This window comes from Neisseria sp. P0019.S002 (assembly GCF_051957155.1).
Taxonomy (GTDB): domain Bacteria; phylum Pseudomonadota; class Gammaproteobacteria; order Burkholderiales; family Neisseriaceae; genus Neisseria; species Neisseria perflava.
Genome location: NZ_JBQCWS010000004.1, coordinates 227,550 through 283,489 on the forward strand (window position 1 = coordinate 227,550; position 55,940 = coordinate 283,489).

Sequence of the window (55,940 nt, forward strand, 5' to 3'; positions counted from 1 at the left end):
GCCCCAAATAATCATGCGCACCTTGTGCAATCGCGCCGTTCAATACTGAGCCGGAAATCACGCGGTTGTCTGCGTCAACCAATTCGCCTGCAGTAATTTGCGATACTTTCGCACCTAAAACAGTACGCAAGAGGCGCGGTTTGTTGACTTGAGAGCCACCCAAGGCAATCACGCGCTCGGTGTTCAGACGGCCTGTTGCAAACAAACGGCCAATGGCAATCACATCTTGATAATTGATGGTCCAAACGGTTTTGTTCGCACCGACTGGCTCGATGAAATGAATGTGCGTGCCACTCAAACCGGCAGGGTGCGGACCGCCGAATTCATGTGTTTCGATGTTGGCAGCATTTTCAGACGGCACGTCTGCACCGGCCGCTTTACACACATGGATTTTACGTTCGGTCAGGCGGCTCAATACCAACAGGCCGCGTTTGAAGTCTTCGGCGGCTTCTTTGATGATGACCGTAGGATTGGCAGCCAGCGGGTTAGTGTCCATCGCATTGACGAAGATGGCGAACGGCTCGGCATCGACGGCAGGGATTTTGCTGAACGGACGGGTACGCAGCGCAGTCCACAAACCGGATTGGATCAGGTTGCGGCGCACTTCTTCGCTGCTCAATTTTGCCAGCGCTTCAGGTGCGTAGCGTTCGAACTCGATTTCGTCTTTGCCTTCAACGGCAATCACGACTGACTGAAGTACGCGCTTTTCGCCACGGTGAATCGCGGCGATTTTGCCTGAAGCCGGAGCAGTAAATACTACGCCCGGATTCTTTTTGTCTTCAAACAGCACTTGGCCTTTTTTGACGGCTTCGCCTTCCTTGATTTTCATCGAGGGGCGCATGCCGACATATTCTTCGCCAAGCAACGCGACTTCGGTAATGGCCGGGCCGTCATAAATGACTTGCTCCGGTCTGCCTGCGATAGGCAGGTCTAAGCCTTTTTTTATCTTAATCATAAGGATGCGTTACTTTTTGGTGGGTTGAGATTCGGATGTCGGATTGTTTTTTCAGACGGCATGTAATGCTTTGAAACAAAGGATGGGCCGTCTGAAAAAAGCAGAGGTTTGCTATAAAAACAACGAATAAACGCAAACAACAAAGCTTTAGATTTTATCAGGTATAGGCTGTTTTATGTCAGTTTTACGCTTATTTTTACGGGAAAAGTGGGAAAAAAGTAGGAATGTGTAATCGAGTGTTAAGGGAAATAATTTTTAACTGATTGATATTTAAACGCTATATTTGATGATATAGCTGAAAATAAAAGGCCGTCTGAATTTCAGACGGCCTCTAAGTTTAAAAGAGCTGCCAAACGAAGAAAATCATCGTATGAAGGGCAAACAGCGGTACCAATACAATTACCGACCATGCCATATAGCCGAAGAAGGAAGGCATCGGCACGCCGCGTTGTTCGGCAATGGCTTTTACCATGAAGTTCGGCGCATTACCGATATAAGTGAGCGCGCCCATAAATACGGAACCCATGGATACTGCCAGCAATGAATGGAACAGGTGGCCTGTCATCAAGGCTTGGGCATCGCCACCGGCCATATTGAAGAACACCAAATAAGTCGGCGCGTTATCCAAGAATGCCGACAAAATGCCGCTCATCCAGAAATACATCACATTAATCGGATTGCCTGCTGCGTCGTGAACCAGAGAAACAACGGAAGCCAATGCACCTGATTCGCCGGCTTTCAAAATCGCCAAGACGGGGGAAATGGTAATGAAAATACCCAAAAACAGTTTGCCCACTTCGGCAATCGGCTCGAAGTTGAACTCATTGCCTGCGCGTACCTGTTTGGGCGTAATAATCCAAGATACGGCGGTCAAAGCCAGCAAAATGCCATCGCGCATCAGGTTTTGCAAGGCATAATGGCTGCCCAAGATTTCAAGGCCCGGATGATTTGGTTTCCACAAACCGGACAGCAAAACCGCACCGACTACACCGGCCAGTAACAGAAAATTCCATTTGCCGTAGATTTTGACTTTTTCTTCTTTATCGGAAGGAGCGGGAGCAAGGTGTTCGCTTTGTTCACGGTTGAAGTGTCGGCTGTCGATGATGTAGAAAACGGCCAGCAAAATCACAGAACTGATCAATACAGGCATCAGCATGTGTTTGACCGTCCACATGAAATCTACGCCTTTCAGGAATCCTAAGAACAGAGGAGGATCGCCTAAAGGAGTCAGACCGCCACCGATATTCGCTACCAAGAAAATGAAGAAAATCACGATGTGAACGCGGTAGTGGCGTTTATGGTTGGCTTTCAAAAGCGGACGAATCATCAACATCGCCGCGCCTGTTGTCCCCATGATGGAAGACAAAGCCGTACCGACTGCCAACAGGGTTGTGTTCAATTTAGGCGAGCCGTGCAAATCGCCGCTGACAAAAATACCGCCTGAAATGGTATAAAGCGCCAAAAGCAGCAGGATAAAGGGGATATATTCTTCAACCAATGCATGGGCAACGGTATGCACGCCGGCTCCGAAACCAAAGGTTATGATGAATGGCGTTAAAAACAGCAGTGTCCAAAATGCTGTAATTTTGCCGAAGTGGTGGTGCCAAATACGGGAGAAAAACAGAGGTCCGAGTGCAATGGATAAGAGAATCAGTGCAAACGGCAGACCCCAAAGCAGGCTTGCGGATGAGCCGTCAAAATCGGATGCCGCAGCAGGAAAGGCGGCAAGAAGTAGTAAAAATGAGAGAGAGCGCATAGTATTTCCTTTTTATTCTGTTGCGCCGTGAGGAACTTCATTGAGAAAACACGGCGGTGAAATATTCAGGCCGTCTGAAAATATCCAGACGAACTGCGCGGTTGTGTCAGGGGAAAGTATAACGCAAAGCAAGTGTTAAGGGACGGTTTAGGGTGTTGGAATCAAAAGAAATGTTGATACAAATAAAGGAATCAAAATGAGTAGAATAGTTGGAGGTAGTAAAAAAATGGTTTTGAAACAGGAGTTTGAAATATCGGAAATAATGCTATCGAAAAAATACTTTGAATTAATTTTAGCTAAAATTTACATTTAATTGAATAAATGGAGGCCGTCTGAAAAATGAGGGTCGAATAGGGTATTTTGGTTCTTGCTGATTGTTTTGATGGATAAATTGGGTATGAAAACAAAAAAACAGGTAAGCAAAAATGCCTACCTGTTTTATTTTATGCCTCCGGCCGTAACCACATCCACACTGCCACGCAGCTACAGAAGACTGATGATACGGCACCAATCCACCAGCGTTCCGGAAATTGCCAAAACATAAACAGGCAAGAAAGGGCCATCATGCCGATAGCGAAGAATTTTGCCTTACGCGGCACTGCGCCGTTGTTTTCCCAGTTTTGTATGATGGGGCCGAAATAGCGGTGATGATACAGCCAATTGTGAAAGCGCGGCGAAGCTTTTGCCCAGCAGGCGGCGGTCAATAAAATGAAAGGCGTAGTCGGCAGTAATGGCAGGAAAATGCCGATAATGCCCAAGACGAGCGACAATGCGCCGCAAAAAATCAATAAATAGCGAACCATCTTCCCATCACCAATTATTTGTTTTCAGACGGCTTGTGATGTGGAAATGGACAACGCGGAATGTCTAATTTATCCCAGCCCTCATGCCCCATTCTTTCCAGCAGCGCGATATTGCGGTCAAAAATTGCCGAGGCATCGGGAAACGCTTCAGCCGCTTTGGCAATACTGTCTTCACGAATCAGATGCAAGGTCGGATAGGGCGAGCGGTTGGTGTAGTTGCTGATGTCGTCGGCTTCTGTGCCTTCAAATTGAAAATCGGGATGGAACGGCGCAATTTGGACAATGCCTTCCAATTCGTTTTCAACAACGGCATCGTCGGCAATTTCCAGCATTTGGTTGAAGGTTTCAAAATCAGGGAACAGCGTCGGATGAACCAGTAAAGTGGTTTCCAATTCCGAAGCAGGCGTATTGCCTAGAAGCTGCAATTCACGATCCAAGTCTTCAAGGAAACCGTCTAAATGACGGGCTTCGCTGACAACGATGCGAACCAGGTTTTTAACGTGCGGCGCTTTGGCAAACGGGCAGAGATTCAGCCCGATAACGGCTTTTTCCAACCATTGTTTGGTATGTTCTGAAACAGTATTGGTATCGAGATGGGCGGTGTCAGTCATGGTAAAAGCTTATGTGAATTATTCTTAAAAAGTATACAAGTGTATGGTCTTTAAGGCAAACCATAGAAATTTAAAAGGCCGTCTGAACAACAGACGGCCTTCATCAGTTTCAAATCATTAATCCTGAACCAAATGAACCAAAGGCAGAGCGGTCGTGTTTTTAATTTCTTTCAACACGAAACTCGATTGCGCATCTTGCACGCCGTGGTGCGAAAGCAGCGTGTCCAAAACAAAATGGGAAAACGCGTTCATATCGGTAAAAAAGGCATGGAGCAGATAGTCGGTTTCACCCGTTAACGCAAAGCAGCTCAATACTTCCGGCCAAGCGCGGACAGATTCGGAAAAATCCTCGCGCGCATCTTTTGCCTTGCTAATCGATACACGGATAAAAGCCTGCAAACCCAAGCCCAAAGAAACAGGGGAAAGCTGGGCAGCGTATTTTTGAATAATGCCTGCATCTTCAAGCTGTTTGAGACGGCGCAGACAGGGAGAAGGGGAGAGCGCCACCTTTTCAGAAAGCTCAACATTGCTCAACCGCCCATTTTCCTGCAAAACCTGCAGAATCTTTAAATCCGTTTTATCCAAGTTCAGATGAGGCATGATGGTTCTCCCAATGTAGACAATGTATGTTTTGAAAATGAAAAATGCTTAAAAATAAAGACTTGTATGGTTAAATTATATATTGAGTTCAGATGTGCGACAAATTGTCTTATAAGGAGTGTTGCGAATTTGTTTTATGTAGTGGTGAAAAGATGAAGACCATCTGAAACTAATCAAGATTAAAGTTTTATGTCATATTAGGATTGGATATAAAGAGGCCGTCTGAAAATGAATTTCAGACGGCATTTATTTTCGTAATGTGATGATTCAGGCTCTTAATGACCTTGTTTTGGAGAGTTTTGTTCTTTTGCTTTGATTCGTTTTCCGCGTTTGTATTTGGCTTTGTTTGGGGTGTTTTCTTCGCAATGTATTTTTGTGTTTTTCTTAAGGTATATGCTTGGTCGTTATCTGTTTGAGTTGTCTCGGCACATGGCGGGAACCATCATCGGATCCAGTGTTCCGCCGCATTGCCAGTTAAGCAACCAAGTCGAGTCATTGTTAATTCGATAAGGGGTCAGGGTCAGGACTTTGCCTTTGTTTTGGCCTTTATCGAAAGGAATACTGATTTTGCCTGTATCTGCTTCTACAGTTACGCCACCGTTTTGGATGTATGTACCGCCGATACGTTGGGCAGTAACGCCGATTGCGCCTTGTTTGCTGACATCCTCTGCATTGGGCAGGCGGTTATTTACCGCTGAAGCAATGCTGATTTCGGTTTTCAGGTCGTCGGCAAGGTATAGTGCTTCGGAGGCTTGCGCCCTGCCGATATAGTTTTGGTAGGTAGGCACGGCGATAACAACCAGAATACCGAGGATGGCGATCACTATCATCAGCTCAATCAGGGTAAAACCTTTTTGGGCTTGAAATGGGGTATTCATTTGAGCGTATCGTTTTTAAGTTTTTTTATTTTTATAAAGCAAATCCCATAACCGCGTTATGGGATTTGCTTTTATTTAGACTGCAATACCAATATTAGCGGCAGTTAGCAGGAACATGTTTAGGTTCGCCACCAGAAAATTTACATGTCCAAGTAATTGGAGACTCTGGGTCTTTTTGAGCGGGAGTTAATGTAAACTTAGGATCTTTTTCTGCGTTTGCTTTTACACCAGTATTTCTCGTTTCTACTGTAATTATGCCGCCATTCGCGATCGTAATAGTTTTTACATAGTCACTGCCGTTTTCAGGGAATGAGTAACCTGTATTACCTTTGTCAGTGCCATTGATACCTTTAACTGAGTCCAAACCATTTAATGCAGTAGCAGTTTCTGCTACAGCCAATTTTGCAGGTTCTGCCAAGCTCAAGCCTTCAGATACTTTAGCGCGGATAGTGTAGTCTTGGTATGCAGGCAGAGCGATTACGGCCAAGATGCCCAAGATGGCGATGACGATCATCAATTCGATCAGGGTGAAACCTTTTTGGATTGCTTTCATTGTTTAAAACTCCAGTTTGAAAGTGTGAATAATTGTGTTTAAGTAAAAAGTCCGTAATGTGCTTCGCACTATGTATTATGAGTAAACCATAAGTAAGAAGGAATATACAGCTTCCGTCGGGCTTGCTGCTTTGAGGCTTGGGCCTTGTCGGACGTGTTGTTTCAAGCAGTCGGTGTGCCAAGTGTGCAAAACTGATTAAAAAATTTATTTTTTATTTTTTGTTTGTTGTTTTTATTGGGATTATTTTTTAATTTTTAAATTTTGTGAGGTTTTGTTTGAAAGTTTCAGGATTTTAGGGAAATTAGGGGTTGACGTTTTTTGTCAGTTTTGTGTTTTTTGTGACAGGGAGTGTGGGCAAGTTTGGTTATGTGACGTTTTTCGTCAGAAATTAAGCTTAGTTCAATAATATGTTAATTGATTTAGATGGGCGGTATTTTTATGGGTTAATCGGTGAGTTTAATATTTTGTGATTTTATTTTTTTGTTTTTTATGGGTTTTATTTTTTATGCGTATTTTGTTTGAATATGGATGTGGAAAAGATTTGGAAGGAAGGATTTTTGAAGAGGGTTTGGCGTAATAGGTGAATGAAATTTTGTATTTGGAATTATATTTATTTGGGTTATGATTTTGTAATGTAGTTTTATATCAGGGAGCAGTCTGGTTTTGATTTTTAAGGTGTTGGATTTCTTGAGTGTTTTAGAAGGGTATATTCAGGATGTTTATATATTGAATGCGATTAGGGTGAGCAAAAAATGCTCACCCTATGTTTTTAAGATGTTCAGACGGCCTTTATGGGGTCAGGACTTCGATTAATGCTTGTTTTAGGGTGTTTTGGGTTTGCGGATCTTGGAGGGATGGGCTGTAGGTGATGAAACTGTCCTCAATGCGCTGATCCAAGGTGGTGATTTTGGCGTAGCGCAGGCTGATGTTGTGTGCGAAGAAGGTCTCGGCGATGTCGGCGAGGAGGTGGGGGCGGTTGACGGCTGTGATGTCTATGGTGTGCCAGCCGGGGTAATCTTCTTCGGGGGTGATGATTACGGTAGGCGGAATGGGGATGTGGCGGATGCGGCGGCTGATGTGCGGGCGGCCGCTTTGTTTTTGGACGGTGGTATTGCCGTGGATGAAGCTGTTGAGTTCGGCTTCGAGTGCGCTTTGGCGGTCGGGATATTCTTCGGGCGGGAGATTGTCGGGAAGTTGGAGGATAAAGGTGTCGAGGATGTAGTCGTGCTCGGTGATGAAGGCGCGGGCGGCTTGGATGTCGAAGCGGTGGCTGCTGAAAATGCGGCAGAGGCGTGCGAAGAGGCGGTCGCCGTTGGGCATGAAGACCATGACTTGAAGGCTGTTGCTTTGGGGGAGGATGCGGCTGCGGACGGCCGGACTTTGGGTGTCGTAGGCGAGGTTTGCGGTGTGCCAGAGGATTTCCCGCGTTTGATGGCGGACGTAGTATGCGCTGCCGAGTATGCGGCGGAGTTTTTGTTGGTTTTTGAGGGGAACGGCCGCGCGTGTGAGCTGATCGGTCGAGGCTTGTTCGCGTCGGTTGGGGAGGCGTTCGGGATCGTGGTGTTTGCTGTTTAAAACGGCGGCGGTGCTGTGATAGAGGGTTTGGAGCAGACTGGCGCGCCATGTGTTCCAAAGTTTGGGGTTGGTGCCGCGGATGTCGGCAATGGTAAGCAGGTAGAGTGCGTCGAGGTATTCGCGTGTGGGAATACGGCGGCAGAAGGCTTGGAGGACATGGGGATCTTGGATGTCTTCTTTTTGGGCAACAGTAGACATGAGCAGGTGGTTTTCAACCAGCCATGCGAGGAGGTGTCTTTCTTCTTCGGTGTAGTAGTGGTTGGCGGCGAATTGTTGTGCGTCTTTGATGCCTTCTTTGGCGTGATCGCCGCCACGGCCTTTGGCGATGTCGTGCAGCAGGGCAGCGGTGTAAAGGACATGCGGTCGTGGGTAGGCCTGCATGATGGCGCTGGCCTCGGGCATTTCGTGGCTGTGGGTTTCGATGGCGAGACGGCGCATATTTCGGACGACGGTCAGGATGTGGTCGTCTACGGGGTAAATATGGAAGAGGTCGTGTTGGAGCAGGCCGGTGATTTTTTCCCATGCGGAAAGATAGCGGCCAAGTACGCCGTAGAGGTTGAGAAAACGGAGGGTTTGGGTAAGGCCGGTGCCGTGTTTGAAGAATTGGATGAAGCGGCGGCGGTTTTCTGGATTTTGGGTAAAACGGGTGTTGATTTTTCGTGTGGCCGCCCACCATGCACGCAGGGTTTGCGGCTCGATGGTGGTGATGTTTTGCTCCTGCATGGTTTGAATAATGGTGAAGATGTGTTCGGGATTTTGTTCGAACAGGGCAAGGTCGTTGGCGGCGATTTGGTGGCCGATGCGTTTGTAGTGGCTGTCAATGGGGTGGATATGTTGGGGACGGCTGGAGGTTTGATGGTTTTTGAGAATCGGAATGAGGATGCCGTTGAGTTGTTTGATGGCTTTGGTAGCGCGGTAGAAGGTGTGCATCAGGGCTTCGCTTCTGCCGCGGATGTCGGGTTGGGTATAGCCTAAGCTTTCGGCGACTTGGGACTGGTAGTCGAAAAGCAGCCTGTCTTCAGGGCGGTCGGCGGTAAGGTGGAGGTGGATGCGGATATTGGCGAGGCGACGGTAGCCGTGGGCCAGCATGCCGGCTTCGGTGCGTGTGAGGACACCGGCGGTAACGAGGGCGGTGGGGTTGCTGTCTATGCCTTGTGCTTTGGCTGTCCAAATCAGGGTGTGGATGTCGCGCAGGCCGCCGGGGCAGGTTTTGATGTTGGGTTCGAGTTGTGTGCCTGTGCCTTGGGATTTGGTGTGGCGTTGCTCCATTTCGAGGAGTTTGGCTTCGATGAAGGCAGCTGTGTCGCGGCGTGTGTTGAGTTTGTTTAGAAGTTGGGCGGTAAGGTTGGCATTGCCTTGGAGATGGCGTGCTTCAAGAAAGGCGGTTTCGCCGGTAATGTCGTTTTGTGTGCTTTGGAGGATTTCTTCTATGCTGCCGCTTTTGATGGCGGGATTGAGGCGTGCGTCCCAAAGGGTTTGGATAAATTGGGCGGTTTGCTGTTGCAGGCCGTCTGAAAATGGGGCCGAGGAAATAATCGCTAAGTCCCAGTCAGAATGGGGGTAGAGTTCGCAACGCCCGAAGCCACCGATGGCAATGAGACTGATGTCGTTGCTGTCGGGAAAATGGATTTGCCAGAGGGTTTGCAGCAGGGTTTCGGCTGCGGCGATATGGTCGCGGAAGTAAGCGGTAGGGCGGTTGTTTTTGCGGTAGGCAGTTTCTGCTGCGGCTTTTTGCTGCCGGTAGGTTTGGATGGCTTGTTGGGCGGCGGTCATGATGGTATCTGGCTGTGAATTAGGCTTGGGTATCGGCAGGCTCGGTCATTTGGCGGAGCATTTCTTGCGGCGGAAGGAGGAGTTTATAAGGGGCGATTTTAAGCGCGGATGCGATTTTTTCGATGTTGGAAAGGGCGATGTTCCAGCGTTTGCGCTCGACGGCGGAGACGTAGGTACGGTCAAGTCCGCATTGGCGTGCGAGTTCTTCTTGCGACCAGCCGTGGTTAACGCGATAGAGGCGCATGTTGTAGGCGATAACGGCGCGGAGGTCTTGCGGATCGGGCAGGCTGGGAGGGGGAGTGAGTTTGTTGACCATGGTGTTTGGGGTTTGTGGTTTGAACGATAAGGGGATTTTATACTATTTTTGCTAGGGGAAAGAAAAGGCCGTCTGAAAGTTTCAGACGGCCTTCAAGAGGGTAGGTATAAAAAAAGGGGGTGGCACTCAGCCACACCCAAACACACACACATCAAGAGGAAAGAAAAATCATTTAATAAGAGAGCTGGCTCTTATCGAGGAAACTGGAAGATTCGGGCATGGCCCTGAATCATTGGAAGGCATTATAAATGAAAATAGGATTGGGGTATTGATACAGGTCAATTCTGTTTTAATTTAGAAAATATATCTCCAAGATAGTGGAAATAAATTAAAAATAAGCTAAGGCCATCAGGCCGTCTGAATAATCGGTTTCAGACGGCCTGATGGTTTTAAGGGCTATTATATAAATTAGGTATTAAGCCAAACCTTTATCTTTGGCTTCTTGCAGGCGGGCTTCAAAGTTGCTGAGGTTAACGCCTGCCTGTTCGGCTGCGGCAACCACTTCGGCTACGGATGCGCCGTGCTGCACTTGATGATAACCCCAAAGCAGGGAACAGCGAGTGCCGGTGCGGCAGAAGGCAAGAATAGGAGCCGGAGATTGTTGCAATAGATTTTGGAAGGCTGCAACATCGGTTGCGTTGATTTGAGGCGCAACAACGGGCTGGTGTGAGAATTGGTTGATGCCGGCCTCTTTAAACCAGTTTTGCACTTCTGCAAAAGCCGGTTGGTTTTCTTCTTCGCCGTCTGGGCGGTTGCAGATGACGGTTTGGATACCGAGGCGTACGGCTTCTTGGACATCGGCTTCGGTCAATTGTGGGGCAATATAGAGAGAGTCGGTCAGTTGACGGATGGGCATCGTTTTTCCTTTCTTTATATTAAATGGATATGTTGATTTCAGACGGCCTAGGAAGTGGCAGGCCGTTTGAAGTTTTATTTAATGATTGTACAACCAGTTTTCGAGTTTTTGGCGATCGGTAATGTGCAGCAGGGCGGTATTGGCTTCTGCTGCTTGGACGGTGATGCTGGTCTCGCGCAGCAGGCCTTGGCGGAAGAAATGGATGGTGGTGCGTGTGCCGATAGGCAGTTTGCTCCACTGTGCTGCAAGGTCGTTGCAGGCGTAGCCGCCTAAGGCGATGATTTTGTCTTGCGGGCAGAGTCCGGCATTTTCTGCGCTGCCGCCATTGAATACATGAGTCAGGACGGCATGGTCGCTGTTTTGTTTAAAACGTGCACCTAAATCGTTGGCTGGAGCAACCGATTGGGGTTCGCTTGCAAATGCTCCTCCGTGTTGGCGGGGTAGGGGGATAAAGTCAAGTTTGATACCTACGCTTTGCAGACATTCTGCGAGTGAAAGGTCTTCGGTGCTGTATAAGGCTGTCTGAAAGAAGGTTTCTAAATCTAAACCGGTTATTTCTTGGCAACGGGTTTGCCAGTGTTTTTCGGGTATGCCTTGATGGGTGTTGCACCAGTCGCGATAGTGTTGCTGCATCACGCTATCGAGGGTGTATTTACCCTGGCTTTTTTCACGGATGATGAGATCGAGGCAAAGTGCGGCCAGTGCGCCTTTTTGATAGTAGCTGACGATGGCGTTGGGGCTGTTTTCGTCTTGTTTGTAGAACTTGTCCCATGCGCTGAAACTGGATTTGGCAAGTGTTTGTTTCAGACGGCCTTGTGTCTGCTGGACGCGTGTGATGCTTTGTGCAAGTAGGGTAAGGTAGGCTTCGGGACTGATGGTTCGGCTTCTGGCAAGAAAGAGGTCGTCGTAGTAGGAGGTAATGCCTTCAAATGCCCAAAGTTGCTCGGTATAGTTTTCTTGGTCGAGATTGTAAGGTACGAAGACGGCAGGTTTGATGGATTTGACGTTCCATGCGTGGAAGTATTCATGGGAGAAGAGGCCGAGTAATTCGGTATAGGCTTTGTCGGCTTCGCCCATATCGTAAGATGGCAGACTGTGGCGGTCGGCGAGTAGGGCGGTGCTGCTGATGTGTTCCAGCCCACCGTAGAGGTTGTCGCCCAGATGTAGTAAGAAAAGGTATTCGGTAAACGGGGCAGGGGATGGGAACATCGCTAACTCGGTTTCGCAGATTTTTTGAATATCGGCGAGGAAGCGGGCTCGGTCAAAATCGGGGTAGATGCCGCTTAATGCAATACGGTGGGGGATGCCTTTTGCTTCAAATTCGAGAAATTCGATGATGCCTGTTTCAACGGGGTGATCAATAAGTTCGGCATATGAGGCCGTCTGAAAAGTGGTCGCCGAAATTTGTGGCAGGGTTGTGGCTATCTGCCATGTGTGCGGCAGGGTAGGAAATTCGACTTGGTGTGGTTGTTGTTCTTGTCCGTGTACTTTTAAGAAGAGGCATGCGCCGTCGAAAAAGCCGCGCTCGGTACTGAGGAATGATCCGCGAACTGATAAGTCGAATGCGTAAACAGTGTAGTAAATTTCCCACGCTCCACTGAGGGCCGGGGTTTGCCAATGGTTTTTGCTGGTTTGTGTCAGCGGCTGAGCTTTGCCGTTGCAGCGCGCGCTGATATGTGTGATGTGGCGGGCAAAGTCACGGATGAGATAGCTGCCGGGAACCCAATTGGGTAAGCTGATTTCTGTTTCTGAATCATTGGTTTGAGTGAATGATAAGGTGATGTGCCATTCATGAGACAGGAAATTGGGGGTGATTTTGTAATTAATCATAACTATTGGTTAATTTGCTAAAGTTTATTAAGAATAAGGGGGTTTAAGGGGTGGGCTTAATCTATATCAATAAAACTGTATGAAAAAGGGGGCTTGAAAAAATACCATGTCCGATTTAATGCGTATGTTTTAATAATTTATTGATTATAAAAGAAATGAATTTATGTCTCACTAAAAGTTTTATGCAATATGGAATGTAATTTTGCTTGGCATGTTGTGGTGTCTATGTTAAATTTAGAAAAATTTGAGCCTTAGCCGTATTGCGCTTTTCATAAACGTAAGGGTTGAGGTGAGATAAAAATTTTTTATACCCATAATTTATGGAGACTTCCATGGACACACAAACTTATAACTACAAAGTGGTGCGCCAGTTCGCCATCATGACTGTAGTTTGGGGTATTGTGGGCATGTTGGTCGGCGTTATCGTCGCTGCCCAGCTTTTTGCTCCGGCCCTCGATTTATCCAATATCGGACCTTGGTTCCACTTCGGCCGCCTGCGTCCTCTGCACACCAATGCGGTTATTTTTGCATTCGGCGGTTGCGGTTTGATCGGTACATCATACTACGTTGTTCAACGTACATGTAATACCCGTCTGTTTGGCGGTTGGTTGCCTGCATTTACCTTCTGGGGTTGGCAGGCTGTCATTGTGGCTGCGGTTATCAGCTTGCCTATGGGTTACACCCAAGGTAAAGAATACGCCGAGTTGGAATGGCCTATCGACATTTTGCTTACGCTGGTGTGGGTTGCCTACGCTATCGTATTCTTCGGTACGATTGCCAAACGTAAAATCAAACATATTTACGTTGCCAACTGGTTCTACGGCGGCTTTATCTTGGCCGTTGCGCTGTTGCACATCGTCAATAATATCAGCATCCCTGCCGGTTTGATGAAATCTTACCCGGTTTACGCAGGTGCGATTGATGCGATGGTTCAATGGTGGTACGGCCACAATGCGGTGGGCTTTTTCCTGACAGCCGGCTTCTTGGGCATGATGTACTATTTCGTACCTAAACAAGCAGGCCGTCCGATTTACTCTTACCGCTTGTCCGTCGTCCACTTCTGGGCTTTGATTTTCACTTATATGTGGGCTGGTTCACACCACTTGCACTACACCGCATTGCCTGACTGGACTCAATCTTTGGGTATGGTATTGTCTTTGATCCTGTTTGCGCCTTCTTGGGGCGGTATGATCAACGGTATCATGACTCTGTCCGGCGCATGGGACAAACTGCGTACCGACCCGATTTTGAAATTCTTGATCGTTTCTCTGTCTTTCTACGGTATGTCTACCTTCGAAGGTCCGATGATGTCTATCAAAACCGTTAACGCTCTGAGCCACTACACCGACTGGACTGTTGCACACGTTCACGCCGGCGCATTGGGCTGGGTGGGCTTTGTAACCATCGGTTCCGTTTACTATATGATTCCCCGCTTGTTCGGCAAAAATGAAATGTACAGCACCAAATTGGTTGAGGCGCATTTCTGGATCGCGACTATCGGCGTGGTTCTGTATATCGCTGCAATGTGGATTGCCGGCGTAATGCAAGGTCTGATGTGGGGTTCTTTGAATGACGACGGCACGCTGACTTATTCCTTCGTTGAATCCGTAAAACGTACCATGCCTTACTACATGATTCGTTTCACCGGCGGTCTTCTGTACCTGAGCGGTATGTGCATCATGGCATATAACGTTTACCGTACTGCTATCAGTGGTAAAGCAGTTGATGCTGAGATTCCTGCGGTTTCTCAAACTCAACACCACTAATGACAAGAAAGATAGGCTACCAAAATGAAATTACAACAATTAGCTGAAGAAAAAGTCGGTGTACTGATTGTATTTACCCTGCTTGTAGTCAGCGTCGGCCTTCTGATTGAGGCTGTTCCGCTGTTCTTCACCAAGGCAGTTACCGAACCTGCACCTGGCGTGAAACCATATAACGCCCTGCAAGTAGCCGGTCGCGATATTTATGTGCGCGAAGGCTGCTACAACTGCCACTCTCAAATGATTCGTCCATTCCGTGCAGAAACTGAACGTTACGGTCATTACTCTGTTGCCGGTGAGTCTGTTTATGACCATCCGTTCCAATGGGGTTCTAAACGTACCGGTCCGGATTTGGCTCGTGTCGGCGGCCGTTATTCCGATGAATGGCACCGCATCCACCTGCTGAACCCGCGCGACGTTGTGCCGGAGTCCAATATGCCTGCATTCCCATGGCTCGCACGCAATAAAGTCGATGCCGAGGCAACTGTGGCGCATATGAAAGCCCTGCGTAAAGTGGGTACACCTTACAGCGATGAAGAAATTGCCAAAGCACCTGAAATGCTGGCTAACAAATCAGAGCTGGACGCTGTTATCGCCTATCTGCAAGGCTTGGGCTTGGCATTGAAAAACGTAAGGTAACATCATGGACGCTAACTGGGCTCGCTCGCTCTTTACTGTTTGGGTATTTATCAGCTTTATTTTAGTTCTCTATATTGTGTTCAATAGACGCAATAAGAAAAACTATGACGATGCTGCCAGCAGTATTTTCGATAATGACGAACAAAGACCGTCTGAAAAGGACGATCAAGCTCAGTCAGTCCGTGATCACGGAGCAAAATAATGAACACAACATCCCAATTTACCAGTAGTTTCTGGAGTATATATATTGCCGTTATCGTCGTGCTCAGCTTCATCGGCCTGGCTTGGCTTCTGCTTTCGCAAAACGTTGTGAAACGCCCTAAAAAAGGCGAAGAAGTAAAAACCACAGGTCATGAGTGGGACGGCATTTCGGAGTACAACAACCCTCTGCCACGTTGGTGGTTTTGGCTTTATGTCTGCACATGGCTGTTTGGCGTCGGCTACCTGATTATGTATCCAGGTATCGGCGATTACAAAGGCCTGTGGGGCTGGAGCAGCCATGGTCAATATGAAGAAGAAGTTGCCAAAGCCAATCAGCAATACGGTAAAGTGTATGCTAAATTTTCCAATATGCCGATTGAGAAAGTGGCTAAAGACCCTGAAGCCCGTGCTATTGCACAAAACCTTTTCAATACCTACTGTATCCAATGTCACGGCTCAGATGCCAAAGGCTCCAAAGGCTTCCCGAATTTGACCGACGACGATTGGTTGTGGGGTGGCGAACCTGAAAAAATTCAGGAAACCATTGAAAAAGGCCGTACTGCCTCTATGCCGGCATGGGGTCCTGCTTTGGGTGAAGAAGGCGTGAAAAACGTAACACAGTATGTTATGTCTCTTTCTAAACCTAAAGGTCAATACGACGAAGAACGTGCAGAACGCGGTAAAGCCCTGTTTAGCGGCCCACCTGCCAACTGTTTCACTTGTCACGGCGACAAAGGTCAAGGTATCCAAGGCCTCGGCCCGAATCTGACCGACGATGTATGGTTGTGGGGCGGTACTCAAAAAGCGATTACCGAAACCATTACCAACGGCCGCAGCAGCCAAATGCCTGCTTGGGGTCACTTCCTTGACAAAGACAAGCTGCACATCATGACCGCTTATGTTTGGGGTTTGTCCAACAAAGACGGTAAAAAAGCTCCTGCTAAAAAAGCCGAGCCTGCTCCGGTAGCTCAACCTGCCGATGCTTCTGCTCCGGCGGCTGCTTCTGCTCCTGCTGCCGATAAAGCTGCTTCAGATGCTAAAGCTGCTCCGGCTGCTGAAGCCAAACCTGCTGAAAAAGCAGAAGCAGCTCCGGTTAAGGTAGATGGCAAAGCTGTTTTTGAAGCCAACTGTAAAACATGTCATGGCGGTATGATTCCGGGCGCACCTGTTGTCGGTAAAAAAGACGACTGGGCTCCTCGAATTAAGCAAGGTAAAGATACTTTGCACAAACACGCGCTTGAAGGTTTTAATTCAATGCCTGCCAAAGGCGGCAACAGCAGCTTGAGTGACGATGAGGTTAAAGCGGCTGTAGACTTTATGGCAAATGAGTCCGGTGCAAAATTCTAATTTTGAGTCGGATTGAAAAAAGCGTACCTAACAAGGTACGCTTTTTTATATTTGATAAAACCAATAAGAGAAGACATATCAAAGAGGTGAAATATATAAGGCCGTCTGAAACATTCAGACGGCCTTTGTTCTTGGTTCAACCAAAATTAATCAATCCAAAGTGGACGTACTGCGTTTCAGGAACCATTCGCTGAAAGGCCACTCGACGCTGTCGAGTAAGTTTTTGGTAATTAGCCCCAGTTCCGTATCGCCTTCGATTTGCAATTTACGGTTGAAAAATAAGGTATCGGGATCTTCCTCGCGCATTATCATGCGCATGAAGTCTATACCGTTGGCGGCCAGCCTCAGATCGGGGGTGCCGCTGAAGTTGTCGTCCAGGAATTTTTCCGTATCGGCACTAAACCGCACTTTGATACCGGCATCCAAAACTTCGATTTCGAATTTTCTTCCGGCAAAAAGTTCCATATCGGCAGGCAGTAAACCTTTTTTCAGCATGGTATTCAATACGGAGACCAAAACAAAGCGTGGAGGTTTGCCGGGAAGTTTGGTACCGATTTTTGCCATCCATTTGGGTAATATGATTTCAGGCAGCGCCATAATATGCCTCCTTCACGGTTTCAATACCGGGCTGACCGCGCCAATAGCCGTCAACCAGTGTTCCGGTAGTCAGTCGTTCCAACTCGGGGCAGACATCTTCCCATGTGGCTTTTCCGTCCAATACATCGCGGTGAATTTGGATAATTTCAGCCATGCTGTGCATTTGTGGCGACAGTCTGAGCATATTCACGCCGATTTTATTCAAGTCTTCATGGTGGGGCAGTAGGTTTTGGCAGCCGTAAGACATGGTTTGGATGCCGTTGATGGTGAGAAACGGCTGGCCTTCTCGCGTATTCATGGCCATACCGTGCTCATGATCGAGGCAGCGGAACTCGCAACTGTCTTTATTCAGATTGTAATGGCGGGCGGTAAAGCAACGTGATGAATAGGCAAGCGGCATTTTACCCCAAGCGAAGAGTTCAGTTTCAATGCCGTCTGAAGCCTTGATGATTTCGGCAACCTTATCGCGGCTTAGCTCGGACGGTGCAATCCAGCGGAATGCCCCTAATTTTCGGAATACGTCCAAAGTAGTTTCGTTGTAGATATTCAGGCTTGCACCGGCAACAAAAGGAATGCCGTGTTCGCGTGCCAATTTGACCGCCCCCATGTCGTTGGCTTCAACTTTAAACTTTCCCTGCTCCGTGATTTTGCGCAAGCGTTTCAGATCGGATTCGCTTTCGAGCAGGACTTGTGAAGAAAGAATAATCTCCTTACCGCTTTCCGCCAAGTCTTCAGCCAGTCCGAACCAGTCGGCAAAGCGCATTTTCTGACGGCGTGAGCAGACTACCTCACCCAAATAGACCGTATCCAACGGCGTATCCAGCATGGAAACGTAAAATTCCAGCAGGGCTTCTTTTTGCCAGAAAAATAAAATAGGGCCCAGCGACAATTTCAATGAATTCATTTTCTTCCCCTTATTTCCATGGGCGGTTGTATGCGCCCAAAGTTGTCTGATGACCTTCCGAAACTTTGCTCAAGGCATTGTTCCAGGACGGATTGACTTTGAAATGCGATGGGTCGGCTGCAGCTGCATCCAGTGCTTGGCGCAGGGATTTGGTTACTTGCGCCGTATACATCGGACTGCGTTGGCGTCCCTCGATTTTGATGGCGGACACACCGATTTTGATGAGTTCGGGCAACATTTCCAAAACATTCAGGCTGGTCGGTTCTTCCAAAGCATAGTAAGTTTCATCATTGACTTCAAAGCGGCCTTTGCACAAGGTTGGATAACCTGCCGGTTCATTGGGTTTGTATTGGTCTATCAATACCTGGTTTAGACGTACGTTCATGCGGTCGGGCAGTTGTTCCCAGCGGACGGATTTTGCCGGAGAGCAGACACCTTGCATATTGGGCGATTCGCCTGTTGCATAGCTCGACAAGATGCAACGGCCTTCCACCATCACACACAAACTGCCGAAGCCAAAGACTTCAATTTCCACATCAGTATTGTCAATTACATGTTTGACCTGATCGATGGTCAGTACGCGCGGCAAAACGGCACGACGGATGCCGAACAGCTCTTTCATCATATTGATGGCTTCGTAATTGGTGGCCGAACCTTGTACTGACATATGCAGGCGTAAATTCGGATGTTTGTCTGCCGCATACGCCATGATGGCGGGGTCGGCAACAATAATCGCATCGGCACCCAAATCCGCCGCCGTATCCACAGCGGCGTGCCAACGCTCCACTTGGCCGGCTTGTGCGAATGTATTGATGGCCATCAGTACATTGCGCCCGCGCGCATGGGCGTAAGCTACGCCTTCCCGCGCCGATTTCATATCGAAATTCAGTCCCGGAAAGTTTCGTGCATTGGTCGCATCTTTCAAACCCATGTAAACCGTGTCCGCACCGTTGTCCACAGCGGTTTTCAGTGCAGGCAGGTTGCCGGCGGGGCAGACCAATTCTGGAATTTTCTGCATTTTGTGTTCCTCGTTTTAATGATAACCTCTATCGGGTTAATCAATATTTTGTAGAATTCCGGATATTTTATGGATTAATGACACAAGATATGCTGATTTAAATCAAATTGAAAAATTCAGGTTGACGTAGGCATATTGTTTACAAAATCTTAACAGACGTTGTTTTTTATATATTTCATGTGCTTAAAAATTTTGATGACGGATTTTGTTTCAAAATCGACTTATGTTTTTAACTATCGCATTTATTAATTTTTACAATAATGGCGATGAAAAAATGAAAAAAGGCCGTCTGAAAATCTGGTTTCAGACGGCCTTTTGCTTTAAAGGGATGTATTTAAGAGAAACCCAAACGTTTATCGGGTCGGGCAAACACAAAAATAAACAGCGAGGTTAACGCGCCCAAAGTATCGGCAAGCATGTCTTTTTGCGCGTCCCAAATATCGCCTTGAGAACCCAAGAACTCCAGTCCGGCCTCTCCGCCGTCGATAACGGCATATTGCCATTCGATGATTTCATAGGCGGCAGCCACGCTCATGATAAAGAACAGGGAGAAAAACAAGGCCAGCGGCAGATTACATAGCTTGCGGCGCAGCAGCCATTCGGCCATCGGGTAGGCATAAAAGCCGATGATATAGTGGGCAATGCGGTCGTAATGATTGCGGTTTTCGCCCAAAATCGGCTCGACAAAGCGGTTGATGGATTCAAACGGTACATCGGCAAAAGTATAGTATGCACCGATGGAGTGCATGATCAGCCAGAAGCTCATGAATAAGTAGGCCAAGTTGCTGAAGCGGAAAATGCGGTAAGTGGCAACCAGAAGGAAGAATACGGATGCTACGGGGATGATTTCGGCGTACCAGACCGCGCGGTCATGGGGATTGATACCTGACCAAACAATGAGAGCGAAGATAATCGTAGCAAGAAAAATGGGAAAAATTGGAGAGGGTCTATTCATATTGTGTGTATGTAATAACAAGAGTTGCGTATTGTATAACGAATCGGCGGATTGGCGGTTTCGGATATTAAAGGCCGTCTGAAAAATAGTTTTCAGACGGCCTGAAGTTTAGCCGTTCCAGAAATAACGGGTGATGTGGAAAAACACGGGCGCGGCAAAACAAATCGAATCCACACGGTCAAGCATACCGCCATGTCCGCGTATCATATTGCCCCAGTCTTTGACACCGTAATCACGTTTGATGGCAGACATAACCAGGCCGCCAAAGAAGCCCATCAGGCAGACGATGAAGCCGATAACGGCCGCTTGGCCGTGGGAGAAAGGCGTAATCGGCGCCATCAACGCGGCAATGGCTGTGGCCGACAAAATACCGCCGACTGTGCCGGAAATGGTTTTGGATGGGGAAAGCGAGGGCATGATTTTTGCACCGCCGATCAGTTTGCCCCAAACGTATTGCAACACATCCGATACTTGCACCACGCCAATCAGAAAAATCAGCAACAGGATATTGTTGCCGTTGTCAAAGCCGTCCAAGTCGAGAAACATCAGCGCCGGAACATGAGACAGGCAGAAGATGCAAATCATCGCCATCCATTGTGTTTTGGCGGCGCGTTCCAAAAAGTGCGCGGTTTGGCCGCTGAGGCTGGCAATAATCGGCAGTATCAAAAAGCCGTAAACCGGAATAAAAATGCTGAACATGCCGTACCAGCCGTCATAGACGAAATAGTATTGCACCGGCAGCAGCAGGTAAAAGCAGACCACCATGCTGTAATAGTCGCTGCGGCGGCGATAGACGAGGGTCATGAATTCGCGCAGTGCGGCAAATGAAATCAGGAAAAACAGTACAACCGTTCCGATTTTGCCGAACCAAAACGCACACAGCAACACCAGTGTCATCAGCCACCATGCGTAAATGCGGGCGTTGAGGTTGGCGATGGTGGCATTATCGGCGCCGTTTTTGCGCTTGAGCCATTGTCCGATGATGCTGGCAAAACACAATACGGCAAACACGCCGACAAAAATATAGCCGGCTTGCGGAGTCAGATGAGCGGCGGCTTGTTCGACAATGATTTGTTGGGAAGTCGTAGAAAGGCTCATGCTTGTCCTCCTTTGTTTTGCTGAACTTCAGATTCATTTTGGCGAAGCTCGCTGCGGTCGTTTTCAGACGGCCTGAGTGCCAGCAGCGCTTCACGGCTGCGTGTCAAAAAGCTGTCTTTGTCTTCGTTTTCCTGCAAGGTAAGCGGTTGTCCAATATGGACTTCACACAAAAGCGGGATAGGCAGGATTTTACCTTTGGGCAGTACGCGGCTGATGTTGTCAATCCAAATTGGTACAAATTCGGTATTGGGTTTGCTTTTCGCCAGATGATAAATGCCGGATTTGAACGGCAGCAGGATGGTGTTGTCGTCAGTATTACGCGTGCCTTCAGGGAAAATAATCAAAGAGTCGCCTGCGTTCAGCGCGTCTTTCATCTGTTCGGTAATCGCTTGCGGATTATCGCTATGGCGCGGAATCAGCAAGGCATTGAAAACGTTTTGAATGATGAAGCGTTTGAGTTTGCTCGTCAGCCAGTAATCCGAACCGGCGACAGGGCGCGTGGACAAGCGCCAGCGACGTGGCAGGGAAATCCACACCAGCACAAAATCGCCATGGCTGCCGTGATTGGCGTAATAGACTTTTTGGTGCTGATTGAATGTCAGCTCGCGCGGGCTTTTAGGGCGTACGCCCGTAAGGAAAGAGACCGACAGACATAAGGCTTGGTCGGTCAGCCAGGCAAGTTGTTTTTTGAGGAAGTTTTTCATTGTTTCTGCCTTTTGAAGTGAGATACCGCTAAGGATTCGATTTTGGTAAATCAGCCAAAATAATCAAATGCTTTGGATAAGCAAAATTAAAAATTGTGCAGCGGTCAGGTATAAGCTTTTGCGCCATAGGGAAAGTGCGCCGGTTATCCGTTGGGTCAAAGTACGGCTGCCTGAAATTTGACGCAAACCGTTTTGCTGTAAGGCGTGGTCGAAGTCTTCAGGAGAGTAGCAGTTGTCGGCAAAGTCTTGGAACACGCGGCGATCGAAGTGAACGCGAATATGGCAGTACAACAAAACCGCTGCCAAGACAAGTTGTACCGCAAACCATGCACCGCCATATTTTGCCGACAAGGCGAGCAGCAAGGCGTTGCAGGCGGCAACATAATGTGAGGTAGATAGCAGGTGGGCAGTAATACGGCTATCGGTTGCGTTGTCCATCATTATCCTTGTTTTAAACGGTTGGCCGCAGCTTCGACTGCTTGGGCAGTGGCCGGCGATAATACCATTTGCGGTCGAGCCTGTTTGAGTTCAGCCTTCGCTTGCGCCAAGTCTTTGCAGCCACCATAGGCTAGCAGCCACGTCAGCACCACTGCGGCACTTCTTCCATAACCCAAAGCGCAACATACCAGCACTTTGCCGTGGTTTTGGCGCAAGGTTTCCAATATCAAGGCCGTCTGAACCAAATCGTTTTCAGACGGCGTTACCATATCCAGTAAAGGCAGAGCGCGATATTCTCCCTGATAGCTACAGCAGGGATATTCGGCGCATACATCCAATACGGTAGGCAGATGGTTTGAAATCCCTAAAACGCTGCCAATCCATACATCATTGCGGACTGGTGCCGTTTTCGCTTTACCGCGTAACCAATACGCCATGTTTAGCCGTACGCCCACCAGATAAGGCAACAGCAAAACCGTCGCTGCCGCCGATAATTTACCGTTAGCCTGTTTTTGGAATACGTTTGCATTTCCAGTCAAATAGGCAAAAGCCACCATCAGCAAAGACACGCTCATCCATATCAACCACAGCCACGCGCCACCCAGCAGCGCAGGTAACGCCGTCAAACACGCACCAAGCAAATATAACAACGCAATCTTTCTTGAGCGTACATCACTCAAGCCCAGTTTTAACGGCGAAGTTATCTGATGCGGGAAAGCCCACAACACCAGCCAGCCGAGCAATGCTCCGGTTGGCACGTCAATAAAATGATGTTGATAAGTCGTCAGTACCGACAAGGCAATCAGGCTTTGCCATAAGAAAAGCGGCAGGCGGATTTTTGGAAAGCGCGTCCAATAAAATGCGCCTACGATAATTGCCAGCGCGATATGCAAAGATGGCGCTTGGTTGTATGGCAAATCAAATGCAGCCAATGAATCAAACAGCCAGCCTGACAGCCCATCAGCGGGCGGTTTGGGCCATCCGAAACTCAGCGGAAACAGCACAAAGCAAACAGTCGCAATCAGTTGGGCGGCTACAAGGTGCGCTACATATCGGTTTTGTTCATGTGTATCACGGCAAAGAAAAAATGCCGCGGCATACATCAGGTTCAGCGACCAATAAGGTACAATCGTCCATGCCCAAAACGGAATATTGCTCTCCCATGCAAAAGCGATTTCAGGCACATAGTCCAGCGATGCCGCATAATGGTTGGAGAAGCCGTAGCTAGTGTAAAACAGGATACCGACTGAAATCAGCTTGAGCAGGGAGGTTTTGAGGGAGGGTTTCATGGATAGGTACATGGTTTAAATAAGGCCGTCTGAAAGTTAAAAAAATGTTCAGACGGCCTGTATTTTATTATTTCTTCACAGCTAGACTCACGGTGAAAATACCGTCTTCGTCTATCCATTGATGGATTTTTTCAAAACCGGCTTTTTCAACCAACTGATCCATTTCCTGCTGACTGCGGCGGCGCATTACCCAGTTTGGGCTGCCTGCTTTGTGGCTGGTCAGGGCGCGGGCAATCATTTCCAGTTGCGGATGCCACGGCTGGCCGGTGTAAATCAGGTAGCCGCCAGTTTCAATGGCTTCGCCGAAGCCGTAGAGTGAGTTCAAAATCAAATCGTTGTCGGCAAACAATTCGTGCAGGCCGGAGACGATGCCCAACGTTGGACGCGGCTGCAAATCGTGATAATTGGCGCAGTCGTAAGCATTGACTTCATTGAAGGTTACCGTGTTTTGCAAGCCGCGCTCGGCAATCAGCTTGCGACCGGCTTCGACATTAATCGGGCTGTAATCGCGCAAGCGCACGGAATCAGGCAATGTGTCGGCAGTCAGGGCATCCAATACATAGCGGCCATGACCGGATGCAATATCCAAAACGTGTACAGGTTTCCCTGCTTCACGCAGTTTGGCTGAGGCCGTCTGAATGGCTTTGCCGATATTGACTTTGCGTTGGCGGATGCCGCGCCAGCCGATGGCATTGAGATAGTATTTGTCCACCCATACACCGAAAGCGTTACTGCCTTGCGGTTGATTGCGGTAGACGTAATCCAGCGTGCTGCCTGAATCAAAACCTGTTTTTTGACCGATTCTCAAGCCTTCACTCCAGCGCGCACCCAGTTTGAGCGAGGCACGATATATTGCCCAAAATGCGCTGCGAGGCGTACAAACAGGCAAAGGCGTAGCCAGTTCGTCAGCTTCACGACGGCTGTCTCCAAATAAGTGCGCTTGAGTCAGATCGACTTGTTGTAAAGGCTGATTGAAACGCTCGCGGATAAAACGGCGCATTTCTACAAACGCGATTTCACGGTCTTGCTCGCCTAAAGTATCGTGGTAGAAACCTGGCAGGATATGGCGCTCTTTAATATGGCTGCCCAAACGATTGTAGAAATCGTGTTGCGGTTTGTGATGAACGACCCAATCGCTGCCTGAAATCAACAGTTGTACAGGCGTAGTAATCGCTTGTGCATCGGCGACTACACGTTCGGCCGCCTCATATAAACCCAGCAGAATGCGCACAGAAATGGCGCGGGCAATAAGCGGGTCATTGTCGTAGCTTTTTTGACGTTCGACATTGTGGGTCAGATAGTGGGCTTTGACGTAGCTGTTGACAAAGAAATTGCCGCGCCATTTTTGCATGAGTTTCAAACCGGTACGGGCAAACGGAACATAGAGTTTGACTTTGAACGCAGGCGAAGCCAATACAGCGCAACGGATTTTCGGTGCGTAATCGTGCAACCAAGTAGAAACCAATACCGCGCCGACACTTTGCGCAATCACGCAAATGTTTTCAGGTTTGATGCCGTATTCGCTTTGGATGTGTCGGATAAAATCATCTACGTCTGAAACCGAAGTGCCAATACTCGGACTATCGCCGCGTTCACCGGGGCTGTAACCATGACCACGCGCGTCCCAAGCGAAATAGGAAAAATCATCAAAACCCAGCTCATCCGCCACAAACATCATCCGGCCGGAGTGCTCATGTCCGCGATGGAACAGTACAATGGCTTTGTCGGAAGAACCATTGGCAGCAGGGCGATAGCGGTAGAAAAGCGAAGTACCGTCTTGGGTAGAAAAGTATTTTTGCTGTTCGGACATGAGAAACTCCTAATAGTCATATTTTTTGAACAGTATCATGACATATCGAATAAATGCAATGATTATCCGATAGACGGACGAATGCAATGATGGGGAGATATGTTAAGTGCCGATTATGGTCGATACGATGAGTCAGTCAGTGGTTCATTTAAGATTTTTAGCATTTTTTTCTCATGATCTTTTATCTCGCTTTCTGTCCAGTTTTCGTAACTCATCATAATAGCTTGTTTTAAGCTATCATAAGTATCCTTTTCTTTGTAATACTGCCGTTTCCAATCTGGAAGTTTATTACTGAAACTGGAATTTTTACTTTGAGATAACAAATATAGATTGCCAAAATTATCTAAGACATTTGTATCTAATTTATCTAGGCCAAAATCTTGAGAGGGATTTTGTGGGTAATGGTGCTCAACCGAGCTTCTAAAACTAAATCTAAAATTTTTCCAGATAGATTGTTTAGATTGGTCAATAGCTGAAAAGACCTCTACCTTGTCTTGATATTTCCATAATTGATAATCCAAGCGATTAAATACAAAATTTGGGACGTTTACTCCATCATTCCAAGACTTATGTACTGAAGAGATGGTGTAATTATCATTTAAGATAATTTTCATAAAATCCCTGTTTCCATTGCAGTTGTTTTCAAAATAAAATTTATCACAAAGATTTTCAAGAAACTGAATATATGTCTCTTGAGTAATACTTTTCTTATTCTCGAATAACCAACGCAATGTAGCATATAGCCAGTTTTTATAGATTCGGGATGGATTAGAAACATGAAACATAGAAAGCAACATTATTGCATTCTTGGTTTTATCATTGGTTTCTTGAGTATCAATGGAATCGCCATTGTCGATACCAAAAACATTTTTATAGTAATAATTCTTTGATTCTTCTTTTTTGATTTCCCATAAAGACCAATGCTCATTTTCTGAACGTAGTGAATTTGACTTAATAATATATTTATCAAATAAATATCGACAAGATAGCAATGTATCTATGAAATTTACAATCTTTTCTTTGTTCCAGTCTTCATTGTGAAAAGTATGCAAAAGTTCTTTTTCATCCAGAGGAATCTTTTTAAAGGTAGTTTTGTTAATGCCCGTAGGAAATTTTTCTAGATAAATTTTCAAGATATGCATCAAAAAGTTAGGAAAATCAATAACGGAATTAAAACGCCCATCTGTAAGCCCGTTTGGTTTTTCTTGGGAGGAGTGGATATCCCCATTATCGGCGGTTATCAATTGAAGAATTGATTGTTCTTCATTTGCGGAGCCGTTATCTGAATGTCGAGTTTTTTCTGTATCAGCAATATTCTCAATAATTTCATTAAATTTTTTTGGAATAGTATTTTCCCAATTCTTGCCAAAAATATTTTCTCTAAGTGACTGGTTGATTCCCATTACAACATATCGGCTCATGTCAGAACACGCATCCCAAATTTTGGCGAAAATAGAGCGTTCACTATCTGTGTCTAAAACCTCCATTAAAGCAGCCTTGATAATCTCATGTTTTTCTAATTGCTCTCCCCGCGTATTCATAATTTCAAAGTAATGATTGAGGTCGGTGTCTTCGGGTACTTCGGTTCTAATAATTTTAACGTTTTCTTGTAAGAACTCTGCCAAACTCATTCTCTCTTCTTTTGTCCTATCTGTTTCCCAATATTTTTTTATTGATTTTAAAGCATTTTTAAAAACATCAGGTATAGAGTCGGAGTCAAGATCTCCCAAGGCATCGTTGGAGTCATTTCTATGCTCAAAGGATACATTTCTAACAAAGGTATCTGATTTTAAGTAGTGCATGATTTTTAAGTAGTGCATGATTAAAGTCAGTGTGGTCAATCGTTGTTGTCCGTCTATGACTTCTAAACCTCCATTTCCTCTTTTATAAATGACTAAGCTGCCAATATAATAATTATTCTTATTTTTTGCATTCCATAGGTCTTGAATAAGAAGGCTGATTTCATCATCTCCCCATGCGTAATTACGTTGATAAATAGGAATAATATATCTGTCTTTATTATTCAATAATTCATTTATGGTTAATGTTTTTACGTAATCATTATTTGTTTTCATCTTTAATTTCCAAAATCTCTTTTATTTTAGGGTCTACATGTTTTGAAAAATTGACTTTTCCGGTTTGTTGAATAAAACGCATGACTTGTTCGGGTGTGATGGATCTTTCAATATAAGAAATTAATCCAGCTTTATCATGAACTTTATCATGAACTTTATCATGAACTTTATCATGAACTTTATCATGAGCTTTATCATGAGCTTTATCATGAACTTTATCATGAACTTTATTTTCAATGGTCTTAAAGGTAATGCGCTGAGATTCTACCCGAGTACGATAAGCCCATAGAAAAGCTTTTGTTATAAATTCTTCAAAATGGCTTTCTCCAAATTTATCAAAGTAGAACAATACGGTACATTCAAATAAATTTCTAATGTATTTATCACCAGTTCGATAGCTGTATTTATGATTGTTTAAAAAAGCCATTACTCCTTTTTCTAAATCAATTCCATTAATAGAATGAATTTTATCTAACAATCCATCCTTTTCTTTGAATAGTTTTTCATAGATGGCTGTATAATGTTCAATGTAATCAAAGAAATATTTTCCATTGATTAACACTTGTGCGGCCTGAAATGCTGATATTGATCCATATAAAAATGGATTTTCATGTAATAATTTTTGTATGGTATGAGTAGCTAATATTCCGTGTAAGTAAGGATAATCAACTTTTTCATGAACGCCTTTAAATGTATCTAATTCATCTGATGTAAATATTTCTGCATTCTCTTTGTAATGCCAGCGGCGAAGTCTAAATAAGATATAATTGATAATTTTATCTAAATTATTTATATCATTAGACATTGCAGATTTCTCCCAGCGTTCGACACATTGGTGAATAATCCGCTCGTCTTTATCTCTCATGTCTCTTAAATGATAGGCTTTTAAGAGGTCATAAGATTCTAAAGGTTTGCCTCTGGCATTTTGTGAATCAAAAAATTGAAAAGCCTCATCTAAGTCATTTAATTCAATACAAACCATTTCACACGTGCTAAGGAGGTAATCCTTAAATTCATTTGTGAAATTATAGTTTTTAAGAAAATTATAGTTCGTTGTAATATTATTTTTGCTGATGCTATGATTCGGTTTTTCCTTTAAAAGAGACACATCCTTCCCCAGTTTATGAAGCAATAACGAGAGTGTAATAAGCCGCTGTTGGCCATCTACTATTTCAGAACAGTCTTTATCTTTATTTTTATTTAAAACAATTGTTCCGATGCGGTATATTTTTTTCCCCTCCCTAAAATTTTGGAGCAGGTCATCGATTAATTGTTGTATATTTTTGATTGTCCATTTGTATGGTCTTTGATAATTAGGGATACTCAAATTTAATTTAAATATGTCATCAATCTTGAGTATTTCTGCTTTTTCTATGCTCATATAGATACCCCTTAGTATGAAAAATAGGTAAACATTATAGACTACAATCGGCAAACTACTACCGACATATCATCATAAACTCTTTGTTTCGCAATTAATTTACGAAATACAGTCAGACGGGACTTATCGTTATCATATTGTTGCCAAATTTTTTCTCTTATTTCTTCTGAAAGAGCGTCGCTTAGGCCGTCTGAACAAAGCAGCAGGCTTTCTCCTGCTTTAAGCGTAAGTTCGATATGACACATTTTGTCTTGGAATTCGGAATAATCTGCTGCTAGATAAGAAGAAACGCCGCCATATATGGTGGCGAACTCTTCTTCTTTTTTATCCAACAAACCATCCAGCAATTCGGAGAGTATCGAGTGATCTTGGGTCAGTTGCTTCCATTTTCCTTGTGTATCAATCAAATAGGCGCGACTGTCGCCTACGCTGATGATTTTGGTTTTGCCGGTGGTTTGGTCGATTTCGGCGGCAACAAAAGTGGTTGAGGAACCAAAATAATCTTCCGCCAACTCTTTAGATAAAGCGGCTTGTATATGATTGATGGTTTGACGGCTGAGTTTGGCTGTACGGCTTAATAGGTGCATGGCGGATTTGCTGGATTTTTCGGGATGGTTGCTATTGGAAATGCCGTCGGCTATCCCGATGATAAAGCGTGGACGGGTTTCAAGACGTGTTTCAGCGGTCTTGAGTTTATATTGAAACACTTGTTCGCCGTTAAAAAGGGCATCTTGGTTGTGTTGTTTGTTGCTGCCAATTTGTTGACAAAAGGTGATTTCGCAAAATTTGTTCATGATTTGTCTGTTTGTTGGGTGAATATTCATTGCAGGCTTTTCATTTTTTCTAACCATCCGGATTTACACTTGGGTAATACGTTTGAAATTTGATGATTAAGATTAAAGCACGTCTGAACAGTTTTCAGACGGCCTTTACTGCGTTTAACCAAGCACTAATTAACTGCTAATTTTGTCATGTTTTAATACATCCATCGAAACCCGAATACACATTTAAAAAGGAAATCAAACATGAAAAAATTTTTATTGACCGCCATCGTTGCTTTGTCTGCCGCTACTGCCGGTGCCAGCGATTATATCGAACACAAAATCTACGGCGACAAAAACTTCGAGCAAAATCGTGCTAAAGCCGTAAAAATGTTGGAACAACGCGGCTATCAAGTTCACGATGTTGAAGCCGATAGCCGTCGGGGCCAGCCTGTGTTGGATATCGAGGCTTTTAAAGATGGTCGTGAGTACGACATTGTTTTGTCTTACCCTGATTTGAAAATTATTAAAGAACGCATCGATTATTAATATTTCGATATAAAGTGGATTGTCGCAGGGCTTTTGGTCCTGCGACAGTTTGCTATTTAGGCATTTAAAGAATGTAAACAGCATGTAAATTACCTGAAATAAATGAACTAAATATGCTTTTTATTTTCCATTTAATTCAAAGTGTTTGATGTTGGGAGTCATGATATGAGTTTGAATGATTGGAAGGAAAATGGTCAGCTGAAGCAGGTGGGCGACCAAGAAAAACCTTTAAACAACGGCGCAGCTGCCGAATCCCAACAGGACGTTGATTTTTGGGATCACAAGCAAAACGGTGTTGTTGAAAACGAAGTTGAGGTTGTGGCTGAAGCGGTAGAAATTCAGGAAGCAGTAGAAGGTCAGGATGTAGTTGAACATCCTGAGATGCCGTCTGAAAAAAACGAGAAGAAAGCTAAACGTAAAAAAGACAAGGCGAAGAAGAAAAAAAATAAAGCCGAGGATTTGAATGCGTCTGATCTGTTGGGTACGAATAAGGGCGTGGAAACCATGTTCCGCAACGCCGTACGCTCGGAGATGGAATTGTTGGCGCTGGCGGCAACCAAAGCGAACATTATGATTTCGCTGAATGGTTTTATTGTTTCTGCACTGATGATTTCGGGTGCGTTTATTTTTTCATCGTCGCCCGAGTTTTTGATTCCGGCGAGTACCTTTATGATTACTGCCGCCGCGTCTATCGTGTTTGCATTGCTTTCTGCTTCGCCGGAACGTATCGGTAAAATGCAGGCGGCGCGTACATGGTTGAAGGATTTTGTCCACGGCCGTTCGAAACTGCGGGATTTGAAAACCCGCCTCAGCAGCACCGAAACGCGCTTTTTTGGCGGCAGCCAGCCCAATATTTTGATTTATGAAGACCGTGTGAAGCTGCAAAAAGATCAATATTGGGAAATGATGCAGGAGATTATGGGTGACCGTAAACAAATCTATGAAAAGATGAGCGACCATCTTTACTGGCTTGGTTTGTTGGCGGATAAACAGTTCAAATACATTAACTTATCTTACGCGGTATTCCGCTGGGGCTTGCTGGCTTCACTGGTGGCGTTTATCGGCGTGAAAACATTGCCGTCATTACTGACGCCTCCGGCCAACAACGCGGCAGAGTTGCGTTCGCTGGGTATCAATATGTTTAACGGCGTATTTGAGCCTTCTGCCGTACAACAGCTTCCGGACGGCAAGTTGCTGATTGCGGAAGACGAACCTAACCATGCGTTCAGTATCATCAGCATTGATAAAACCGGCAGGTTTGTGGAAGACGAGGCATTGGATACGCGCGTGATTACCGGTTTCAAACGCCGTCTCAGCGACTTGGAGGCTTTGGCTCGCGACGATGAAGGTTTTATCTACGCGATGACTTCACACTCGCGCACCCGTAAAGGCAACCGCTCGCCTGACCGCGAACACCTGATGCGCTTTAAAATCCAAGACGGCAATGTGTTGGGGCTGACCAGCTACGACAATCTGACGCAAGTTTTGGAAACCGATCACAAGCTGCATGATTTGATTCGCGAGCGAACCAAGGCAGAAGTTTCTTTTGAAGAAATCAATATTGAGGGCATGGCGTTTGATCCGGTGAAAAAACGTCTCGTTTTGGGCTTCCGTGATCCTGAGTTCAACAACATGGCTTTGGTCGCGTTTATCAGCAATCCGAAAGATGTATTTGAGCGCAATGCCAAGCCTGAGTTTGATGAAGTGGCGGTGATTGATATTGATGGCGGCGGTATCCGTTCCCTCAACTATGATCCTGTGTTGAAAACCTACGTGATCGCCAATGAAGTGAAGGACGAGAATGGACAGAAATTCTCACAACTGTGGACTTGGAGCGGTAATCCGACAGATGAACCGCAAAAAATCTCTCTGCCTAATCTGCAACACATCACCAACGTTGAAGCTGTTGATTCGATTACCGTTAACGGCAAGCCGCAAATGATTCTGATGGGCGATGAAGGTAATGCTTCGCAGAAAATTACTGCCAAGTATATGTTGGTAGATTACAGTCAACTGGGTAAACAGTAAGTTATCTTGGCTGATGGATAAAAGGCCGTCTGAAACCGATAGTTTATGGTTTCAGACGGCCTTTTTTGTTTTCAGTAAAACGGAGTGATGGGTTTGAATATTCTAATCAACGATGATTAACCCAAGAACGTGGACAAGTTTCAGACGGCCTTCAAGCCATTGATGACACGTTTGTAGCAGGTATAAACCAATGCTGCGCAGGCCAGCCACATAAGGATATAGAAAAGCGAATGGAAGCTGCCGGCAATTGCATACCATACTGCCAATGCGCCGATAAAGAATGCGCGATCGCTTTTGCCGAATGGCCCGTCATAACGACGGCCGTTGCCGTGGACTTGTCCCAAAACGCCACAAAATTCAGTCATTGCCGCCAGCCAAATAAACAGGGCAATTTGCACGCCGCCGAAGGGTGCGATAAAGGCAAAAGGCAGATACAAAGCAGCATCGGCGGCAATATCGGTGATTTCATTCAAATAACCGCCTAATGCCGATTGCTGGCCGAACTCCCGTGCCAACATACCGTCCATCGCATTCAGTGCCATACGGACAAACAACCAGATCGGTAAAAGCCAGAATAATGTGGATACACCTGCAAACAATGCTAAAAGCAAACCGATCAAAATGGAAACGGCGCAGGCAAACAGGGTAACCTGATTGGCAGTAATACCTTTTTGATACAGTCGCTTAACAATGGGGCGCAACAGGTTTTGAAATTTTGGTTTTAGGGCGTAGATGCTCATAATTATGCTATATAAAAGAAAATGAAGTGCCGTGATTATAGACGAAATCCGTTATAATCCGTCAATCTTCAAATCACGCGGTTCGCAAACCTCCCGCGTTAACAAAACTAGGAATTTACAATGGAAAAACAGCAATCCCTCGTTATTTTTTCGGGCGGGCAAGATTCAACAACCTGCCTGATTCAGGCAATTCAAACATATGGCCGTGAAAATGTGCAGGCCATCACTTTTCAATATGGGCAACGCCACGCCATCGAATTGGAGCGAGCGCGTTGGATTGCCCAAGATTTGGGCGTAAAGCAGACGGTACTCGATTTGAGCCTGATGCAACAGATTACACACAATGCCTTGATGGATGATACGGCGTCCATTGAAATAGCTTCAGACGGCCTGCCCAATACATTTGTAGATGGACGCAATGCTTTATTTTTGCTTTATGCCGCTATTTACGCCAAAGGACAGGGGATACGCCATATCATTGCCGGCGTGTGCGAAACCGATTTTTCCGGTTATCCCGACTGCCGCGATGTGTTCGTCAAGTCGATGAATGTCACGCTGAATCTGGCCATGGATTACGCTTTTCAAATCCACACGCCCTTGATGTATTTAACCAAAGCGCAAACTTGGGCATTGGCGGATGAAATGGGTGTGTTGGATTATATTCGCGAGCAGACGCATACCTGTTATCACGGAGTGGTCGGTGGTTGTCATGAATGTCCGAGCTGTATTTTGCGCGAGCGCGGTTTGTCAGAATATTTAGAAAGTAAAAAGGCCATCTGAATTAAGAGGGGCATATATTTCCAATATCCAGTTGTACGAAAAGGCCGTCTGAAAAATTCATTTCAGACGGCCTTTGGCTATGTATTTTGTTCTGCTTAGAACAGCAAATCTGCCGGTTCGCTGCTTGCCGGAGCATCTTTCACAGGAGCAGAGGCAGGGGCAGTAGCCGGTTCGGAAGCGGCTTTAGGTGCAGAAGCAGGAGCATCGGTCGGAGTGGTTGCCGGTTTGGCAGCAGGTTTTGCCGGTTTCACCGGAGTCGGACGAACGCTTTGTTTCGGTTCGGATGCTGCCTTGTTTGTATCGTCGGTAGCATCGACTTCGATTTCAGTGCCTTGAGGCAATACCACATCTTTAGCAGGAGCCGGTTTCGGCATGACTTTAGGTTTGCTGTAAGCATCCGTGCCACTGGTCCATGCCAAAGACTTCAAAGGAGATTTGAGTTTTACACCTTTGGCGCAAGTCAGGCAGTTTGCTGCGCCGGTGCGTCCTTTCAGGATTGCATCCACACGCGCGGCAGGAATGGTTTTACCGTGCGCTTTTGCCCAAGCGGCAATGCTTTTTTTCAGGGCAGCCGTATCAAGGTTTTTCTTGTCGTATGGGTCACGATAGGCAGCCAGCCACAAGTTTTGGTTGGCATCTTCGTTCAGGCTTGCCATTTGGTAGATAACGGAGGCAGGAGAACCTGTTGCGATGGTTTTGGCGAACTCCAATGCGTCAGGCGATTTCATGCGCACGCAACCATGGCTGCGGACGCCGGGTACGCTGGCAGGGGCATTGGTGCCGTGGATACCAAGGCTTAATTTAGGGTCGCCAAGACGGACAAATACCGGGCCCAGCGGGTTATTTGGGCCAGCCGGTACGCTTTTTACGCCGTCATTGCGTTCTTTTTGAATGGATTTAGGGATATGCCAAACCGGGTTGTAGGCTTTTGCGCCGATTTTATGTTCGCCCAGATTGGTTTGGGTCATGGCTTTGCCGACGGCAACAGGATAAATTTTGCTCAGTTTGCCGTTGTCGTAGAGGAACAAACGCTGTTGCGTAATATTGATAACGACGTGTTGTCCGGAAGAGGCGGGGGAGACGTCTGGAATAAGTGTGTTTGCAGCAGCGGCTGAAGTTAAAAGGGCGGCTGTCAGGCCGAACAGTATTTTTTTCATGTCGTCTTTTTTGTAGGGTTTGAAATGAAAGTTTTTGGCGCATGATACCTGAAACTCTGTGTTTTTGTGAGAAAATATGCGCTTTCGGTATTAGAAGACAGTCAAACGGTCGGGCAACGGCTGAGTGACGGAAACGGTATGGGTGTGAAAGAACAGTATCAAGAGGCGGAAGTTTTTTCTTTGGATTATGAGGGCAGGGGTGTTGCCAGAGTCGATGGGAAGACTGTATTTATCGGTGGTGCGCTGCCTGGAGAGCGTGTAACGTTTGTCATACATAAAGAGAAAAAGCAGTTTGCCGAGGCTCAAGTTGAAAAGGTTTTGAAGGCTTCTTCCGAACGTGTTGAGCCGGCATGTTGCTATTTTGATACATGTGGCGGCTGTTCGCTTCAACATGTTTCTTTCGGAGCACAAGTTGCGTTAAAGCAACGGATTTTGGAAGAGCAGTTGGAACGGATAGGTAAGGTCAAGCCTGAGATAATTTTGCCCCCTTTATATGGTTACTCCTGGTATTATCGCGATAGGGCGCGTTTAAGTGTTTCGATGGATAAGCAAGGCCGTCTGAAACTCGGTTTTCAGGCCAAAAAAAGCCATGATGTCGTCAATATCCGCCATTGCCATATTTTGCCTAAACATGTGTCCGATAGATTGCCGGATGTCCGTAATTTGTTGCAAAAGCTGCATGATGATGGTGTAAAAGTGAAATTTGTTGAGTTTTATTGCGGAAAAAATGTGACCGTATTCAACATTCGTTTCGTAAATCAACCGTTTGGACAAATATTAAGCGAATTGCGTAATTGGTTTGATAAGATATTGTCGGGTGCTGAAAAGGCATGGCAAATATGGCTGCAGGATCATGCCGAGTCCTTGCCGTTTTACCCTGAGAACGTGCCTGCCCTGAACTATACTTTTGCTCAATTCGATGTGGAAATGCCTTACAAACCCGGTGATTTTACGCAGATTAATGCGCAGCTGAACGAAGTGATGGTGGCAAGGGCTGTCAGGCTTTTAAATCCTCAAAAAGGGGAGCGGATTGCCGATCTGTTTTGCGGTTTGGGCAATTTCAGTTTGCCGTTGGCAAAAAGTGGCGCATCGGTTGTCGGTATTGAAGGCGCTGATTATTTGGTCGATAGGGCAAGGGAAAATGCCCGCCTGAATCGTTGTGCCGAGAATATGACGTTTTCTGTTGCCGACTTGTTCGATACCGATGAAAAAACTGTTGAGTCATGGGGAAAATTTGACAAGATGCTGCTGGATCCGCCGAGAAGCGGGGCTTATGCTGTTGTCAAATCGCTACATAAGCTGTTTTTACCCCAAAAGATAGTATATGTTTCATGCAATCCATCAACATTTGCACGGGATGCCGGTGTCTTGGTGGATAAGGGCTATAAGTTTAAGGCGGCGGGAATCATGAATATGTTTGCACAAACCTCGCATGTTGAATCTATTGGTGTGTTTGAGTTGTAAATTGGTATCAAGTCCTTTATGTGAGTAGGGTTTTTAATGTAAAAATGAGTGCATTCATGTTATCATCATTCGTTTGGGGAATGAATAACGTTGAAGTTGCGTGTAAAGCAACAGATGTTAATAAATGCAGTTTGCAGCACAAGACCGGGAGGTGTTCTTGAACTATCAACTTTTAACTATTTTTTTGCTGGTGCTTTTTTTGCTGGTGTTGTTTTTTGTTCGTCATAAACAAAGTAACAATTCAGACAAACAAAGCGCACATGCATCAAAAAGCGGCCGTACATCTGCTGCTCATACAGCCTCCTCTGAGGATGGAAACGACTGGATTGAGAAGGTCAACCAGACAGTTTCCAATGCGGATAATCAAGACTGGGAATGGGGAGGAAGCGGCTCAAACGATGCAACAGCTTCTGTTTCTGCACAAGAAGTCGATCCGTTGACTGAATATCAGGTTTATAAACAGTTCGGCTATGAGAGTAAGGCTGCAGAGTCTTTAGCCGGTTATCTCAATACTTTGGAAGACGGCGCTCCGGAAAAACTGGTTCATGAATTAATTGGTTTGAATCTGCGAGTCGGCAATATCGACATGCTGGCGGATACGCTTGAGCGTCATAGTGCATCCCTTTCTGAAGACGGCGTAGCAGAATACCTGAAAGCCGGTTTGGCTTTAGATTCAACTAACCTGCGCTTGCGCGTTTTTGCCGAACATCATCTCGGTTGGAATATGCAGGAAGTGGACCGTCAAATTGGCGAACGAAGCGGTTTGGAAGTTGCTTCCGACGAGCATATTGTCTTTGAGAACGATTCGGCTGAACGCATTGTCGTGCCAGGTATGGGCAAACGTGCGCCTATCGTATTAGGCAAGAAAGACTTTGGCGAAATCAGCCCTGAAGAGATGGGCGCGGTTATTGGTTTTGCCAAACCGGAACGTAGTGCAAAAATCCTGAAAGACAAGATCAGCTACGAGACTGCTTTGCATCAATACAACAAAGCAATCCAAACTTCTGCGAAGCCTGCTGGTCTCATTATCGATGCCTTGCGTCTGGATTATCAGAATGAAGAAGTAGGGCAGTTTGCCAAGCATCTGTGGAAGCTTTACCACTCTTTGGGTCAATATGGCCGTCAAGTAAAAGAACGTATGCTTGGCTGGGGTTATAGCCTTGGTTATCACGAAATTTTTGATGATTTGGAAAAAGGGCCGTCTGAACAGCAAATTAAAGAGATTGGCTTAAAACGCGGGTATATTCAGCCAAGTTCTTTGCAGATGAAAGCCAAATATCGTGAGTTGGTTCAAAAAGACTCTTCGGTTATCAGCGCCAGCTCTTCACCTGCTGATGAAGCTCTGAAAGAAGTGGAATCTTTGTTAGCCTACGGTCAGTTGGATTTGGCCATCGGTACTTTGGAACAGGCTGTTTTGCAGTATCCACAAGAATCGCAGTTGTACATTATCTTGTTTGATTTGTACGAACGCGTCGAAGACTGGGGACGTTTGGAGCAATTCCTGCGCTTGTTGCGCGAGCGTGTTGTCAGCCTGCCTGAAGAGGTTGTCTTGGCAATGAGCCGTCTCTTGCAACGAATGAACCAATATTCAAAAAAATAAGATAATCGTAGAAAGTACGAGTGATGAATAATCATTTACCAAAAATTAAAACCATACGGGTTATGTTACAGGAGATGGGTGAGCAACAGCAGGCGGTATTCCGTATGGCATTTAAAATGCACAATACGACGAATTACGTCATCGTTTCTCCTGATTCTGATGAAAGACCGGATTTGGTATTGGTTGATACCGATACTCCGGCAGGTGTAGAAGCTTGGAAAGAGTCGAAGAAAACTTATCCGGAAGTACCTGTGGCTATGTTTTCTTCCGAGTTGCCGACAGTAACGACTCCTTATTTGGCTAAGCCGGTCAAATTCGATACCTTGTTTCCTGTTTTGCGCAGCCTGGCTCAAGGCGGCAATGTTTTTGAGCCGTCTGAGCAACAAGCGGCCGAAGAGAATAAAAGACAATCAAATTCCGATGGCACAAGAAAAGCAACCATTCGCCGATTTAATCCAAATAAAGGCTTGTTGGGTGCGCTGAAATTTGCCAGTCAAGGACACCAAGATATTGCCGTTTTGCATGAAGGCAAGCCGATATTAATCGTGTTTCCTAGCATCCAGCGAGTACTGTTGACAGTCAGTGCCAACGAGTTGGAGAAATTGTGTAAAAACGATAACTTGGCTGTCGTGTGTAAGGCTGTCCCTGATAATCCTCAATGGAAAGAAAAAGCCAAAGTTACCATTATGTCATGCTTGTGGCAAATGGCTATTTGGACTGCATCAGGCCGTCTGATTTATCCGATGACGCCGCAAACTGTCTTTACACTCAAGCGGTGGCCAAACTTAACCCGTTTGGCGCATGTTCCGGAATCTATGCGTTTGTCGGCATTTCTGACGAAAACGTCTGTTAATCTGAACATCCTCTATAAAGTCATGCCTTTGGAAATGCCTGATATTTTGAATTATTTATCGGCAACATATCTGACAGGCTTTTTGGCGACAGATACAGAGTTTGCAACAGATGCGAACAATACGCCTTCCTTGAATGAACAGATTGATGTGAATAGCAAAGACGTACCTGAAACAGCAATGAGCAAAGAGGCTCAAAAAGTTGCCGGTCCGTCTAAAGAACAACCTCGCGGCCTGTTGCAACGCCTGATGCGTAAGTTGCTGGGTAAATCGTAAAGGACACGTCATGAAAGAAAATAAAATTATCTTTACCGGTCCTGTTGGCGTAGGTAAAACCACTGCAATTTCAGCTTTATCTGATGAACCGCCGGTTCAAACCGATGCATCCGCATCCGATATGACACTTGTCCGTAAGGGGTACACGACTGTGGCAATGGACTACGGTGTCATTCATTTGGATGAGGAAACCAAGGTTCATCTTTATGGTACGCCTGGTCAGGAGCGTTTTAATTTTATGTGGGAAATTCTGAGCCAAGGCAGTATGGGTTTAGTGCTTCTTTTAGATAATACAAGAAGCAACCCATTAAAAGACTTGCAATTCTTCTTGGATGCGTTCCGCGAGTTGCTGAAAAAAGCGCCTTTGGTTGTAGGGGTAACGAAGATGGATATCCGCTCCTTGCCAAGCGTAGATGTATATCAAAAATATTTAGCACAGAATAATTTTAATGTACCGGTTTTTGAGATTGATGCACGTCGAGAAGACGATGTAAAACAATTGGTTACTGCCATGTTGTTCTCAATTGACCCCGGATTAGAGGTATAAGATGGAAGCGACACTCTCTTTACAATCAAATTTATATCCTAAGATTACACCGGCAGGTGCGTATTATGCCGTTTCAAGCGATACGCCTAGTGCCAGCAGAACTTTATTGTATGGTCTGTTGCGTGCAGAGCCGTCTGAAACCATCAGCAGTGAAAAACTTTTGGCGTGGGCAGACACCAGCGATATCAATACCGCTTTAAACCTATTGTATCGCCTCCAACGCTTGGAGTTTTTGTACGGAGATGAGGAAATCAGTACAGAGGACATCCATCTGACTGACGAACAATTACCGACATTGTTGGAACAGTTGTCTAATTCTGGCAAAGCTTTGTTGGCTGATGAAAACGGTTTGTATTTTGCCAATGCCAATTTCCATCATGAGGCTGCGGAAGAATTGGGTCTTTTGGCGAGCGAAGTAGCCAAAATGGAAGACAATCACCGTCTTTTGATTCGCAATAACCTGCATATCAATAATAGCGCATGGGGTATTTGTGATCCTTCAGGCCAAAGTGAATTGACCTTTTTCCCACTGTATATTGGCATGACCAAACTGATTTTGGTAATTGGTGGCATGCCTGATTTAAATAAAGAGGCTTTTGTTACTTTGGTTAAAGTGCTGTACCACCGATACGGCAGCCGTTGATTTTTGCCTGACCAATATTTATTTTAGAATGGAGCGACTATGCAACAACTATTAATCTCTGTATTAAGCGATTTGAACAATACCTCTGCGGATATCACTGCCTCTGCAGTAATTTCTACAGACGGCCTGCCAATCGCAACCATGCTGCCTTCGCATTTGAATGCAGACCGTGTAGGTGCGATGTCGGCAACGCTTTTGGCATTGGGTAATCGTTCCGTACACGAGTTGGCTTGCGGTGAGTTGGATCAGGTAATGGTTAAAGGTAAAAATGGCTATATTCTGTTGAGTCAAGCAGGTGAAAATGCAGTGTTGGCATTGATGGCAAAAGAAAGCGGTAAATTGGGCTTGATTTTGTTGGATGCGAAACGTGCGGCCAAACAAATTGCTGAAATCTTATAAAAGTTTTATAAATTAAAAAGATATAAAAATATTTTTGTTTTTATATAGATTGTTGCTTGACAGGTTTCTGATATTTTCTATATAATTTCGTCTTTAATTCCCCGATAGCTCAGTCGGTAGAGCGACGGACTGTTAATCCGCAGGTCCCTGGTTCGAGCCCAGGTCGGGGAGCCAAATTTTAAAACCACCATGTTACATGGTGGTTTTTATTTTATCTATTTATCAGTATTTTTAACATATTGAGATCTTTGACGATTCAGGTATTGCTCGATCGGTTGCCAATCATGAAGCGCGCCGAGATAAATCAGACGATTTTTTGAGAAAAATGAAATGTTCTTTTATTTCATAATGTGAAAGCTATTTTCAAATCCTGCCAATCTTAGGCAGGATTTTTTCTATAACGCGACGATACCGTCGCTTTTTACCAATTGCAGATAACTAGCTCTCCACTTGTTTTTTGTGTTTTATCTCGACTAATAGAATATACCAGGTTCAGTTCGGTAATTCGGAAGCCTTTAAACAATTCACGGATATCTGGGTGGTCGTTGATAGAGAGCATGACTTTACCCTTGCATTCGCGCATCATTTTGGCCAGCAGCTCATACTGAGACCAATCAAATGAACGATCATAACCTGCAGTTTGCCAATACGGTGGGTCTGCGTAGAAAAATGTATGCTCTCGGTCGTACCGTTGAAAACAACGCTCCCATGATTCATTTTCCACATATACGCCACTCAACCGATTACGAGCAACTTGAAGTTTATCTGCAATTTGAGCTGCATTCCATGCCTTACCAGTTGTAGCTGTTCCAAAGTGCTGATCGCAAATTTTGCCTCCAAAGGCATTATGTTGCAGATAGAAAAAACGTGCGGCACGCTGAATATCGGTCATGCAGTCAGGAGGTGTTGATTGGAGTCTTGCAAATACTTCTCGGCTGGTTAGTGTCCATTGGAATTGGCGCACAAATTCATCAAAATGGTGCTGTACAACACGATATAGATTGATAAGTTGACCATTCAAGTCATTCAATACTTCAACCTTTGCTGGTTGCGGTCGCATAAAGAATAATGCTGCACCACCGGCAAACAGCTCAACGTAACAAGTATGCTCGGGGAACATGGGTAACAAATGTTTTGCCAAACGGCGTTTGCCACCCATCCATGGGACGATAGGCAGAGGCTTTTGAGTCATAACTACTCCTTATATATAAGCATAGGTACTCAAAGGCACTCAGATTTGAATTACTCCGTTTTAAATTGATTCAGCAATTTGCAGCGTGGGCACTTAATTTCAAAGCAGCCACGGCCAACAGCCAAAAGTTTAAAACAATTTTTGCAACGGCATTTCATTTTTCACAGTTCCCTTATCGTTAGTGATAGAATCACCGTGCCTCGCGCGAGGTACGGTAAAAAAGGCTAACGCAGGTCTGGACTGCTGAGGCTGGCGCGGAGAACGGTGGTAGGACACCGCCGCGCAGCCGTTTCTCTTTTAACTGGTTGAATCGCTCCATTCTTCTACATATAAGAAGACAGAGTAATCAACGTCAATCTTAGGCTTGTCATAATTAGTGCGAATCCTGACGCTACGGTCAGTTTTTGCCCCAAAGTTATGATTGAGGAACAAGACGACCATCGTTTTATGTTCAAGAGCCAGATATACCTTTGGATCATTGTAAGTATTCTTGAACTTAGCCTCCAACCATGTATATCCGCCATCTGCCCATAAATCTTGGGTCAAATGAATCTTTTCACATTTACGTAAACCGAGAAGTCTTCTGAGTTCTGCAATTTCAGCAGTAATACTGCTCTGTGTTTCCGATAATGTCTGTAGGTCTTCGATTTTCTTTTGTAACGCAGCCAACTCCTCACTTTCTTCTGCTGCGGAGGCGGACTGCTTTGCAACTTCCAAGTCGGCCATTACTTTAGAAATTTTCAGATGTAGGGCTTCAATCTCATCACTGCCCTTGGCTGAATCAAACTGGATACGCAAGATCTCCAATTGACTCTTCAAAGCAGAAACTGTTGCATCAGACTCAACCAGTTTATTCAATGCCTTATCCAGCTCAGCCTTTTGTTTCGCCAGTTCCACCGCCTGTTCAGAAATATTCGCACTGCTACTTTCCAATAACTTCAGACGGCCTTCTAATGAACCAGCAGACTTAATTGCCGCTTGAGCAACGGCCAATTGTTCAGACAATGCTGCGATTTCAGAGCTCTCATCGGCCTCCTTAACGGCTACCTCAAGCTGCTGAATCTTGGCCAATAAACCGTCAATAACCGCAGAATCAGTTGTGCTACCAGCTGACGGCAACACAATAATTGCCTGACCGCTGACATCAACATTAACTGTCTCTGCGGCCGGCTCATCATCCGACAAATCAACAACAACATTCGTTACACTCGGTTTAACTTGAATCTCGCCTTGCAGATAGGTTTTAACCACATTTCCGCAAACCGCACGTAAGTCATAAGATGCACGAAGCCAGGTTAAACTACGGGTTAAGGCGGCCGGAAATAGTAATACAACCAAATTGTCCGCAACCTTGATTTCAGGACGAACTACCGAACCATCCCCGGCCACGATATCCATTTGAAAATGCGTTTGAGACAAATCCAACGGAGTTGATTCAGCGGTCAATCTCACCTTAAACAAGTGCGTGTCGCCGCGATAAAGAGTGAAGTTTTTTGTTTTCGGCTGCATTTCAGACGGCCTTTCTCAAGTCAACCGGCGAACATAATGATGGCTCGGCCACTCCCATTACTTCCCCGCACCATTCCGAACAGAACCATTTATCTGCCGACTGCCTCAAAAAACGACGGAAAAACGATGTCACGCATAACACACCCAATAAATCATAGCGTTTCCCCTTAGTGTTTCTCCACAAAGAAAACAGACGTTCCATGACGATTTGTTGATTATCCAGCGCAATCAAATCCCACTTTTCGGCAGGAAGCTGCATACGTTTGCAGCGCACACCACCATCACGAAAAGATGATGAATAGCAATCAAAGAGGCCGTCTGAAAACGCTACCGGCACCGCAATTTCACAGTGAGAATATTGACCGCCGGTAACTTTGCGTATTACCCATTCGATGATACGGAAAGCCAAGTCCTTGGGCGTTTTTATCGTCTTGCGGCCTTTATATAAAGACAAATAGACTTTTGCCATTTTCAGACAGCCTCCGGCAAGGAGAATGCAATCTCGATTTTGTCTAAATCAGATTGTTTTTTAGCAGCCTCAATCTTGCTTTGCAGTGCTTGGCGCTGGCCTGCCACATGGGCGGCAAGTTGCTCATAGGCCAGCGTTTTACGTAAAGCAGCAGACTTAAGCACATCAGCGGGAATACCGCGAGCTGTGGCAATACCGTCAAGCACCGGAGTTGGCGCGTTTTTATTTAGCTGCCAAGCTTTTGCTTCGGAAGCCTGAATTGACCAACTTGCAAACTCAAATTCAGGTACGCTGTCGATACCGGCGTGCTTGTTAATAAAAGCCTGAGCGGCAGCATTTAATGCAACGAGTTTTCCGGATTTTACGCCGTCAATATTTGCCGATTCAGGCGGGGTCAGGCTGACGCCGTCTGGCAGGCTGCCAATTTGTTGCCAGATTTGCTCACCATCTTTGGTAAATACCAAGACGCCACGATAATCGGGAATAATCTCCCATTTTTCTCCCGTCCATCTTGCTGCTTGAAATTCTTTCAACGTCGGTAATTCGGCTTCGATACTTTGGCGACCGTCATCAAAATATTGCTCTTCGACAAACAGGCCGTCTGAATCAATTACACATCTTGTCATTTTTTCAATTCCTTGATTTCGGTTTCTAATGTTTCAATTCTTGCGGCCATTTCTTGAATGGCTTTAGTCAAAACTGGAATGAACGTTTCGTATTCAATTGTGTATGTATCGTTCTTTTCATTTACCATTGGCAGGCGGCCATATTCATCTTCCAGCGCGGCAATGTCCTGGGCGATAAACCAATGCTGCAAACGGTCTTCTTTATGGCGGCCGTCTTTTGTTGGGTTCTTCCACCATTCACTCACTTTGGCTGCGCGTTCTTCTTCTGGGAAATCGGCAAACAATTCGTCAACATAAGCATCGCGGCGGTCGTAGTAGCCTGTGACCGGCTTTAATTTCATGACAAATTTCAGGCCGTTTTCCAGCGGTTTGACGTCGGCTTTATCGCGGCCGTCTGAGCGGATGTTCACGGCTGTTGGCGCGTATAAAGTTTGCCCCGTCGTGCCAATTTGGATTTCGTTGTCACCGTTTAGTCGCGCGCCATAGCCGATGGCGATGGAGTTTGTGATTTTGCCTTTTAAAATATCGCCTTGGACATTTCGATACCCGGCACTATCACCAATAACAACGCATTGCTCACTGCTTGCCGTAGGGATTGTCCAATACCCAATAGCGGTGGTTGAAATATGGGTGCCTGTTCGCAATGATGACGCCCCGATTGCGGTCGTTTTTTGATAATTCTCTCCCGTCAATGCAGCGTCGGCGCCGATGATTGTTGAATATCCTGCAGTCAAAGCCTTATTCATCGTGTTTGAGCCGATGATGGTCAACTCTTCGTTTTTAGTAGCAGCTGAATTTGCAGAATAGACGTATTTCAGCTCAGCTGCGCCGGTGGCGGTCAGCTCTTTAGAGCTTTGAATGGTGAATGTATTGCCGTTCACCGATACAACCTGAGCCGGTACGACGTCGTTTTGTAAGGTTTGCGCCGTGCCTGATGTAAGGCGTATGCCAACCCAATAAGTCGCTTGCGCATCGCGAATGTTGGGAAATGTAAGCGTAATACTTTTTCCAGATTGAGCGTAGGTACCTACTTCGGTTCCCGTCCAGACAACATCTCCGCCATTTGGAGCGCGGTTTCTTTCCAGGTTCTCCATTGCCGCCGCGCCGATTACGGTAACTTTTTCGGCCATTTTTGTATTTCGCGCCGCGCTCCCGCCAATGGCAGTTTGAGCTGAGCGGCCTTGATATGATTGCAGTACGGCTTCGCCGATTGCGATTGTTTTTGAGGTTTGGGATGGCCAGAAAACTTCGATGTCGCCCGATAATCCGACTGGAGCAGTACCAGCCATCGCACCTGCGCCAAGTGCAATATTTGATGATCCTACGCCTAATCCTTGCCCGGCATTTCGCCCAATCGCGACATTTGAAAAGCCACTTGTGATTGCACGGCCAGCATTACCACCAATGCCGATGTTGCGGGTACCAGCCATTTTTGACTGGTCATACCATTCTGTTTCAGCTTGTACGTTGATTAAGCTGTCAGGCCCAATAGCAATATTGTCCCTGCTTACTTTCGAAAAGCCCTGCGCACGGTCGCCAATAGCGATTGAGGAAACGCATTTTTCCATCCGCTCCATTGCGCCTTCGCCAATAACGATTAAACCTGCACCAGTCCATTCATTCGATTTGAGGTTGGCCGCTGCACCAGAACCAGTAATGAAACGGCCAATGCCCGTGCGGGGTGTCTGATATTGCACATCAACAATTTTTCCGTTGATGTTAAATTTTCCGTTTGTATATTTATTGCCATGCGGATAGTTATTGCCAACATCAATAGTCAATCCTAAACAATCCATCACCACATTTAAACCAGCAGTATCAGCAGCGTTAAATGCGGCAACTTCATTGTTGCGGTTGGAGTCATATCCAAAATCACGTAAACTTAAGGCACCAAAATGCAGACGGTGCCAACGCATACCGTTGGAGGCAACGATAATGGTACCGCCATTGTCGACACTGGTTTTGTCATTTGGGGCTGCGACAAACAGCCCACCACCAATACCAGGGGTAGACGCGTAATAACCACTCACATTGACATATAAACTGTTACTTTCGTAGTTTCTTAATTCATTTACATCTTTGACTGATGCACTTTGGGAAGCGAGGTAATCCACAACAGCTTGAGGAGTGACTGCATAACCACCATCATCCTTATGTCTCACGATGTCAGAAGTTAGTTTAGTAACCCCCGCTTTGAGCTCTGTAGCTGATTCAACGGATTTTTTATATTTATTAAATTCATCTTCTTGATTTTCATACTTCTTCTTCAACCACTGTGTTCGCGCTCCCAACTGCTTGGCCTGGCGATTCGCTACACCATCTGCCCCTCCCATAACTGGGTCGGTCATTTCGATTTGATATAAATCGTCCACCCATTCTGGGGTGACTTTATTTTCTTGTATTGTTGCCATCTTTAAGCTGCTCCGAAATTGTAATCGCCGTCAAAATTGACTTTGCCGTTGTAATAAAGCGGCGTGTCCTGATAGTCCAAACGCACCAACACGCAGCGTGCTGGTGCAAAGGCCGGAAGTGTTTCCCGCAACAGACGGGCTTCTGTATTGGTAATAGGTCGACTGAAAGTAATTGAGTAATGCGCCCACAAACGGTGGTCGCCATACATATAAATGCCTTTGTGATTAATACTGCCGTCGTAGATTTGGCCACCAAGCCCTTCAATCAGACCGATTTCGCCGAAACCCAAACGGCGGCAAATTTCACGTACTGCCCAAGGTGTACCTTTGCGGCGGTGCAAAAATACGGCATCTTTAATGAGCTTGCGACGGGTTTTATTGTCTTTGGCCAACCAATAACCGTCTGAGCCAACCATGCTTCGGCTCTCGGCCAATAGCTCAAGGTGTTTATCATCTACTTGCTCAAGCAAACGTGGAATGAGCTTAGTGAGTGTGAGTCGTCTGTAACCATTACTGAGATTAGCCAAACGCGTAAATCGTGGGTCTTGGTCCATAATTAAGGCATATTTGAGCTTAGCCATCCTGCTGCTCCATATCGACGGACAGCCCAAATGACACGCACCGCGCCCATTGATTAGGTGCAATCAAAATGACATCGCTGTCGCGCAATTCGCCATACTGATTGGACAAAATGACGTTGTACACGCCGCTTACCTTCAAGGCCGTCTGAATATCCAAAGGCACAACATCTTTGCCGAGCTTGGAATAGCGGGCGGTTTCATAGTCTGACCAAGCCGCGCCGGCAGCAGCTAAGACCGATTTCGAATCAGCTCCTTTGAACAGCACCAAGCGGGCATCAATTTTGTATTCCACCACTTCTGGCGCACGCACGATCACAGTGTCACAGAGTGGACGTACCGTCTCATCGCTCAATGCCGCTGATACCTTGTCAATCAATTCTTGGCCGGGCAGTCCGTCAGTCGTCAGCAACGTAACGGCTACTGTGCCGCCAATCGCGTTTCCGGAAGAATCAACATCGTTGCCGACGTGGACACCAACAATCGCTTGTGAAACCCTGCGCGCGTAATACTCGTAAGCCTTTCTCGGTCCTCCGACTGAAAATGCTTCAAAGGCAAGCAAAATACGCTCTCGGTAGGAGTCGTCACTCTCAATAACAACTCCGCCGGACGATACAGTAATATTGCTGACCTCAACATCAATCTCATCATGCAGTGGCTTGACCAAAGTATTGATTTGACCGATTGTCCAGCCATTTCCGGCTGTTCCGGTTATTGTGCATTGCGCCGGTAAATCGACCGTATTACGGCTGGATGACAAAGTTGCCGATGTGGTCGTTTTAAAAGTCAGTTCACCTACGCTGACTTGAGTACCAACCGGTATAAAAACCTGTTCTGCAGACAAGTTGGCATCACACGAAAATCGCAATGTTGTCAGAGCAGGTTGTGCCTCCAATCGTGGCGTGGCCACATCGTCGCCACATAAATCCAACATCAAACCGGTCGCAAAGCGCACGTGCTGTTGGCGGTAGGCTTCATTCACCTGCTGACGAGTCAATGCTTCACGGTAGGCGTACACATTAATCAGCAAACGTTCGATATGAGCCGGTTGCAAGGTTTTGCCACTGTCGCGCTCATATCTAGCAATGGTATCGGCCAAAATCGTCTGCAAATCATCATCTACGACCTTGACGTCTTCACGCTTTAAATTGCTTAAATCCACGTTGCATTCTCCAAATTCACAGCCGTGCTATAGACCTCGCCCGATACATCATCAGCCACACGCCAGCGGACGGTCATGGTGATGTGTGGGGCGTGGCCGCTAAAGGTTACGTCTTCGACGCCGGCGCGTTTTTCCCATGTCTGAATAGCCAATACGACTTCACGTACGATATTTGGCACAAACACGTCTTCCGGCGTGTCGATGTAATCGAAATGGTTGCTGCCAAAGTCCGGACGAGTTACATCCGAGCCTTTTCTCGTAGACAAAATGTTATGAATACACAGATCAATATCGTCCACGCCCTGAGCCAAGCCGCTGTCGCCGGGGGCGAGCTGCCAGTGTTTGGAAATCGGCGTGTCGAATTGCATAAGAAATCCCTGTATCCGTAATGAATACAGGGATTTTATGAAAGGCCGTCGAAAACTGATTTTAAAACGGATTAAAGACTATTCAGGTAAACCAGTTTTACCACCAGAGTCCCCGGGATGTTTATGTTGGGACAAAGGAATCCCATTGAGGATAATCTCACCATTCACTACCATAGTACCCTCAATATTTGCAGCATCACCACCACCTGAATTAACTGCTGACAGACCAGCTGTATAAGCCAACAATCCATTGACTGTCGTATTTCCGCTAACCATCGTTTCTGGAGTTTCGATAGACACTTTGGCTCCAGCTTTAATTTTAACCACTCCGTCAGTCTGAACAGAAACATCCCCGCTGGCACGGTCATGCTCAATCACAGTGCCATTTTTAAATCGGCGTATCCATTTGTCTTTACTGCTTGCAGGAGGCTTGTCGGCCGTGCTGTAAATTGCGCCAATCACACAGCCGTTTTCGCCGCGAGCGTCCAGCAAGCAGACAACTTGCTCACCTTCGTCGGGCAAGCTGTAAAACTGATTACCGCCGGCGGCTGGTGTGCTCATCGGTAGCCAGTCGGTTTCCATATCTTCCAATGCAGGAATTTTAACACGCAGATTATGACCGGCTTCATCTACCGCCGATACCATGCCAAATTGTAGAGTCGCCGTAAAATCATGCGTTTGAGACATCTACTTTCTCCTCGTCTTCAATATACTCAATCATCTTAACCTCCAGTTCGGTCGTATAGCCGCTACTGCTGCGATATTCATGCCGTGCTTGTTTAACCAAATACTTACCGGAAAACTTACCCATGTTTTTCAGCCTAACGGTTTGCCCTGCAACCAGCAGCGCGTTGCCGAACAAGGTGATGTTTCCGGCACATTGATCGTCTTGTGCGTCAGCCAGTTTGGCATCGGCACGAGCATTAAGCTGCGCTTGGCTCTCTCCTTTATTCGGCACTATTTTCAAGGTGTCACCAGTGTGGCCACGTTTAGATTTTGGGCGTAAAGGTTTTGTTTTCCGCTTAGCAGACACCGTTTTTTTGGTTTTCGGGTCATAACCGCGCATCTCAACCTGGGTTGGCACGCCTTTAATCAAGTCACGTAGACGAATTCTCATCATATCTTCCGGACTCAACACCACCACGGCTTCACGCTCTTTCAGGGCAGCATTATCGGCAAACACCAGCTTATCCCCGACAATTTTGAAGGTGTGGCCATACTCTTTGGCCAACCGGCTTAAAAACTCAACGTCGCGTTCCTGATACTGAGTTACGCGTTTTATTTTGATGTCTTTAACTTGCCCGGTAAGCTGCAATTTCAAACGGCCTGCCACTTGACGAACAATCTCTGCAAGCGTGGTATTTTCATACGCACGACCTTTTAAGGTACGGCTTGCTTTACTGATACCTGCAGACAAAGCCTTCATGCTTACCGTTGACGGAGGATGGTTATACTCAATTTCAGCGATTTCAAAGCTGCCCAATGCCACCAAACCGGTAAATTGGTCGCCCAAACTCAACGAAAGTGCATCGCCTTGCTCAGGATACCAGCCACGCAACCAGCGGCCGTCGGTATCTTCAAATTCTACCTGCAGTTCATCAGATTGCCCCTCAAGATAATCTGTATAAACGAAGGAAATCAGATACGGTGCAATGTCGCCGGTGATGTCTTTGTTTTCGTAGCTCAGTGTGAAATCCGGCTTGGTTACCGGGTGTGTACCGCCTGAACCGCCTTGCACGGCCAAGCCGGACAATAAAGACGAAATATTCATGGTCTTCCTTTTCAGACGGCCTTAACGCAGCCAAGGCGGTAAATCGGCCTGATTGTTTTTAGGTTTGCTTTCCAATACTGGAACAAATACTGTCAAACCACTGACAAACTCTTCAGCCAACGGCAAATGCGGATTTGCCGCAATAAGGCCGTCAATCAGTAGCGCATTGCCGTAGTGCTTATGGGCAATCAAATCCCAGCGGTCACCGTCTTTAGTTATATAACGTAAAACTGCACTCATGAATCACTCCGTGTTGCAAGCCATCCAGTCAAAGTTTCAACTGCTGACGCCCCATTCGCCATCGCCTCTGTTGCCGTCATAATGGATGACCCGGCGGCATCCAACCAACTTCCGACTGAACCGCTCTCATAACCCGATCTTAGGCTTGCAACCGTATTACCAAGTGCATTTCCAGCCATACCGAGCTGCTCTGCCAGTTTTGTTGCGCTCGTCAAGTCACCAACAACAGCCGTCACTTCTCCAATGCCGTTCAAGTTTTGTAGAACCGGCGCAGCAACACCAAGTGCATCACCGACCAAGTGCAAAAGTCCGGCAGGATCATTTTTTAGCTCTTTCGCCGCTGTAATAATGCCTTGCACTTGTTCAATGCCACTTTCTGCAGCCCTATAAATTTTTACTCCTGTCTCAACCGCTTTGATTACCTCAGACGCCTGTGCCTGAACCGACTCGGGCAGCAGGGACAGTAATGGATTTTGTTTGCCGCTGATAATCGCTGGTGTTGGCAGCGGATTATTTGGGTCGCCGACAAACTCGGTCAGCTCCACATCCAGCTCACGCGCGGCGGTACGGCCTTTGCTATCCTGAATCAATGTGCGCTCGGTCAGGCTTTCAATTACAAACCAACCGACAAATCGCCCTGAACCATAAACCAACGACACTGCCTGCTGCGCCTCCAGAGCAGCCAGTAAGCCCTTGTAGGCCGTGTCGGGATTACCCAACATCCAATGCAGCTTTAACCCAAATCTCAGCGTGGTCAGCTCATTTTCCATCGCCTGCAGGCGTGGTCTTCCCTTAAGCACTTCATGCTTGGCAAACTTGGCCGAGTGCTGCGCTTCCAGGCTGGAAAAACTTTGCAAGGTTTCAAACCGTACATCGCCCAACATTGCATACATCAGAAAGCCCTCCGTTCACGGTCGGCCATCATACGTTGAAACAGCATTTCAAATTCGCGCAAACCCATTTGCAAGGCCGTTTGAATTTGTGCAGGGTTACCACCTGGCGCGTTGATGGTCGGATTAAAATGGATGGTCACCCCGCCAGGGGCGGACGCAGCTTGCCTCGCCTGCTCGAAATCTGCACGATGGCCGGATACACGCGCAGCAACATCAGCACGTAACTGACCGACACGGTTCGTAAAACTGTCTTTCAGACGGCCTGCCCATGTGCCGATAGTACCGATTGGCCGACTGGCCGTGCGACGGATACCGATGTCCAAACCTTGAGTGATAAAGCCACCAAAACGGCGGAATTCACGACTTGGAGAATGGATATCCATTACCGCCTGGAATTTTGCCTTAATCGAATTACCGATAGATGCAATTGTGTTATATACAGCTGCCGCCGCCGATTTAATGCCGTTAATTAATCCTTGAATCAACATGCGGCCGAAACCAGTGAATGTCGATGGTAGCGTTACCCCAAACCAGCTCAACACTCCGGAAAAGACACGATAGAACAATCCCATTGGAGAAAAGTTGAGAATCGTGGCAGCAATATTGCCAATACCGCTATTAAAAAATGCAGTAATTTGAGCCCATAAACCGCTGAAAAAGGTTACCAAGCTTTGCCATAATGCCTTTGCGCCACCAACGACAGCAGACCAATTGTCATAAAGCAAATATGCAGCAACAGCTAACAAACCTATAGCGATACCAATAGGATTGGCCATCAAGAACATACCTAAACGCATGAACAGGCCGGTAATCTGTAAAATCCCCGTGCGGAAGATATTGACGATAAACATACCGCCAAGGAGCGTGGTTTTAAATAAGGCCAAACCACCTATAAAACCAATCAGTGTACGGGTCAATGTAGGATTGGCAGCCGCCCAATCAGAAATACTATGAATAATAGGCGCGATAGATGACATTAAAGAATTAATCGCTGGTAGTAATGTCGAGCCAATAACAATCCCCAACTCTTTCAAGCTGTTTTTAAAGATTTCCCAATTGGCAGCTGTAGTCTCTGAGCGAGCAGCAAACTCTTTACTCATCGAACCTTCGAAACTCAACTTGCCATCTTTTCCTGTATCCTTTAAAGCTCTGATTGATTTCTCATAAAGATCTACATTACCAGCCAAGACTGCGATGTCATCCGCGTACTCCAATCCGAATAAATCAACCAATGCACCCATTTGTTGTTCTTTGGGAAGCTTATTCAACGTCTTCAAAAAATCCTGTAAAGCTTGTTCCCCATTTTCGGAAATCGCTTTTTTCAAATCTTTTGATTCCAGACCCATCATCTGCAATGTTGCTTGAAATTTTTTTCCTTGTTTGTCGGCAGTCATCAACTTGGTCAGCATTCCATTAATTGCCGTACCGGCAACCTCGGGAGACTTGCCCAAACTGATAAAAGTATTTGCTAAAGAGGCAGTCTGTAGCTCAGTCAATCCAAACTGCTTGGCCACACCACCGACGCGTCCTAATGCATTGACAATATCTGAAGCTTTTGCGGGGCTATTATTGGATAAATGGTTAATTGCATCGCCAAGCTTACCAATCTGCTCAATAGGAATCTTATAGACATTGGCCAGCTTAGCCATACTTTCACCGGCCTGATCTGCGGACATATCAAAAGCAACCGACATCTTGGCAATCGTTTCCGTAAAGCCAATAATATCGTTCCGAGCTATACCAAGTTGACCGCCCGAAGCAGCAATAGCGGCCAATTCTTCTGCCGCCATTGGAATTTTGCGGGTTAGGGCAAGAATATCATTGCCCATTTGCTTGAATTGCTGTGGTGTATCAAAGTCCACGACTTTTTTCACATCAGCCATTGAAGATTCAAAGTCCATGGCCAATTTGACCGGGACAACAGCCGTCGCACCAATTGATACAACTGACATTACCTGTTCGCGCATTTTTCCACGCTGTTCTTTCAGATGACCAAGTTTTGTATCAATATTGGAAAGTTTGAGTTGTTTTTTACGAACTTTATCGATAGCTGTGCCAAGTTGGGTATATTCACGCCGTAATTCATTTACGCGTTGCCGTGACATCCGCAGCGGATTTTGCAAAGTCTGACCAATCAAACGTTGCCGTGCAGACAAGCGTTGTTGTTCGTCATTCAGACTTTTGATTGAACCTTTAAGATTTTTCAGACCTGAAATCGCTGCACCGGCAGCAAAACCGACCTTTACACCGATTGCCAAATCTGCGGACATGATTTATTATCCTAAGTAGATATTGAGGGATTTAAAAATGAATAAATTTTTTGATTTTGCTATCGATTTCCCAGCTGAAAAACTGGTTTCAGCAGCAATCCTTCTAGGATTCATAATCGGTAGCATTAAAGGAAATTGGGCGATGGGGATTGCTTACGGCATTTTCGCTCCGCTCACTTTAATCCCAGTAATATTACTCATCGCCTTTTTGGGTATTCTCTATAAATTTTTTACCCGAAACTAAATTAAAGACTTCCTGTAGCCCGCCTTGATTTGGCGGGCTGCTTCTTTTTGCCAGTCTTCAAACTCATCAAGCGGCATGGCATACACCTCTTGTACGCTCCAGCCAAACCACCAAGCCAAATCAGCAACAGCATTCAAAAGCTGCTCATCAGCTTCTTCATTACTCAGCAGCGGCTTCGTCTTCTTGCGAGCGACGAAACCAGTCTTGCACCTGTTTGTAGTCATACAAATCCAGCTCGTCCAAATCTTCAGGTACCAAACCTGTGATGCGCGCGAAAATCGTCAACTCCTGCTCGGCATCGCTGCTCAAGTGCGCCACAGCACGCAAATCACCCACACGCGGACGGCGCAGTTTCAGTTCGGTCAGGTTTTCGCCCGTCGCCAAACGTACAGGATATTTAAGCTTTACAGTTTTGGTTGCACCCAAGTTTTCTTGCAGTTTTTGTGCTTCAGTCATCATTTAATCCTTTTGAAAATCAATAAAAAATTGCTGTACCCAAGAAAGATACAGCAATTCTGCCAAAGGCCGTCTGAACCGGCTTTTAATGTGTTTTAATACTTATGCACCGATGTTTTTACGCATCTGTGCTAATACATCTACGCCGTCCACGCGCAGAATATTATTGAAGGAGTTGTAGTAGAAGAGCTCCCGACCATCAGCGACTTGGCGTACTTCATTTACATGGAAGGTGCTGGAAAACTCTGCCTTTTCTTTTGGTTTAAAGCCACCCAACGCATCTTTGCCGAATGTGCCGGTCATAGTAGTGACCATCGGCACTTCTTTCTGCAAACCTGCTGCGTCGAATGTTTGCAGGTTGGAACGAATCATCAGCTGCACCGCTTTAAACGGATTTTTACTACGCGCAGCCACTTCGGGATAGAAGCTGTTCCATTTAATTTCGGATTCCAATGCTTCCATGCCGCTAGGCAGCTTGATGGTGCCGAAAAGACCCAAGCCGGTGACTTCATCCATGGTGTACTCGACTTCGGGCGCGGTAATTTCAGAGGCCTTGCCCAACAGATTATTGCCGTCGATATAGACGTTGGCATTGTATATTGCATTTAATTGCGCCATGTTTCAGCTCCTTAATTGCCGCTGACCAAGTTGGCCAGATATTTTCGGGTCATGACCGAGGTATTGGTCAGACGTTCGGCCGGGATTTTCGGTGTGTAGGAATATACGATGGGGACTTGGCCTTTGCTGAATGCGTCGACTAAATCGTAGTCGTAGTCCAAGCTCAGAGAGAAGCCGACGATGGATGGCAACGTACTCATGTAGGTACGGACGGTTTCCAGCAGGCTGTCGAGCAAGGCTTCGTCAATCGGGCGGTCGACATATTGCAGCTCAGCGCGACGGATGGACTCATCAATCAAGTCGCCGGTACGTTGGGCTACCTCAAAGTTCTTGATGTGAGAAGTAGTTGGGAAACAGGCAAGACGGTTGCCCCACATACGATACCCAGTACCATAGCTATTGAAGACGGTAGTAATGCCTTTTTCATTGAGGCGGTTGGTTTCGGACTGCGGGTCGTCGGCGCGAGCAGTCAGACCGATTTCCACGCCGGTTACGCCCAAGAGTTCGCGGTTGGATTTGCTAAACCAATAACCCTGCTCAACGTCGGTCTTCATGCGCAGACCGGCAGCGTGGGTAGCCAGTGATTCCATACCCAACAGACCGATCACATGCG

At 46.2% G+C, this 55,940-nt stretch carries 57 protein-coding genes, 1 tRNA gene and 1 riboswitch (2 of these 59 cut by a window edge); of the genes, 15 read left to right on the top strand and 43 right to left on the bottom strand.

Features of this window, described 5'->3' with window-relative positions:
- From ACTHTY_RS08275 to ACTHTY_RS08325, 11 genes are all read right to left on the bottom strand, one after another.
- A protein-coding gene (locus tag ACTHTY_RS08275) for a Na(+)-translocating NADH-quinone reductase subunit A (RefSeq protein ID WP_440367198.1) crosses the window boundary here: on the bottom strand, positions 1-955 show its 5' portion. 389 nt of this gene lie to the left of the window's left edge; only the first 955 of its 1,344 coding nucleotides appear in the window; it begins with the start codon at positions 953-955; its stop codon lies off the left edge, out of view.
- Between the two features lie 337 nt (positions 956-1,292).
- Positions 1,293-2,711 (bottom strand): sodium:proton antiporter, encoded by a 1,419-nt coding sequence (locus ACTHTY_RS08280; protein ID WP_440367200.1) that lies wholly within the window; start codon positions 2,709-2,711, stop codon positions 1,293-1,295.
- A 443-nt stretch (positions 2,712-3,154) separates the two neighbouring features.
- Positions 3,155-3,514 (bottom strand): YbaN family protein, encoded by a 360-nt coding sequence (locus ACTHTY_RS08285; RefSeq protein ID WP_107792321.1) that lies wholly within the window; start codon positions 3,512-3,514, stop codon positions 3,155-3,157.
- Between the two features lie 14 nt (positions 3,515-3,528).
- Positions 3,529-4,125, bottom strand: coding sequence for a DUF1415 domain-containing protein (locus ACTHTY_RS08290; RefSeq protein ID WP_440367201.1), 597 nt, complete (start codon positions 4,123-4,125; stop codon positions 3,529-3,531).
- A 117-nt stretch (positions 4,126-4,242) separates the two neighbouring features.
- Positions 4,243-4,725, bottom strand: coding sequence for an Lrp/AsnC family transcriptional regulator (locus ACTHTY_RS08295; RefSeq protein WP_003684427.1), 483 nt, complete (start codon positions 4,723-4,725; stop codon positions 4,243-4,245).
- 404 nt (positions 4,726-5,129) lie between these two features.
- Entirely contained in the window at positions 5,130-5,603 is a 474-nt protein-coding gene (locus ACTHTY_RS08300; protein WP_440367202.1) for a pilin, read from the bottom strand.
- Between the two features lie 94 nt (positions 5,604-5,697).
- Positions 5,698-6,156 carry a pilin gene (locus tag ACTHTY_RS08305; protein ID WP_440367203.1) on the bottom strand — a complete coding sequence of 153 codons (459 nt, stop codon included), beginning with the start codon at positions 6,154-6,156 and terminating at the stop codon, positions 5,698-5,700.
- Between the two features lie 789 nt (positions 6,157-6,945).
- Positions 6,946-9,504 carry a [protein-PII] uridylyltransferase gene (gene glnD / locus ACTHTY_RS08310; RefSeq protein WP_440367204.1) on the bottom strand — a complete coding sequence of 853 codons (2,559 nt, stop codon included), beginning with the start codon at positions 9,502-9,504 and terminating at the stop codon, positions 6,946-6,948.
- Between the two features lie 19 nt (positions 9,505-9,523).
- Entirely contained in the window at positions 9,524-9,820 is a 297-nt protein-coding gene (locus tag ACTHTY_RS08315) for a helix-turn-helix domain-containing protein (RefSeq protein ID WP_003680870.1), read from the bottom strand.
- A 415-nt stretch (positions 9,821-10,235) separates the two neighbouring features.
- Positions 10,236-10,676 carry a TIGR01244 family sulfur transferase gene (locus ACTHTY_RS08320; protein ID WP_440367206.1) on the bottom strand — a complete coding sequence of 147 codons (441 nt, stop codon included), beginning with the start codon at positions 10,674-10,676 and terminating at the stop codon, positions 10,236-10,238.
- 78 nt (positions 10,677-10,754) lie between these two features.
- Positions 10,755-12,506: a M61 family metallopeptidase gene (locus ACTHTY_RS08325; protein WP_440367207.1), complete on the bottom strand. Its 1,752-nt coding sequence runs from the start codon at positions 12,504-12,506 to the stop codon at positions 10,755-10,757.
- Between the two features lie 332 nt (positions 12,507-12,838).
- Here ACTHTY_RS08325 and ccoN point away from each other — a divergent pair, with 332 nt between their 5' ends.
- The 4 genes from ccoN to ccoP are packed head-to-tail and all read left to right on the top strand — an operon-like array spanning position 12,839 to position 16,456.
- Positions 12,839-14,272 (top strand): cytochrome-c oxidase, cbb3-type subunit I, encoded by a 1,434-nt coding sequence (ccoN, locus tag ACTHTY_RS08330; protein ID WP_440367208.1) that lies wholly within the window; start codon positions 12,839-12,841, stop codon positions 14,270-14,272.
- Between the two features lie 24 nt (positions 14,273-14,296).
- A complete protein-coding gene (gene ccoO / locus ACTHTY_RS08335; RefSeq protein ID WP_003748778.1) occupies positions 14,297-14,908 on the top strand; it encodes a cytochrome-c oxidase, cbb3-type subunit II in 612 nt (203 codons plus the stop codon).
- A 4-nt stretch (positions 14,909-14,912) separates the two neighbouring features.
- On the top strand, positions 14,913-15,110 hold the full coding sequence (locus tag ACTHTY_RS08340; protein WP_003748776.1) for a cbb3-type cytochrome oxidase subunit 3: 198 nt from the start codon (positions 14,913-14,915) through the stop codon (positions 15,108-15,110).
- On the top strand, positions 15,110-16,456 hold the full coding sequence (gene ccoP / locus ACTHTY_RS08345) for a cytochrome-c oxidase, cbb3-type subunit III (protein ID WP_094192900.1): 1,347 nt from the start codon (positions 15,110-15,112) through the stop codon (positions 16,454-16,456). The genes ACTHTY_RS08340 and ccoP overlap by 1 nt, the downstream gene beginning before the upstream one ends.
- 150 nt (positions 16,457-16,606) lie before the next feature.
- On the opposite strand, the gene ubiT is transcribed toward ccoP, so the two are convergent.
- From ubiT to ACTHTY_RS08405, 12 genes are all read right to left on the bottom strand, one after another.
- Entirely contained in the window at positions 16,607-17,053 is a 447-nt protein-coding gene (gene ubiT, locus ACTHTY_RS08350; RefSeq protein WP_440367209.1) for a ubiquinone anaerobic biosynthesis accessory factor UbiT, read from the bottom strand.
- On the bottom strand, positions 17,040-17,957 hold the full coding sequence (locus ACTHTY_RS08355) for a U32 family peptidase (protein WP_440367210.1): 918 nt from the start codon (positions 17,955-17,957) through the stop codon (positions 17,040-17,042). The genes ubiT and ACTHTY_RS08355 overlap by 14 nt, the downstream gene beginning before the upstream one ends.
- Positions 17,958-17,967: 10 nt before the next feature.
- Positions 17,968-18,975 (bottom strand): ubiquinone anaerobic biosynthesis protein UbiU, encoded by a 1,008-nt coding sequence (ubiU, locus tag ACTHTY_RS08360; protein WP_003748766.1) that lies wholly within the window; start codon positions 18,973-18,975, stop codon positions 17,968-17,970.
- Between the two features lie 334 nt (positions 18,976-19,309).
- On the bottom strand, positions 19,310-19,930 hold the full coding sequence (locus ACTHTY_RS08365; protein ID WP_315092972.1) for a DUF2238 domain-containing protein: 621 nt from the start codon (positions 19,928-19,930) through the stop codon (positions 19,310-19,312).
- Between the two features lie 108 nt (positions 19,931-20,038).
- Positions 20,039-21,028 (bottom strand): phosphatidate cytidylyltransferase, encoded by a 990-nt coding sequence (locus ACTHTY_RS08370; RefSeq protein ID WP_315092974.1) that lies wholly within the window; start codon positions 21,026-21,028, stop codon positions 20,039-20,041.
- On the bottom strand, positions 21,025-21,732 hold the full coding sequence (locus ACTHTY_RS08375) for a lysophospholipid acyltransferase family protein (protein ID WP_049329007.1): 708 nt from the start codon (positions 21,730-21,732) through the stop codon (positions 21,025-21,027). The genes ACTHTY_RS08370 and ACTHTY_RS08375 overlap by 4 nt, the downstream gene beginning before the upstream one ends.
- Before the next feature lie 63 nt (positions 21,733-21,795).
- Positions 21,796-22,170, bottom strand: coding sequence for a hypothetical protein (locus ACTHTY_RS08380; RefSeq protein WP_440367245.1), 375 nt, complete (start codon positions 22,168-22,170; stop codon positions 21,796-21,798).
- Between the two features lie 2 nt (positions 22,171-22,172).
- Positions 22,173-23,459: a phosphatase PAP2/dual specificity phosphatase family protein gene (locus tag ACTHTY_RS08385; RefSeq protein ID WP_440367211.1), complete on the bottom strand. Its 1,287-nt coding sequence runs from the start codon at positions 23,457-23,459 to the stop codon at positions 22,173-22,175.
- Positions 23,460-23,526: 67 nt separating this feature from the next.
- Positions 23,527-25,269 (bottom strand): bifunctional alpha/beta hydrolase/class I SAM-dependent methyltransferase, encoded by a 1,743-nt coding sequence (locus ACTHTY_RS08390; RefSeq protein ID WP_440367213.1) that lies wholly within the window; start codon positions 25,267-25,269, stop codon positions 23,527-23,529.
- 113 nt (positions 25,270-25,382) lie between these two features.
- Complete coding sequence (locus ACTHTY_RS08395) at positions 25,383-27,344, bottom strand: DUF262 domain-containing protein (RefSeq protein WP_440367215.1); 1,962 nt, start codon at positions 27,342-27,344, stop codon at positions 25,383-25,385.
- The gene (locus tag ACTHTY_RS08400; protein WP_440367216.1) at positions 27,331-28,725 is read right to left on the bottom strand and encodes a DUF262 domain-containing protein; all 1,395 of its coding nucleotides are present in this window, start codon (positions 28,723-28,725) and stop codon (positions 27,331-27,333) included. Before ACTHTY_RS08400 ends, ACTHTY_RS08395 begins: the two co-directional genes overlap by 14 nt.
- A gap of 41 nt (positions 28,726-28,766) precedes the next feature.
- Positions 28,767-29,519, bottom strand: a complete 753-nt coding sequence (locus tag ACTHTY_RS08405) for a PP2C family protein-serine/threonine phosphatase (protein WP_440367217.1) — start codon at positions 29,517-29,519, stop codon at positions 28,767-28,769.
- A 231-nt stretch (positions 29,520-29,750) separates the two neighbouring features.
- Between ACTHTY_RS08405 and ACTHTY_RS08410 the strand changes: the two genes are divergently transcribed.
- A complete protein-coding gene (locus ACTHTY_RS08410; RefSeq protein ID WP_107857300.1) occupies positions 29,751-30,035 on the top strand; it encodes a PepSY domain-containing protein in 285 nt (94 codons plus the stop codon).
- Positions 30,036-30,200: 165 nt separating this feature from the next.
- Entirely contained in the window at positions 30,201-32,063 is a 1,863-nt protein-coding gene (locus tag ACTHTY_RS08415) for a Pycsar system effector family protein (RefSeq protein ID WP_440367218.1), read from the top strand.
- A gap of 140 nt (positions 32,064-32,203) precedes the next feature.
- On the opposite strand, the gene ACTHTY_RS08420 is transcribed toward ACTHTY_RS08415, so the two are convergent.
- Positions 32,204-32,803 (bottom strand): CDP-alcohol phosphatidyltransferase family protein, encoded by a 600-nt coding sequence (locus ACTHTY_RS08420; RefSeq protein ID WP_440345758.1) that lies wholly within the window; start codon positions 32,801-32,803, stop codon positions 32,204-32,206.
- Between the two features lie 71 nt (positions 32,804-32,874).
- A riboswitch (PreQ1 riboswitch) is annotated at positions 32,875-32,920 on the top strand.
- A gap of 3 nt (positions 32,921-32,923) precedes the next feature.
- Between ACTHTY_RS08420 and queC the strand changes: the two genes are divergently transcribed.
- Positions 32,924-33,583 carry a 7-cyano-7-deazaguanine synthase QueC gene (queC, locus tag ACTHTY_RS08425; RefSeq protein WP_440367219.1) on the top strand — a complete coding sequence of 220 codons (660 nt, stop codon included), beginning with the start codon at positions 32,924-32,926 and terminating at the stop codon, positions 33,581-33,583.
- Between the two features lie 95 nt (positions 33,584-33,678).
- On the opposite strand, the gene ACTHTY_RS08430 is transcribed toward queC, so the two are convergent.
- Positions 33,679-34,740: a L,D-transpeptidase gene (locus ACTHTY_RS08430; protein ID WP_440367220.1), complete on the bottom strand. Its 1,062-nt coding sequence runs from the start codon at positions 34,738-34,740 to the stop codon at positions 33,679-33,681.
- Between the two features lie 138 nt (positions 34,741-34,878).
- Between ACTHTY_RS08430 and rlmD the strand changes: the two genes are divergently transcribed.
- The 7 genes from rlmD to ACTHTY_RS08465 all read left to right on the top strand — a co-directional run bounded on the left by rlmD (position 34,879) and on the right by ACTHTY_RS08465 (position 40,694).
- Positions 34,879-36,204: a 23S rRNA (uracil(1939)-C(5))-methyltransferase RlmD gene (rlmD, locus tag ACTHTY_RS08435; protein WP_440367221.1), complete on the top strand. Its 1,326-nt coding sequence runs from the start codon at positions 34,879-34,881 to the stop codon at positions 36,202-36,204.
- A 124-nt stretch (positions 36,205-36,328) separates the two neighbouring features.
- Complete coding sequence (locus ACTHTY_RS08440; protein ID WP_440367222.1) at positions 36,329-37,804, top strand: 23S rRNA methyltransferase; 1,476 nt, start codon at positions 36,329-36,331, stop codon at positions 37,802-37,804.
- A gap of 23 nt (positions 37,805-37,827) precedes the next feature.
- Entirely contained in the window at positions 37,828-38,931 is a 1,104-nt protein-coding gene (locus ACTHTY_RS08445; RefSeq protein ID WP_440367224.1) for a response regulator, read from the top strand.
- A 10-nt stretch (positions 38,932-38,941) separates the two neighbouring features.
- The gene (locus ACTHTY_RS08450) at positions 38,942-39,478 is read left to right on the top strand and encodes a GTP-binding protein (protein ID WP_003748733.1); all 537 of its coding nucleotides are present in this window, start codon (positions 38,942-38,944) and stop codon (positions 39,476-39,478) included.
- Position 39,479: 1 nt separating this feature from the next.
- Positions 39,480-40,121, top strand: a complete 642-nt coding sequence (locus tag ACTHTY_RS08455) for a hypothetical protein (protein WP_003748732.1) — start codon at positions 39,480-39,482, stop codon at positions 40,119-40,121.
- A gap of 39 nt (positions 40,122-40,160) precedes the next feature.
- Positions 40,161-40,520: a roadblock/LC7 domain-containing protein gene (locus ACTHTY_RS08460; protein ID WP_003679682.1), complete on the top strand. Its 360-nt coding sequence runs from the start codon at positions 40,161-40,163 to the stop codon at positions 40,518-40,520.
- 98 nt (positions 40,521-40,618) lie between these two features.
- Positions 40,619-40,694 (top strand) — tRNA-Asn (locus ACTHTY_RS08465).
- Positions 40,695-40,941: 247 nt separating this feature from the next.
- On the opposite strand, the gene ACTHTY_RS08470 is transcribed toward ACTHTY_RS08465, so the two are convergent.
- The 14 genes from ACTHTY_RS08470 to ACTHTY_RS08535 form a co-directional block, all read right to left on the bottom strand.
- Positions 40,942-41,712: a DNA adenine methylase gene (locus ACTHTY_RS08470; protein WP_063068511.1), complete on the bottom strand. Its 771-nt coding sequence runs from the start codon at positions 41,710-41,712 to the stop codon at positions 40,942-40,944.
- Between the two features lie 50 nt (positions 41,713-41,762).
- Complete coding sequence (locus tag ACTHTY_RS08475; RefSeq protein WP_107831888.1) at positions 41,763-41,870, bottom strand: Com family DNA-binding transcriptional regulator; 108 nt, start codon at positions 41,868-41,870, stop codon at positions 41,763-41,765.
- Positions 41,871-42,009: 139 nt separating this feature from the next.
- Positions 42,010-43,221: a PspA/IM30 family protein gene (locus ACTHTY_RS08480; RefSeq protein ID WP_070822361.1), complete on the bottom strand. Its 1,212-nt coding sequence runs from the start codon at positions 43,219-43,221 to the stop codon at positions 42,010-42,012.
- A gap of 1 nt (position 43,222) precedes the next feature.
- Positions 43,223-43,690, bottom strand: a complete 468-nt coding sequence (locus tag ACTHTY_RS08485; RefSeq protein ID WP_070822359.1) for a hypothetical protein — start codon at positions 43,688-43,690, stop codon at positions 43,223-43,225.
- A 2-nt stretch (positions 43,691-43,692) separates the two neighbouring features.
- Positions 43,693-44,316 (bottom strand): hypothetical protein, encoded by a 624-nt coding sequence (locus ACTHTY_RS08490; protein ID WP_070822357.1) that lies wholly within the window; start codon positions 44,314-44,316, stop codon positions 43,693-43,695.
- Positions 44,313-46,727, bottom strand: a complete 2,415-nt coding sequence (locus ACTHTY_RS08495) for a tail fiber domain-containing protein (RefSeq protein WP_234398621.1) — start codon at positions 46,725-46,727, stop codon at positions 44,313-44,315. The genes ACTHTY_RS08490 and ACTHTY_RS08495 overlap by 4 nt, the downstream gene beginning before the upstream one ends.
- A gap of 2 nt (positions 46,728-46,729) precedes the next feature.
- Entirely contained in the window at positions 46,730-47,308 is a 579-nt protein-coding gene (locus ACTHTY_RS08500) for a phage tail protein (RefSeq protein ID WP_070822355.1), read from the bottom strand.
- Positions 47,301-48,416 (bottom strand): baseplate assembly protein, encoded by a 1,116-nt coding sequence (locus ACTHTY_RS08505; RefSeq protein ID WP_440367227.1) that lies wholly within the window; start codon positions 48,414-48,416, stop codon positions 47,301-47,303. The genes ACTHTY_RS08500 and ACTHTY_RS08505 overlap by 8 nt, the downstream gene beginning before the upstream one ends.
- A 41-nt stretch (positions 48,417-48,457) precedes the next feature.
- The gene (locus ACTHTY_RS08510; RefSeq protein ID WP_070822354.1) at positions 48,458-48,835 is read right to left on the bottom strand and encodes a GPW/gp25 family protein; all 378 of its coding nucleotides are present in this window, start codon (positions 48,833-48,835) and stop codon (positions 48,458-48,460) included.
- 78 nt (positions 48,836-48,913) lie between these two features.
- Positions 48,914-49,522 carry a phage baseplate assembly protein V gene (locus ACTHTY_RS08515; protein ID WP_070822353.1) on the bottom strand — a complete coding sequence of 203 codons (609 nt, stop codon included), beginning with the start codon at positions 49,520-49,522 and terminating at the stop codon, positions 48,914-48,916.
- Positions 49,506-50,606 (bottom strand): phage late control D family protein, encoded by a 1,101-nt coding sequence (locus ACTHTY_RS08520; protein ID WP_432760679.1) that lies wholly within the window; start codon positions 50,604-50,606, stop codon positions 49,506-49,508. Before ACTHTY_RS08520 ends, ACTHTY_RS08515 begins: the two co-directional genes overlap by 17 nt.
- Before the next feature lie 21 nt (positions 50,607-50,627).
- On the bottom strand, positions 50,628-50,846 hold the full coding sequence (locus ACTHTY_RS08525; protein WP_049322398.1) for a tail protein X: 219 nt from the start codon (positions 50,844-50,846) through the stop codon (positions 50,628-50,630).
- Positions 50,843-51,739 carry a phage tail protein gene (locus tag ACTHTY_RS08530; protein WP_070822352.1) on the bottom strand — a complete coding sequence of 299 codons (897 nt, stop codon included), beginning with the start codon at positions 51,737-51,739 and terminating at the stop codon, positions 50,843-50,845. Before ACTHTY_RS08530 ends, ACTHTY_RS08525 begins: the two co-directional genes overlap by 4 nt.
- Positions 51,739-54,009, bottom strand: coding sequence for a phage tail tape measure protein (locus tag ACTHTY_RS08535; RefSeq protein ID WP_063068504.1), 2,271 nt, complete (start codon positions 54,007-54,009; stop codon positions 51,739-51,741). The genes ACTHTY_RS08530 and ACTHTY_RS08535 overlap by 1 nt, the downstream gene beginning before the upstream one ends.
- 37 nt (positions 54,010-54,046) lie before the next feature.
- Between ACTHTY_RS08535 and ACTHTY_RS08540 the strand changes: the two genes are divergently transcribed.
- On the top strand, positions 54,047-54,253 hold the full coding sequence (locus ACTHTY_RS08540; protein ID WP_049322395.1) for a hypothetical protein: 207 nt from the start codon (positions 54,047-54,049) through the stop codon (positions 54,251-54,253).
- On the opposite strand, the gene ACTHTY_RS08545 is transcribed toward ACTHTY_RS08540, so the two are convergent.
- The 4 genes from ACTHTY_RS08545 to ACTHTY_RS08560 form a co-directional block, all read right to left on the bottom strand.
- A complete protein-coding gene (locus ACTHTY_RS08545) occupies positions 54,250-54,390 on the bottom strand; it encodes a GpE family phage tail protein (RefSeq protein WP_234398622.1) in 141 nt (46 codons plus the stop codon). The genes ACTHTY_RS08540 and ACTHTY_RS08545 overlap by 4 nt on opposite strands.
- Positions 54,391-54,412: 22 nt before the next feature.
- Positions 54,413-54,709: a phage tail assembly protein gene (locus ACTHTY_RS08550; protein WP_049322394.1), complete on the bottom strand. Its 297-nt coding sequence runs from the start codon at positions 54,707-54,709 to the stop codon at positions 54,413-54,415.
- Positions 54,710-54,811: 102 nt separating this feature from the next.
- Positions 54,812-55,327, bottom strand: a complete 516-nt coding sequence (locus ACTHTY_RS08555) for a phage major tail tube protein (RefSeq protein WP_063068503.1) — start codon at positions 55,325-55,327, stop codon at positions 54,812-54,814.
- An 11-nt stretch (positions 55,328-55,338) separates the two neighbouring features.
- Positions 55,339-55,940, bottom strand: the 3' portion of a protein-coding gene (locus ACTHTY_RS08560) for a phage tail sheath family protein (RefSeq protein WP_070822351.1). Its footprint extends 793 nt past the window's final position; only the last 602 of its 1,395 coding nucleotides appear in the window; its start codon lies off the right edge, out of view — the gene reads right to left on this strand; it ends in the stop codon at positions 55,339-55,341.

What these genes read in the sequence shown, in the direction of transcription:
- ACTHTY_RS08420 (WP_440345758.1), bottom strand. Translation starts at nt 32,803, where the DNA reads ATGAGCATCTACGCCCTAAAACCAAAATTTCAAAACCTGTTGCGCCCC.
- ccoP (WP_094192900.1), top strand. Translation starts at nt 15,110, where the DNA reads ATGAACACAACATCCCAATTTACCAGTAGTTTCTGGAGTATATATATT.
- ACTHTY_RS08370 (WP_315092974.1), bottom strand. Translation starts at nt 21,028, where the DNA reads ATGAGCCTTTCTACGACTTCCCAACAAATCATTGTCGAACAAGCCGCC.
- ACTHTY_RS08450 (WP_003748733.1), top strand. Translation starts at nt 38,942, where the DNA reads ATGAAAGAAAATAAAATTATCTTTACCGGTCCTGTTGGCGTAGGTAAA.
- glnD (WP_440367204.1), bottom strand. Translation starts at nt 9,504, where the DNA reads ATGACCGCCGCCCAACAAGCCATCCAAACCTACCGGCAGCAAAAAGCC.
- ACTHTY_RS08315 (WP_003680870.1), bottom strand. Translation starts at nt 9,820, where the DNA reads ATGGTCAACAAACTCACTCCCCCTCCCAGCCTGCCCGATCCGCAAGAC.
- ACTHTY_RS08365 (WP_315092972.1), bottom strand. Translation starts at nt 19,930, where the DNA reads ATGAATAGACCCTCTCCAATTTTTCCCATTTTTCTTGCTACGATTATC.
- ACTHTY_RS08355 (WP_440367210.1), bottom strand. Translation starts at nt 17,957, where the DNA reads ATGAATTCATTGAAATTGTCGCTGGGCCCTATTTTATTTTTCTGGCAA.
- ACTHTY_RS08385 (WP_440367211.1), bottom strand. Translation starts at nt 23,459, where the DNA reads ATGAAACCCTCCCTCAAAACCTCCCTGCTCAAGCTGATTTCAGTCGGT.
- ACTHTY_RS08405 (WP_440367217.1), bottom strand. Translation starts at nt 29,519, where the DNA reads ATGAACAAATTTTGCGAAATCACCTTTTGTCAACAAATTGGCAGCAAC.
- ACTHTY_RS08485 (WP_070822359.1), bottom strand. Translation starts at nt 43,690, where the DNA reads ATGGCAAAAGTCTATTTGTCTTTATATAAAGGCCGCAAGACGATAAAA.
- ccoO (WP_003748778.1), top strand. Translation starts at nt 14,297, where the DNA reads ATGAAATTACAACAATTAGCTGAAGAAAAAGTCGGTGTACTGATTGTA.
- ACTHTY_RS08395 (WP_440367215.1), bottom strand. Translation starts at nt 27,344, where the DNA reads ATGAAAACAAATAATGATTACGTAAAAACATTAACCATAAATGAATTA.
- ACTHTY_RS08520 (WP_432760679.1), bottom strand. Translation starts at nt 50,606, where the DNA reads ATGAATATTTCGTCTTTATTGTCCGGCTTGGCCGTGCAAGGCGGTTCA.
- ACTHTY_RS08380 (WP_440367245.1), bottom strand. Translation starts at nt 22,170, where the DNA reads ATGGACAACGCAACCGATAGCCGTATTACTGCCCACCTGCTATCTACC.
- ACTHTY_RS08340 (WP_003748776.1), top strand. Translation starts at nt 14,913, where the DNA reads ATGGACGCTAACTGGGCTCGCTCGCTCTTTACTGTTTGGGTATTTATC.
- ACTHTY_RS08300 (WP_440367202.1), bottom strand. Translation starts at nt 5,603, where the DNA reads ATGAATACCCCATTTCAAGCCCAAAAAGGTTTTACCCTGATTGAGCTG.
- ACTHTY_RS08480 (WP_070822361.1), bottom strand. Translation starts at nt 43,221, where the DNA reads ATGCAGCCGAAAACAAAAAACTTCACTCTTTATCGCGGCGACACGCAC.
- ACTHTY_RS08460 (WP_003679682.1), top strand. Translation starts at nt 40,161, where the DNA reads ATGCAACAACTATTAATCTCTGTATTAAGCGATTTGAACAATACCTCT.
- ACTHTY_RS08535 (WP_063068504.1), bottom strand. Translation starts at nt 54,009, where the DNA reads ATGTCCGCAGATTTGGCAATCGGTGTAAAGGTCGGTTTTGCTGCCGGT.
- ACTHTY_RS08515 (WP_070822353.1), bottom strand. Translation starts at nt 49,522, where the DNA reads ATGTCTCAAACGCATGATTTTACGGCGACTCTACAATTTGGCATGGTA.
- ACTHTY_RS08325 (WP_440367207.1), bottom strand. Translation starts at nt 12,506, where the DNA reads ATGATTAATTACAAAATCACCCCCAATTTCCTGTCTCATGAATGGCAC.
- queC (WP_440367219.1), top strand. Translation starts at nt 32,924, where the DNA reads ATGGAAAAACAGCAATCCCTCGTTATTTTTTCGGGCGGGCAAGATTCA.
- ACTHTY_RS08320 (WP_440367206.1), bottom strand. Translation starts at nt 10,676, where the DNA reads ATGCCCATCCGTCAACTGACCGACTCTCTCTATATTGCCCCACAATTG.
- ACTHTY_RS08510 (WP_070822354.1), bottom strand. Translation starts at nt 48,835, where the DNA reads ATGCAATTCGACACGCCGATTTCCAAACACTGGCAGCTCGCCCCCGGC.
- ACTHTY_RS08290 (WP_440367201.1), bottom strand. Translation starts at nt 4,125, where the DNA reads ATGACTGACACCGCCCATCTCGATACCAATACTGTTTCAGAACATACC.
- ACTHTY_RS08375 (WP_049329007.1), bottom strand. Translation starts at nt 21,732, where the DNA reads ATGAAAAACTTCCTCAAAAAACAACTTGCCTGGCTGACCGACCAAGCC.
- ACTHTY_RS08280 (WP_440367200.1), bottom strand. Translation starts at nt 2,711, where the DNA reads ATGCGCTCTCTCTCATTTTTACTACTTCTTGCCGCCTTTCCTGCTGCG.
- ACTHTY_RS08490 (WP_070822357.1), bottom strand. Translation starts at nt 44,316, where the DNA reads ATGACAAGATGTGTAATTGATTCAGACGGCCTGTTTGTCGAAGAGCAA.
- ACTHTY_RS08295 (WP_003684427.1), bottom strand. Translation starts at nt 4,725, where the DNA reads ATGCCTCATCTGAACTTGGATAAAACGGATTTAAAGATTCTGCAGGTT.
- ACTHTY_RS08525 (WP_049322398.1), bottom strand. Translation starts at nt 50,846, where the DNA reads ATGAGTGCAGTTTTACGTTATATAACTAAAGACGGTGACCGCTGGGAT.
- ACTHTY_RS08445 (WP_440367224.1), top strand. Translation starts at nt 37,828, where the DNA reads ATGAATAATCATTTACCAAAAATTAAAACCATACGGGTTATGTTACAG.
- ACTHTY_RS08530 (WP_070822352.1), bottom strand. Translation starts at nt 51,739, where the DNA reads ATGTATGCAATGTTGGGCGATGTACGGTTTGAAACCTTGCAAAGTTTT.
- ACTHTY_RS08500 (WP_070822355.1), bottom strand. Translation starts at nt 47,308, where the DNA reads ATGGCTAAGCTCAAATATGCCTTAATTATGGACCAAGACCCACGATTT.
- ACTHTY_RS08470 (WP_063068511.1), bottom strand. Translation starts at nt 41,712, where the DNA reads ATGACTCAAAAGCCTCTGCCTATCGTCCCATGGATGGGTGGCAAACGC.
- ACTHTY_RS08410 (WP_107857300.1), top strand. Translation starts at nt 29,751, where the DNA reads ATGAAAAAATTTTTATTGACCGCCATCGTTGCTTTGTCTGCCGCTACT.
- ubiT (WP_440367209.1), bottom strand. Translation starts at nt 17,053, where the DNA reads ATGGCGCTGCCTGAAATCATATTACCCAAATGGATGGCAAAAATCGGT.
- ACTHTY_RS08400 (WP_440367216.1), bottom strand. Translation starts at nt 28,725, where the DNA reads ATGAGCATAGAAAAAGCAGAAATACTCAAGATTGATGACATATTTAAA.
- ACTHTY_RS08540 (WP_049322395.1), top strand. Translation starts at nt 54,047, where the DNA reads ATGAATAAATTTTTTGATTTTGCTATCGATTTCCCAGCTGAAAAACTG.
- ACTHTY_RS08455 (WP_003748732.1), top strand. Translation starts at nt 39,480, where the DNA reads ATGGAAGCGACACTCTCTTTACAATCAAATTTATATCCTAAGATTACA.
- ACTHTY_RS08415 (WP_440367218.1), top strand. Translation starts at nt 30,201, where the DNA reads ATGAGTTTGAATGATTGGAAGGAAAATGGTCAGCTGAAGCAGGTGGGC.
- ccoN (WP_440367208.1), top strand. Translation starts at nt 12,839, where the DNA reads ATGGACACACAAACTTATAACTACAAAGTGGTGCGCCAGTTCGCCATC.
- ACTHTY_RS08305 (WP_440367203.1), bottom strand. Translation starts at nt 6,156, where the DNA reads ATGAAAGCAATCCAAAAAGGTTTCACCCTGATCGAATTGATGATCGTC.
- ACTHTY_RS08285 (WP_107792321.1), bottom strand. Translation starts at nt 3,514, where the DNA reads ATGGTTCGCTATTTATTGATTTTTTGCGGCGCATTGTCGCTCGTCTTG.
- ACTHTY_RS08550 (WP_049322394.1), bottom strand. Translation starts at nt 54,709, where the DNA reads ATGACTGAAGCACAAAAACTGCAAGAAAACTTGGGTGCAACCAAAACT.
- ACTHTY_RS08495 (WP_234398621.1), bottom strand. Translation starts at nt 46,727, where the DNA reads ATGGCAACAATACAAGAAAATAAAGTCACCCCAGAATGGGTGGACGAT.
- ACTHTY_RS08440 (WP_440367222.1), top strand. Translation starts at nt 36,329, where the DNA reads ATGCAGTTTGCAGCACAAGACCGGGAGGTGTTCTTGAACTATCAACTT.
- ACTHTY_RS08390 (WP_440367213.1), bottom strand. Translation starts at nt 25,269, where the DNA reads ATGTCCGAACAGCAAAAATACTTTTCTACCCAAGACGGTACTTCGCTT.
- ACTHTY_RS08430 (WP_440367220.1), bottom strand. Translation starts at nt 34,740, where the DNA reads ATGAAAAAAATACTGTTCGGCCTGACAGCCGCCCTTTTAACTTCAGCC.
- ubiU (WP_003748766.1), bottom strand. Translation starts at nt 18,975, where the DNA reads ATGCAGAAAATTCCAGAATTGGTCTGCCCCGCCGGCAACCTGCCTGCA.
- ACTHTY_RS08475 (WP_107831888.1), bottom strand. Translation starts at nt 41,870, where the DNA reads ATGAAATGCCGTTGCAAAAATTGTTTTAAACTTTTGGCTGTTGGCCGT.
- rlmD (WP_440367221.1), top strand. Translation starts at nt 34,879, where the DNA reads ATGGGTGTGAAAGAACAGTATCAAGAGGCGGAAGTTTTTTCTTTGGAT.
- ACTHTY_RS08555 (WP_063068503.1), bottom strand. Translation starts at nt 55,327, where the DNA reads ATGGCGCAATTAAATGCAATATACAATGCCAACGTCTATATCGACGGC.